This is a genomic window from Arthrobacter sp. Z1-9 (genome assembly GCF_054792695.1).
On record NZ_CP096456.1, the window covers coordinates 2563482 to 2620253 of the forward strand.

At 65.4% G+C, this 56772-nt stretch carries 57 protein-coding genes, 1 tRNA gene and 1 pseudogene (2 of these 59 running past the window's edge); 14 read left to right on the forward strand and 45 right to left on the reverse strand.

Going from position 1 to position 56772, the window contains the following annotated elements; genetic code table 11:
• Positions 1-250, reverse strand: partial view of an aquaporin gene (locus M1D93_RS11845; RefSeq protein ID WP_461171738.1) — the 5' portion only. Its footprint begins 656 nt before the window's first position; the window shows 250 of its 906 coding nt (coding positions 1-250); it begins with the start codon at positions 248-250; its stop codon lies off the left edge, out of view.
• 149 nt (positions 251-399) lie between these two features.
• Here M1D93_RS11845 and M1D93_RS11850 point away from each other — a divergent pair, with 149 nt between their 5' ends.
• A complete protein-coding gene (locus M1D93_RS11850) occupies positions 400-1488 on the forward strand; it encodes an ADP-ribosylglycohydrolase family protein (protein WP_461171739.1) in 1089 nt (362 codons plus the stop codon).
• Here the strand turns inward: M1D93_RS11850 and M1D93_RS11855 are convergent.
• Together M1D93_RS11855 and M1D93_RS11860 are read right to left on the reverse strand one after the other, a co-directional pair.
• Positions 1469-1591, reverse strand: a pseudogene (locus M1D93_RS11855) (DUF4395 domain-containing protein); the annotation flags it as partial. The gene M1D93_RS11850 and the pseudogene M1D93_RS11855 overlap by 20 nt on opposite strands.
• A 44-nt stretch (positions 1592-1635) precedes the next feature.
• Positions 1636-2649 (reverse strand): 3'-5' exonuclease, encoded by a 1014-nt coding sequence (locus tag M1D93_RS11860; protein WP_461171740.1) that lies wholly within the window; start codon positions 2647-2649, stop codon positions 1636-1638.
• A 147-nt stretch (positions 2650-2796) separates the two neighbouring features.
• On the opposite strand from M1D93_RS11860, the gene M1D93_RS11865 reads away from it, so the two are divergent.
• Positions 2797-3657 (forward strand): DedA family protein, encoded by an 861-nt coding sequence (locus tag M1D93_RS11865; RefSeq protein WP_461175002.1) that lies wholly within the window; start codon positions 2797-2799, stop codon positions 3655-3657.
• Positions 3658-3757: 100 nt separating this feature from the next.
• Here M1D93_RS11865 and rdgB read toward each other — a convergent pair whose 3' ends face one another.
• The 6 genes from rdgB to clpS all read right to left on the reverse strand — a co-directional run bounded on the left by rdgB (position 3758) and on the right by clpS (position 8096).
• Positions 3758-4408: an RdgB/HAM1 family non-canonical purine NTP pyrophosphatase gene (gene rdgB / locus M1D93_RS11870; RefSeq protein WP_461171741.1), complete on the reverse strand. Its 651-nt coding sequence runs from the start codon at positions 4406-4408 to the stop codon at positions 3758-3760.
• On the reverse strand, positions 4405-5163 hold the full coding sequence (rph, locus tag M1D93_RS11875) for a ribonuclease PH (RefSeq protein ID WP_163162542.1): 759 nt from the start codon (positions 5161-5163) through the stop codon (positions 4405-4407). The genes rdgB and rph overlap by 4 nt, the downstream gene beginning before the upstream one ends.
• Before the next feature lie 77 nt (positions 5164-5240).
• Entirely contained in the window at positions 5241-6038 is a 798-nt protein-coding gene (locus M1D93_RS11880; protein WP_461171742.1) for an MBL fold metallo-hydrolase, read from the reverse strand.
• On the reverse strand, positions 6035-7033 hold the full coding sequence (gene murI / locus M1D93_RS11885; protein WP_461175003.1) for a glutamate racemase: 999 nt from the start codon (positions 7031-7033) through the stop codon (positions 6035-6037). Before murI ends, M1D93_RS11880 begins: the two co-directional genes overlap by 4 nt.
• A gap of 120 nt (positions 7034-7153) precedes the next feature.
• Positions 7154-7720, reverse strand: coding sequence for a DUF2017 domain-containing protein (locus tag M1D93_RS11890; protein ID WP_461171743.1), 567 nt, complete (start codon positions 7718-7720; stop codon positions 7154-7156).
• Entirely contained in the window at positions 7713-8096 is a 384-nt protein-coding gene (gene clpS, locus M1D93_RS11895; RefSeq protein WP_461171744.1) for an ATP-dependent Clp protease adapter ClpS, read from the reverse strand. Before clpS ends, M1D93_RS11890 begins: the two co-directional genes overlap by 8 nt.
• Before the next feature lie 170 nt (positions 8097-8266).
• Between clpS and M1D93_RS11900 the strand changes: the two genes are divergently transcribed.
• Together M1D93_RS11900 and M1D93_RS11905 are read left to right on the forward strand one after the other, a co-directional pair.
• Complete coding sequence (locus tag M1D93_RS11900) at positions 8267-9595, forward strand: nicotinate phosphoribosyltransferase (protein ID WP_461171745.1); 1329 nt, start codon at positions 8267-8269, stop codon at positions 9593-9595.
• Entirely contained in the window at positions 9595-10233 is a 639-nt protein-coding gene (locus M1D93_RS11905) for an isochorismatase family protein (RefSeq protein ID WP_163162532.1), read from the forward strand. The genes M1D93_RS11900 and M1D93_RS11905 overlap by 1 nt, the downstream gene beginning before the upstream one ends.
• Positions 10234-10294: 61 nt before the next feature.
• Here the strand turns inward: M1D93_RS11905 and M1D93_RS11910 are convergent, their stop codons facing one another.
• From M1D93_RS11910 to M1D93_RS11950, 9 genes are all read right to left on the reverse strand, one after another.
• Complete coding sequence (locus tag M1D93_RS11910) at positions 10295-12085, reverse strand: DEAD/DEAH box helicase (protein ID WP_461171746.1); 1791 nt, start codon at positions 12083-12085, stop codon at positions 10295-10297.
• Positions 12085-12417: a DUF3039 domain-containing protein gene (locus M1D93_RS11915; RefSeq protein WP_370455872.1), complete on the reverse strand. Its 333-nt coding sequence runs from the start codon at positions 12415-12417 to the stop codon at positions 12085-12087. Before M1D93_RS11915 ends, M1D93_RS11910 begins: the two co-directional genes overlap by 1 nt.
• Before the next feature lie 118 nt (positions 12418-12535).
• On the reverse strand, positions 12536-13318 hold the full coding sequence (nagB, locus tag M1D93_RS11920; protein WP_461171747.1) for a glucosamine-6-phosphate deaminase: 783 nt from the start codon (positions 13316-13318) through the stop codon (positions 12536-12538).
• A gap of 95 nt (positions 13319-13413) precedes the next feature.
• Entirely contained in the window at positions 13414-14985 is a 1572-nt protein-coding gene (locus M1D93_RS11925) for a transporter (protein WP_461171748.1), read from the reverse strand.
• On the reverse strand, positions 14967-15761 hold the full coding sequence (locus M1D93_RS11930) for an ABC transporter ATP-binding protein (protein ID WP_461171749.1): 795 nt from the start codon (positions 15759-15761) through the stop codon (positions 14967-14969). The genes M1D93_RS11925 and M1D93_RS11930 overlap by 19 nt, the downstream gene beginning before the upstream one ends.
• A 136-nt stretch (positions 15762-15897) precedes the next feature.
• On the reverse strand, positions 15898-16185 hold the full coding sequence (locus tag M1D93_RS11935; protein ID WP_461171750.1) for a DUF3253 domain-containing protein: 288 nt from the start codon (positions 16183-16185) through the stop codon (positions 15898-15900).
• 14 nt (positions 16186-16199) lie between these two features.
• Positions 16200-17297 carry an NADH:flavin oxidoreductase/NADH oxidase gene (locus M1D93_RS11940; RefSeq protein WP_461171751.1) on the reverse strand — a complete coding sequence of 366 codons (1098 nt, stop codon included), beginning with the start codon at positions 17295-17297 and terminating at the stop codon, positions 16200-16202.
• The gene (locus M1D93_RS11945) at positions 17297-18280 is read right to left on the reverse strand and encodes a co-chaperone YbbN (protein ID WP_461171752.1); all 984 of its coding nucleotides are present in this window, start codon (positions 18278-18280) and stop codon (positions 17297-17299) included. The genes M1D93_RS11940 and M1D93_RS11945 overlap by 1 nt, the downstream gene beginning before the upstream one ends.
• 53 nt (positions 18281-18333) lie before the next feature.
• Entirely contained in the window at positions 18334-20043 is a 1710-nt protein-coding gene (locus M1D93_RS11950) for a hypothetical protein (protein WP_461175004.1), read from the reverse strand.
• Positions 20044-20235: 192 nt separating this feature from the next.
• On the opposite strand from M1D93_RS11950, the gene M1D93_RS11955 reads away from it, so the two are divergent.
• Positions 20236-21546 carry an AI-2E family transporter gene (locus M1D93_RS11955; protein ID WP_461171753.1) on the forward strand — a complete coding sequence of 437 codons (1311 nt, stop codon included), beginning with the start codon at positions 20236-20238 and terminating at the stop codon, positions 21544-21546.
• A gap of 68 nt (positions 21547-21614) precedes the next feature.
• Here M1D93_RS11955 and M1D93_RS11960 read toward each other — a convergent pair whose 3' ends face one another.
• Positions 21615-22415: an alpha/beta hydrolase gene (locus M1D93_RS11960; RefSeq protein WP_461171754.1), complete on the reverse strand. Its 801-nt coding sequence runs from the start codon at positions 22413-22415 to the stop codon at positions 21615-21617.
• A gap of 34 nt (positions 22416-22449) precedes the next feature.
• Complete coding sequence (locus M1D93_RS11965) at positions 22450-22806, reverse strand: ATP/GTP-binding protein (RefSeq protein WP_461171755.1); 357 nt, start codon at positions 22804-22806, stop codon at positions 22450-22452.
• 104 nt (positions 22807-22910) lie between these two features.
• On the opposite strand from M1D93_RS11965, the gene nucS reads away from it, so the two are divergent.
• Positions 22911-23606 carry an endonuclease NucS gene (gene nucS / locus M1D93_RS11970; RefSeq protein WP_461171756.1) on the forward strand — a complete coding sequence of 232 codons (696 nt, stop codon included), beginning with the start codon at positions 22911-22913 and terminating at the stop codon, positions 23604-23606.
• Positions 23607-23923: 317 nt separating this feature from the next.
• Complete coding sequence (locus M1D93_RS11975) at positions 23924-24127, forward strand: cold-shock protein (protein ID WP_011692441.1); 204 nt, start codon at positions 23924-23926, stop codon at positions 24125-24127.
• A 159-nt stretch (positions 24128-24286) separates the two neighbouring features.
• On the opposite strand, the gene M1D93_RS11980 is transcribed toward M1D93_RS11975, so the two are convergent.
• The 14 genes from M1D93_RS11980 to M1D93_RS12045 form a co-directional block, all read right to left on the reverse strand.
• Entirely contained in the window at positions 24287-26830 is a 2544-nt protein-coding gene (locus M1D93_RS11980; protein ID WP_461171757.1) for a bifunctional lysylphosphatidylglycerol flippase/synthetase MprF, read from the reverse strand.
• The gene (locus M1D93_RS11985) at positions 26827-28137 is read right to left on the reverse strand and encodes an alpha/beta hydrolase (RefSeq protein ID WP_461171758.1); all 1311 of its coding nucleotides are present in this window, start codon (positions 28135-28137) and stop codon (positions 26827-26829) included. The genes M1D93_RS11980 and M1D93_RS11985 overlap by 4 nt, the downstream gene beginning before the upstream one ends.
• Positions 28138-28142: 5 nt before the next feature.
• The gene (locus M1D93_RS11990; protein WP_163162502.1) at positions 28143-28574 is read right to left on the reverse strand and encodes a DUF2550 domain-containing protein; all 432 of its coding nucleotides are present in this window, start codon (positions 28572-28574) and stop codon (positions 28143-28145) included.
• 10 nt (positions 28575-28584) lie between these two features.
• On the reverse strand, positions 28585-28869 hold the full coding sequence (locus M1D93_RS11995) for a F0F1 ATP synthase subunit epsilon (RefSeq protein ID WP_461171759.1): 285 nt from the start codon (positions 28867-28869) through the stop codon (positions 28585-28587).
• Between the two features lies 1 nt (position 28870).
• Positions 28871-30325, reverse strand: a complete 1455-nt coding sequence (gene atpD, locus M1D93_RS12000) for a F0F1 ATP synthase subunit beta (protein ID WP_461171760.1) — start codon at positions 30323-30325, stop codon at positions 28871-28873.
• An 84-nt stretch (positions 30326-30409) separates the two neighbouring features.
• Positions 30410-31300 (reverse strand): F0F1 ATP synthase subunit gamma, encoded by an 891-nt coding sequence (locus M1D93_RS12005; RefSeq protein WP_461171761.1) that lies wholly within the window; start codon positions 31298-31300, stop codon positions 30410-30412.
• 72 nt (positions 31301-31372) lie between these two features.
• Positions 31373-33010 (reverse strand): F0F1 ATP synthase subunit alpha, encoded by a 1638-nt coding sequence (gene atpA, locus M1D93_RS12010; RefSeq protein WP_461171762.1) that lies wholly within the window; start codon positions 33008-33010, stop codon positions 31373-31375.
• A 78-nt stretch (positions 33011-33088) separates the two neighbouring features.
• Entirely contained in the window at positions 33089-33916 is an 828-nt protein-coding gene (locus M1D93_RS12015) for a F0F1 ATP synthase subunit delta (protein ID WP_163162496.1), read from the reverse strand.
• Positions 33916-34467 (reverse strand): F0F1 ATP synthase subunit B, encoded by a 552-nt coding sequence (locus tag M1D93_RS12020; RefSeq protein ID WP_461171763.1) that lies wholly within the window; start codon positions 34465-34467, stop codon positions 33916-33918. The genes M1D93_RS12015 and M1D93_RS12020 overlap by 1 nt, the downstream gene beginning before the upstream one ends.
• 58 nt (positions 34468-34525) lie before the next feature.
• The gene (atpE, locus tag M1D93_RS12025) at positions 34526-34729 is read right to left on the reverse strand and encodes an ATP synthase F0 subunit C (protein ID WP_009356484.1); all 204 of its coding nucleotides are present in this window, start codon (positions 34727-34729) and stop codon (positions 34526-34528) included.
• A gap of 80 nt (positions 34730-34809) precedes the next feature.
• Complete coding sequence (atpB, locus tag M1D93_RS12030; RefSeq protein ID WP_461171764.1) at positions 34810-35610, reverse strand: F0F1 ATP synthase subunit A; 801 nt, start codon at positions 35608-35610, stop codon at positions 34810-34812.
• A gap of 81 nt (positions 35611-35691) precedes the next feature.
• Positions 35692-36030, reverse strand: coding sequence for an AtpZ/AtpI family protein (locus M1D93_RS12035; protein ID WP_461171765.1), 339 nt, complete (start codon positions 36028-36030; stop codon positions 35692-35694).
• On the reverse strand, positions 36023-36505 hold the full coding sequence (locus M1D93_RS12040; RefSeq protein WP_461171766.1) for a hypothetical protein: 483 nt from the start codon (positions 36503-36505) through the stop codon (positions 36023-36025). The genes M1D93_RS12035 and M1D93_RS12040 overlap by 8 nt, the downstream gene beginning before the upstream one ends.
• A gap of 109 nt (positions 36506-36614) precedes the next feature.
• The gene (locus M1D93_RS12045) at positions 36615-37727 is read right to left on the reverse strand and encodes an MraY family glycosyltransferase (RefSeq protein WP_461171767.1); all 1113 of its coding nucleotides are present in this window, start codon (positions 37725-37727) and stop codon (positions 36615-36617) included.
• Positions 37728-38013: 286 nt separating this feature from the next.
• Here M1D93_RS12045 and M1D93_RS12050 point away from each other — a divergent pair, with 286 nt between their 5' ends.
• Positions 38014-38910 carry a glycosyltransferase gene (locus M1D93_RS12050; RefSeq protein WP_461171768.1) on the forward strand — a complete coding sequence of 299 codons (897 nt, stop codon included), beginning with the start codon at positions 38014-38016 and terminating at the stop codon, positions 38908-38910.
• A 54-nt stretch (positions 38911-38964) separates the two neighbouring features.
• Here the strand turns inward: M1D93_RS12050 and M1D93_RS12055 are convergent, their stop codons facing one another.
• The 10 genes from M1D93_RS12055 to argS form a co-directional block, all read right to left on the reverse strand.
• Positions 38965-39738, reverse strand: coding sequence for a WecB/TagA/CpsF family glycosyltransferase (locus tag M1D93_RS12055; RefSeq protein WP_461171769.1), 774 nt, complete (start codon positions 39736-39738; stop codon positions 38965-38967).
• Positions 39738-40598 (reverse strand): L-threonylcarbamoyladenylate synthase, encoded by an 861-nt coding sequence (locus M1D93_RS12060; protein ID WP_461171770.1) that lies wholly within the window; start codon positions 40596-40598, stop codon positions 39738-39740. The genes M1D93_RS12055 and M1D93_RS12060 overlap by 1 nt, the downstream gene beginning before the upstream one ends.
• 12 nt (positions 40599-40610) lie before the next feature.
• Positions 40611-41483, reverse strand: a complete 873-nt coding sequence (gene prmC, locus M1D93_RS12065) for a peptide chain release factor N(5)-glutamine methyltransferase (RefSeq protein WP_461171771.1) — start codon at positions 41481-41483, stop codon at positions 40611-40613.
• Between the two features lie 12 nt (positions 41484-41495).
• Positions 41496-42569 carry a peptide chain release factor 1 gene (gene prfA / locus M1D93_RS12070; RefSeq protein WP_461171772.1) on the reverse strand — a complete coding sequence of 358 codons (1074 nt, stop codon included), beginning with the start codon at positions 42567-42569 and terminating at the stop codon, positions 41496-41498.
• Positions 42570-42799: 230 nt separating this feature from the next.
• Entirely contained in the window at positions 42800-44962 is a 2163-nt protein-coding gene (gene rho, locus M1D93_RS12075) for a transcription termination factor Rho (RefSeq protein WP_461171773.1), read from the reverse strand.
• 296 nt (positions 44963-45258) lie between these two features.
• Complete coding sequence (gene thrB, locus M1D93_RS12080) at positions 45259-46233, reverse strand: homoserine kinase (protein WP_461171774.1); 975 nt, start codon at positions 46231-46233, stop codon at positions 45259-45261.
• 2 nt (positions 46234-46235) lie between these two features.
• The gene (thrC, locus tag M1D93_RS12085; protein WP_461171775.1) at positions 46236-47342 is read right to left on the reverse strand and encodes a threonine synthase; all 1107 of its coding nucleotides are present in this window, start codon (positions 47340-47342) and stop codon (positions 46236-46238) included.
• Positions 47343-48671 carry a homoserine dehydrogenase gene (locus M1D93_RS12090; protein WP_461171776.1) on the reverse strand — a complete coding sequence of 443 codons (1329 nt, stop codon included), beginning with the start codon at positions 48669-48671 and terminating at the stop codon, positions 47343-47345.
• Complete coding sequence (gene lysA / locus M1D93_RS12095) at positions 48672-50147, reverse strand: diaminopimelate decarboxylase (protein WP_461171777.1); 1476 nt, start codon at positions 50145-50147, stop codon at positions 48672-48674.
• Positions 50148-50152: 5 nt separating this feature from the next.
• The gene (gene argS / locus M1D93_RS12100; RefSeq protein ID WP_461171778.1) at positions 50153-51802 is read right to left on the reverse strand and encodes an arginine--tRNA ligase; all 1650 of its coding nucleotides are present in this window, start codon (positions 51800-51802) and stop codon (positions 50153-50155) included.
• A 174-nt stretch (positions 51803-51976) separates the two neighbouring features.
• Between argS and M1D93_RS12105 the strand changes: the two genes are divergently transcribed.
• The 6 genes from M1D93_RS12105 (at position 51977) to M1D93_RS12130 (ending at position 56641) form a co-directional block, all read left to right on the forward strand.
• Positions 51977-52453 carry an FMN-binding protein gene (locus M1D93_RS12105; RefSeq protein WP_461171779.1) on the forward strand — a complete coding sequence of 159 codons (477 nt, stop codon included), beginning with the start codon at positions 51977-51979 and terminating at the stop codon, positions 52451-52453.
• Positions 52454-52456: 3 nt separating this feature from the next.
• Positions 52457-53329, forward strand: a complete 873-nt coding sequence (locus M1D93_RS12110) for an FAD:protein FMN transferase (protein ID WP_461171780.1) — start codon at positions 52457-52459, stop codon at positions 53327-53329.
• Entirely contained in the window at positions 53326-54870 is a 1545-nt protein-coding gene (locus tag M1D93_RS12115) for a ferredoxin--NADP reductase (RefSeq protein ID WP_461171781.1), read from the forward strand. The genes M1D93_RS12110 and M1D93_RS12115 overlap by 4 nt, the downstream gene beginning before the upstream one ends.
• 111 nt (positions 54871-54981) lie before the next feature.
• Positions 54982-55057 (forward strand) — tRNA-Arg (locus M1D93_RS12120).
• A gap of 150 nt (positions 55058-55207) precedes the next feature.
• Positions 55208-56260, forward strand: a complete 1053-nt coding sequence (locus tag M1D93_RS12125) for a M4 family metallopeptidase (RefSeq protein ID WP_461171782.1) — start codon at positions 55208-55210, stop codon at positions 56258-56260.
• Between the two features lie 60 nt (positions 56261-56320).
• Positions 56321-56641 (forward strand): protealysin inhibitor emfourin, encoded by a 321-nt coding sequence (locus M1D93_RS12130; protein WP_461171783.1) that lies wholly within the window; start codon positions 56321-56323, stop codon positions 56639-56641.
• A gap of 2 nt (positions 56642-56643) precedes the next feature.
• On the opposite strand, the gene M1D93_RS12135 is transcribed toward M1D93_RS12130, so the two are convergent.
• On the reverse strand, positions 56644-56772 hold the 3' end of the coding sequence (locus M1D93_RS12135; RefSeq protein ID WP_461171784.1) for a GlxA family transcriptional regulator. It continues 840 nt past the right edge of the window; 129 of the gene's 969 nt are visible here — the last part of the coding sequence; its start codon lies beyond the right edge, outside the window; the stop codon is at positions 56644-56646.

The window sequence follows — 56772 nt, forward strand, 5'->3', positions numbered from 1 at the left end:
CAGGGTTGAAATGGCCACCTGAAACGTGTGCAAAAGCGAGCATTACGGCCGTTACCGCAAGGCCTGCGGCAAGGGCGGCAGGCAAGGGGCTCGATTGCGGAATGTTGAACAGCGGCACGCCCAGTCCGGCCAGGGTCAGGAAGAAGCTGCCGAACGCTTCAGCCGTCAACCGGGGCAGAAGCCCTGGCAGGGCTGCTTCAGGGCCGGACGGCTGCGGTGCATCGTGACGGGCCGGGACAGGCGTGCTCATGGTGGTGACCTTCAGGTAGGCGGACGGGGTTGCCTTCAGGCAACCCCGGGATTATTCCAGCGCCGGCTGTGCGTTCGCTGGAGGGAGCGGCGCGAAGCCCGCGCCGACACGGGTCAAAGAGCCCCGGCCCACCACGGTAAATTTACTGCATGAGCATCGAGCCGGACACATCCACGCCCTCCCTCAAGTCCCGCATCCACGGCTGTCTCCTGGGCGGCGCACTTGGTGACTCACTGGGCTACGCGGTGGAGTTCGATTCGATCGAGCAGATCCGCGCCCGCTTCGGTGCAGCCGGTGTGACCGGCTTTGAAGACCTGGCAGGAATGAGCCACTTCTCTGACGACACGCAAATGACGCTCTACACCGTTGACGGCCTTGTGGAGGCGCTGGAATGGGCGAACTCCGGGGTAGGCGCCGACGTCAACGCCTGCCTGTGGCTCGCGTACCTGCGCTGGCTCGCAACGCAGGGCGAACCGGCCCCGGCATCCGCCCCGGCGCCCCAACCGCGCTGGATCGATGGGCAGTCGGCCCTTCACCAGCGGCGGCATCCTGGCAAGGCGTGCATCTCGGGCCTGGCGACGGGCGAAATGGGCACCTCCGTCCGGCCCGTAAACCCCGAGTCGAAGGGTTGCGGCACGGTGATGCGGTCCGCTCCGTTTGGGCTGATTCCGCATATAACGGCCGACGCCGTCTACAAGTTGAGTTCCGACGCCGCCTCCCTGACGCACGGCCATCCGTCAGCCCGCCAGAGCGCCGGAACCTTCAGCCTGCTGATCCACCGTCTCGTCGCGGGTGACGGGCTGCGGGAAGCGGCCGCCGAAGCCCTCGCCCACGCCACAGGGTTCGATGGGGTGGCTCCCGAACTGCCCCACCGGCTCGAGGGCGCACTCCGGCTGGCCGGCAAGGGCATCGTGACGCCGGAGGAACTCGTCCAGGCACTCGGCGAGGGATGGGTGGCTGAGGAAGCACTCGCCGTCGCACTTTACGCTGCCCTGGCCACCCTTCCCGACACGGGCGCACCGCCAGCGGACCCCGTGCAGCACTTCCGCGAGGCGGTGGCCCTTGCCGTCAACCACAGCGGCGACAGTGATTCGACCGGCTCACTTGCCGGGAACATCCTGGGCGCCTTCTACGGCGAGGATTGCCTGCCCGGCGAATGGCTTGCGGCGCTGGAATCACCGGAGGTCATCCGCGGCATGGCCGACCAGCTCGTGGCGGTTACGTCCGCCGAAGGCTGACGTTGTTGCAGGCCTCGCAGATAACCTCCGGTATCAGGCCGCGCCGCTGCAGGAATCCGATCACACAGCCAAGGCAAAAGCCGGCGAACGCTTCGAGTGACGCCGGGTGGCAGCTTTGTTGCGCCGCATGAACCCGGCGGGCAGGCCTCAGGCGCTGACGGCTGCGGCGGCGAAACTTCCCACCATCTGCAGGAACTCCCCCTCGGACAGGACCTCGATGGCCTGGCCGCGCTCGTGGAGCTCCAGGACGCGCCGGGCTTTGCCCGTGAGCCTCCCGGAGCGGAGGTCTGAAGCGACAAAACCGTCCCCCACCACCAGGACGGTGGTGCGTCCGGTGACCCTGCTCTCCGGCCGGGCACCGAGCTCCGCCGACCGCAGCTTCGCTTCCGGCCGGCCCAGGGAGAGCTGTCCCGTAAAAACAACCGTCTGGCCGTAGAGCGGGTGGCCGGGGTGCGCATGCGGGTTGGGGTCCGGGTTGGCCCCCTCCTCGGGCCAGCCTGCCTGAAACGGCCTGACCAGTGCCGCTCCGCTGCCTGCCGCACCGGAGATCGCGGCCAGGCTCGGCTTGGACAACGCGTCCCGCGCCGGGTCGAAGGCCTCCTGGCGGGGCATCACGAGCCCCAGGGAAAGGTACAGCTCCGCGATGCTGTTGGCTCCGTTGCGGCGGGCGATGTCGATGAGGATGCCTGCGCAGGCACGCGCATCTTCGGCGGCGTCGTGGTGCTTGACCAGGGGCACGCCGGCTTCCTCGGCGGCAAACGGCAGGGAGTTCGAAACCAGCGAATAGCACCGGCGGGAAAGCATCACGGTGCAGACGTAGTCGTAGGCCGGGCCGGACAGTCCTGAGACCTCCAGTCCAGAGCGGATGACGCCCAGGTCAAAAGCGGCATTGTGCGCGGCGATGATGTCATCGCCCATGAAGGCGCCAATTTCCGGGAAGAGCTCCCCGAAGCGCGGCATTCCGGCGACGTCACGGGCGCTGATGCCGTGGATACGCACGTTGTGGTAGTCAAAGTGGTCATGGTTGGCCGGCGGCCGCATCAGCCATGAGGCTTCCTCGACAATCCGTCCGCCCCGGACCTTCGTCAATCCCACGGCACAGGGCGAGCCCCGGAATCCGTTCGCAGTCTCGAAGTCGATCGCCGTAAAGTCCAAACCCACGGGCCAACCTTACCGCCGGGGGCTGGGCTTCCGGCGTCAGCCGTGCGGTCCTGTCATGGATATCACCCTTCCGGATGGTGGCCGGAACCACGCTTCGGCCGGGGCCTGAGGTGCGTCAAGTACCCTTGAGTGGTGAACTTTCCTGTGATGAACGACTTCGCTGTGTCCATGCTGGGTGGTGCGGGACCGGTGCAGCCACAGCTGGCATCCTTCCTGCCCGACTGGCTGAACCCCCAGGTCTTCCTGGCCGATCCTGCCCTGGCACCCTGGGTGGTCCTGCTGGTGTGCGGCATCGTCTTCGCGGAAACCGGCCTGCTGGTGGGCTTCTTCCTGCCGGGAGACTCCATGCTTTTCACCGCAGGCCTGCTGGTGGCCACGGGCACCATCAAGTTCAACGTGTGGCTTTTTGCGCTGTTGATCATGGTGTCGGCCATTATCGGCAACCAGACCGGTTATCTGATTGGTTCCAAAGCCGGCCCGGCCATTTTCAACAAGCCCAACTCCCGCCTCTTCAAGCGGGAGAACGTTGAGAACGCACACGCGTTCTTCGAAAAGCATGGCGGCAAGGCCCTGATCCTGGCCCGCTTCGTCCCGATCATCAGGACCTTCGTCCCGGTCATCGTCGGCGTCGCCCAGATGAACAAAAAGAAGTTCTTCCTCTTCAACGTGATCGGCGCTGTCCTGTGGGGCGGCGGGGTGACGCTCCTGGGTTACCTGCTGGGTGACCGTATCCCCTGGGTCCGCGAAAACCTGGACATCATCTTCATTGCCATCGTCCTGGTCTCGGTCCTGCCCATTGGCGTGGAAGTCCTCCGCGGCGTGTCGGCAAAGCGCCAGGCGAAGGCCTACGGCACCGACCCGGTGGACGAGTTCATCGAGGAGCATGCCCCCGAGAGCGAGCACAAGACACCGCGCGATATCCACGAGGGCGTCCGCATCGAGGAACCTGCCCCGGAGGACGAGGGCAAGGCACCGCGCGATATCCGCGAAGGCACCCGCTCAGACTAGGTTGCCTGGTGCTGTCCGTGCCGGCGGCAAGATCACTGTTAAACGGCTGTGCTCCCCGTTCCGGCGGGGAGCACAGCCGTTTAAGGAACGGCCAGGGCGGTTACCGGTCCCGGAGGGCCTCAACGACGGCTGGCAGGAGAGCCCGGAAGGCCTTGCCGCGATGGCTGATGGCGTTCTTCTCGTCGGCGGACAGTTCCGCACAGCTTCGCTCTTCCCCCGCCGGCTGCAGGACGGGGTCGTAGCCGAAGCCGCCACCGCCACGCGGTTCCCGCAGGAGGACCCCCTCCAGCTGCCCGTATTCCACCACCTCGCGCCCGGGTCCGCCGTCGGATCCGGGTACTGCCAGCGCAGCCGCACAGACGAAAGCCGCGCCCCGGTGGGCATCCGGCACGTCTGAAAGCTGGTTCAGCAGGAGCCGCAGGTTCGCTTCGTCGTCGCCGTGGCGGCCGGCCCACCGGGCCGAGAAAATTCCCGGCGCCCCGCCCATAACGTCCACGGCAAGGCCGGAGTCATCGGCGATGGCCACCAGCCCCGTTGCCTCGGCGACAGCGCGCGCCTTCAGCAGCGAATTTTCCGCGAAGGTAACACCGGTTTCGATGACGTCGGGGGCACCCGCCGCCGCTGCATCCACCACCTGTGTGTCGACGTCGAGCCCCGGCACCTGCCCCCGCAGTAGTTCGCGCAACTCCCGGAGTTTGCCTTTGTTATGGGTGGCAAGCACCAGGCGCGGAGCGGCGGGCGCCGCGCTCACAGGGTGTCTGCCAGGGTTTCGCGCTGGATTGCGGCGAGCTGGGTGGTGCCCAGCAGGGCCAGGTCCAGGAGCTGGTCCAGTTCGGCGCGGTCGAAGGGTGCGCCCTCGGCGGTACCCTGCACTTCCACGAACTTGCCGGAGCCCGTGACCACCACATTCATGTCGGTCTCCGCCCGGACGTCCTCAACGTATGGCAGGTCCAGCATGGGAACGCCGTCAATGATGCCCACTGACACCGCCGCGATGGTGTCGATGAGGGGCTGGGCGTTCTTTGCGATCAGCTTGTTGTCACGGGCAAACCTGATGGAGTCAGCGAGCGCAACATAGGCCCCCGTGATGGCTGCGGTCCGGGTTCCGCCGTCAGCTTGGAGGACATCGCAGTCCAGCACGATGGTGTTTTCACCCAAAGCCTTGGTGTCGATGATGGAACGCAGGGAACGGCCGATGAGCCGGGAGATCTCGTGGGTGCGTCCGCCGATTTTGCCCTTGACCGATTCGCGGTCGGACCGCGTGTTCGTGGCCCTCGGCAGCATGGCATACTCGGCCGTAACCCAGCCGCGGCCCTCACCCTTAAGCCAGCGCGGGACACCCGGCGTGAGCGAAGCGGTGCACAGGACCCTGGTGTTGCCGAACTCGATCAGGGCCGATCCTTCAGCCTGGTTGGACCATCCGCGGGTAATGCTGATGGGCCGGAGCTGGTCCGGGGCGCGGCCGTCGGCGCGCACAATGGGCACTGCAGTTGCTTCAGAAGTCATGCCTTTAGCTTATCCACTGCAGCCCGCCGCGGGATTCCAGGTGCCCACCGCCAAGGGTGCTGCCCAAAAATCGTTTCCTAGATGGTGTAGTGGACGCCCGCGACTGCCACGGCGACGTCGCCGCCGAAGACGGGCCGGGCCTCGGCCATCACGGTGGTCTGCGAGGTCCACACCGGAATGTGCGTCAGCAGGAGCCGGCGGGCTCCGGCAGCCGCGGCGGCCTCCCCTGCGCGCTTGCCGGTCAGGTGCACATCCTTGATGCCATCATCGCGGCCTTCTTCAAACGCTGCCTCGCAGAGGAACAGGTCCGCATCCTTGGCGGCCTCCTCCAGCCCGGCGCAGGAATCTGTGTCACCGGAGTAGGTCAGGGTCCTGGTGACGTTGTTGCCTGCCTTGTCCGGCTCCACCACTTCCACGCGCAGGGCGTAGCACTCCTCGATGGGGTGGTTGACGGCGAAGGGAGTCACGGTGAAGGGACCCACTGTCACAGCTTCGCGTTCCGCCCAGTTGGTGAAGTCGAACTCCTCATGCATCCCCGGGTCCAGCTCGAGCCCGTAGGCGGTGGCCATCCGGTCTGCCGTGGCGGCCGGTCCCCACACGGGAATGCGCCCGCGGCCCCAGCCGCCCGGCTTCCACCGGACGGCCACGTGCAGGCCGCAAAGGTCCATGCAGTGGTCCGGGTGGAGGTGGGTGAGGAAGATCGCGTCGATGTCCTCAAGGTCGGTGTAGCGCTGGATGGCGCCCAGCGCACCGCTGCCCAGGTCCATGACCACCTTCCAGGTCCGCTCGCCGTCGTTCGCCGTCAGGAGGTAGCACGACGCCGGGGAGCCGGGGCCGGGGAAGGATCCGGTGCAGCCTACGATGGTGAGCTTCACTGGCCGGTGCCTCCGGTCACTGAGCTCCCCACGAAGTTGGAGATCCGCGGGCGGTTGCGGGCACTCTGCGCGGCCGCAATCATCTCCGGGGTGATGCGGGCCAGGCTGCCGGTGGGGTATTGGGCGGACACGTGGTCGACGTGCCGGACTGAAAGCACCTCGGGGCCCAGGAACCTGCGGGCCAGTGCCTCGAACTGGCCTGCGTCCCCCGTTGCCACGAAGTGGTGTTCCGGCGGGGCGGCGTCGGTGCGCTGCAGGTCGTGGGTGGCGAGGGCCCGGTACACGTCCTTGGCTGTTTCCTCCGCGCTGGACACGAGGGTGACGTCCGCTCCCATAACGTAGGAGATGACGCCGGTGAGCAGCGGGTAGTGCGTGCAGCCCAGGACCACTGTGTCCACGCCGGCAGCCCTCAGCGGCGCGAGGTACTCCTCAGCGACCGCCAGCAGGGCCGGGCCGGTGGTGATGCCGGCTTCCACGTAGCTGACGAACTCCGGGCAGGCCACTGACGTGATTTCCAGGTCCGGCGCGGCCGCGAAAGTGTCCTCGTAGGCCCGGGAGCCTACCGTGGCGGACGTGCCAATGACGCCCACCCTTCCGCTGCGGGTAGCGGCAACGGCACGGCGCACCGCCGGCTGGATGACCTCGATGACGGGGATGCCGTACCTGGCGGTGTACCGTTCCCGGGCATCGCGCAGCACAGCGGCCGACGCCGAGTTGCAGGCTATGGTGAGCAGCTTGACGCCGGAGTCCACCAGTTCGTCCATCACGCCCAGGGCGTTGGCCCTGACTTCCGCGATGGGCAGGGGCCCGTACGGTCCGTGCGCCGTGTCCCCGACGTAGAGGATGGATTCGTTGGGAAGCTGGTCGATGATGGAGCGTGCCACCGTCAAACCGCCTACGCCGGAATCGAAGACACCGATGGGCCGTGATTCCACGGCGGCGGCCGGGAGGTCGCTGGCTGCGGATACCGCTGCAGCGCCTGCTGACGGATCCATGCTCGAGGCTTTTGTCATGATTATTCGAGGATAGGTCTTCCCTGCAGCGTCAGGCACCATCTTGTGGCCTGTGACTCATGTCTAATTTGTCACAGGGCCGGGACGGGAGCGCCCGGCCGGTCAACGGCGGGTATCCAGGGCCTGCAGCATGGCCTGGACCAGCGACTCCTGCAGCCAGGTGGCGAAGTTGTAGACCAGGGCCAGGTAGCTTTCCACGTCCTCGGCCTGGGACCAGTCCTGCATCTGGTGGACGTGCTCGGCATCCTCCTCATCCTGGATGTCCAGCCGTTCGGCCAGCACAAGCCGGACGTCGTTCAGGGCCATTGACCAGTGCCGCGCGCCGTCCGCACTGAGCACGATCTCGTCCTTGTCCAGGTCAAGTGCCGCCGCGCGGAGGGCGCCGATCTTTGTTTCCCGGAGCGAACGCTCGGTGAGCTGGCGGAACTCAAGTGACGCGGCGCCGTCGTCCTTCATCACGTTGGGCAAAAGCCGCTTCACTGCCCTGTCCGAGGGCTCGGCAACGTCCATGTCCAGCCCGATCAGTGCTGCCAGCGGATCCTGGCCCTTGCGCTCCTCCGGCTGGAGCATGGAGATGACGTCGTCGATGAGGCTCCGCAGCAGTTCCCGTTCGGCCGGCTCCAAATAGCCGGTGATGCCTTTGAGCCCGTACTTGAACGCCTTAGCCACGTTTCCCCTTACCCTGGCCCGGTCCGCCGGACTTGCCTGAATTGCCGCCTGGTCCGCCGCTGGCCTTCTCCACCGTGGCCCACAGCCCAAAGCCGTGCATGGCGACGGCATGGCGCTCCACCTGTTCCTTGCTGCCCGAAGCAACAATGGAGCGGCCCTTCTTGTGGACCTCCATCATGAGCTTGTTGGCTTTGCTTTCGGGGTAGCCAAAGTAGCTTTGGAACACGTAGCTCACATAGCTCATGAGATTGACGGGGTCATTCCAGATCACCAGGTTCCACGGGATGTCCGGTGCGGCGAGGAAGTCGGTTGACTCCGCCGTGCCGGTCCGGGTGCCCTCTTGCGTATCAGGGCCGAGCGCAACGCTTAAGGTCATCTGTCCATTCTATGGGGAGGAGAGGCCCACGCCGGATGGGCCCACACCGGCGAGGGCCCCGCGGCGAAGCGAAGCAAGACGTGGCAGCCGGTGGATGGGCCCACACCGGCGAGGGCCCCGCGGCGAAGCGAAGCGAGACGTGGGAGCCGGTGGGGACTAGAGTGACTTTCGTGAGCACCTCAGCCGGCTGGGACCATCCCCGCACGTCCTTTTACACTGACCACTACGAGCTGACCATGCTGCAGGCGTCGCTTCATTCAGGCGCCGCGCACCGCAAGTCCGTTTTCGAGGCCTTCGCCCGGCGGCTGCCGGACGGCCGTCGGTACGGCATCGTGGCCGGTACGGGCCGGCTGCTGGAAGGCATCGCGAATTTCCGCTTCGGAGAGGCCGAACTGGACTTCCTGGCCCGCACGAAGGTGGTCAATGACCAGACGCTGGAGTACCTCGCGTCCTACCGTTTCTCCGGCGATATCTGGGGCTATCCGGAAGGTGAAGCCTACTTTCCGAACTCCCCCATCCTCATCGTCGAGGCCACCTTCGGCGAAGCGTGCATGCTGGAGACGTATCTGCTGTCCGTGCTGAACCACGACAGCGCCATCGCCTCCGCCGCGTCCCGGATGGTCAGTGCCGCCGGCGGCCGCCCCTGCATTGAGATGGGCTCCCGGCGCACCCATGAGGAAGCGGCGACGGCCTCCGCCAGGGCAGCCATCATTGCCGGGTTCGACAGCACGTCGAACCTGGAGGCGGGAATCCGCTACGGAATCAAGACAGTGGGCACCGCCGCCCACTCCTTCACCCTCCTGCATGACACGGAGCGCGACGCCTTCGAGGCCCAGATTGCGTCCCTGGGCGAGTCCACGTCCCTGCTCGTGGACACGTACGACGTCGAGACGGCCGTGCGCACGGCCGTGGACCTTGCGGGCCCGCGGCTTGGGGCGGTCCGGCTGGATTCGGGCGACCTCGTGGCCCAGGCCCAATGGGTCCGCCAACTCCTGGACAACCTCGGCAACGAAAACACCAAGATTGTGGTCACGTCCGACTTGGACGAGTTCGCCATCGCCGCCCTGCAGTCCGCCCCCGTGGATTCCTACGGGGTGGGCACCTCACTGGTCACAGGGTCCGGCGCCCCGACTGCCAGCATGGTCTATAAGCTGGTGAGCCGCACGGACGATGACGGGGACTTCGTCTCCGTCGCCAAAGCCGCCAAGAACAAGGGCAGCGTGGGCGGGCGGAAGTACGCGCTGCGGAAACTGGACGAACGGGGCATTGCCACTGCGGAGGTGGTAGGTGTGGGCCACCGGCCCGACGACGACGGCAATGACCGTCCCCTGCTGCAGCAGTTCATGAAAAACGGTGAGCTGATGCCGGGGTGGACCGGCCATGAAGGGGTCCTCCGGGCACGCCGGCGCCACGCCGAGTCCATGGCTGAACTGCCGGCCGTGGTTAACCGCCTCCAGCGCGGCGAAGCAGCCATCCCCACTATTTACGAGGAGAACTGATGTCCCGGGCCCTGATCATCGTTGACGTCCAGAATGATTTTTGCGAAGGCGGTTCGCTCGCCGTGGCCGGCGGCGCGGCGGTGGCCGGTGCCATCAGCGAATACGTGGATGCCCACCACAGCGAATTCGACCACATCGTGGCCACCCAGGACTGGCACATCAACCCCGGAGACCACTTCTCCGAGACCCCTGACTTCATTGACAGCTGGCCGCCGCACTGCGTGGCCGGAACCCGCGGCGCCGAGCTCCACCCGGACCTGGACACCGAGTACATCGACGCCTATTTCCAGAAAGGGCAGTTTGCTGCCGCGTACTCCGGCTTCGAGGGACTGCAGGCGCCGGAAGACGCCGTGCCCACCGGGGAACGGCAACCCGGCGCCCTGCCCGGCGCCGGCGACGCGGACAGGTATGCCGCGGCCGAGGATGCCATCGGCCTGGACGACTGGCTGCAGAGCAACGACGTCGAGGACGTGGTGGTGGTGGGCATAGCCACCGACTACTGCGTCAAGGCAACCTCCCTTGACGCCGTGCAGGCGGGCTACTCCGTGACGGTCATCCGTTCCCTGACGGCGGGGATTGCGGAGGACCTCGAGGAAGCGGTCACGGAGATGGAACTCGGCGGCGTCGACGTCGCCTGATTGGTCGTAACTGCAAAAGCGGCCCGGCACACTTGTACCGGGCCGCTTTTGCAGAGCACTGCTATTTCCTGCCGATGAACCAGTCCTGGAGCTTTCGCAGGCGGGACTGCAGCTGTTCTTCGTTGGCCTGCGCCACCGGCGGGCCGCCGCAGACAGTCCGCAGCTTGGTGTGCACCACGCCGTGGGGCGTGCCGGTCCGTGCCGACCAGGCAGCCACGTTTTTGGCCAGCTCGTTCCGCAGATCCATGAGCAGCCGGTGGTCCGGTACGGCCGGAGCCGCGGGTTCCGTGCCGGCCGCGGAGGCGGACGACTTCCGGTTTTTCCGGTTGAGTTGCTCGTGCTGGCGCTGGCGGAGCAAAGTGCCCACCTGTTCGGCGTCCAGCAGCCCGGGGATGCCCAGGAAGTCCATTTCATCGTCGGAGCCCACTTCGCCGCCCGTGCCGAACTCGCCGCCGTCGAACAGGACGCGGTCAAAGGACGCCTGGGAGTCCAGGGCCTCAAACTTGCCCTTTGTAAGGCTGTCGGAGGCCTTGTCCTCGCGGTTGGCTTCGGCCATCAGCGAGTCTTCAGGGGTGAAGAGCCCGTCCCCATCCTCCTTCTCCGGCCGGTCCAGGGCGTGGTCCCGTTCCGCCTCCATGGAGTTGGCCAGCGCCATCAGCTGGGGAACCGACGGCAGGAAGACCGACGCCGTTTCCCCCCGTTTACGGGCACGGACGAAGCGGCCCACCGCCTGGGCGAAAAACAGTGGGGTCGAGGTTGACGTGGCGTACACGCCGACGGAAAGCCGGGGTACGTCCACGCCTTCGGACACCATGCGGACAGCCACCATCCACCGTTTATCGCTGGCGGTAAACTCTTCGATCTTGCTGGACGCCTTCGCGTCATCGGAAAGGATAACGGTGGGCGATTCCCCCGTGATCCGCTTCAGCTGCCCGGCGTACGCGCGGGCGTCCTCGTGGTCAGTGGCGATCACCAGGCCGCCCGCGTCGGGGACCGTGCGGCGCACCTCGCTCAGCCGCTTGTCCGCTCCGGCCAGCACGGCGGGGATCCATTCGCCAGCCGGGTTCAATGCTGTGCGCCAGGCGTGCGAAGTAACGTCCTTGGTCACCGCGGCTTCACCGAGTGAAGCGGCCATCTCCTCGCCCGCGCTGGTCCGCCAGCGCATCTGCCCGGAATACGCCATAAACATCACCGGCCGGACCACGTGGTCCCGCAGGGCATTGCCGTAGCCGTAGGTGTAGTCCGCCTTCGACCGCCGGATCCCGTCCCGGTCCTCCGCATACTCCACGAAGGGAATAGGTGAGGTGTCCGAACGGAACGGGGTACCGGTCAGGGAAAGCCGGCGCGCCGCGGGGTCGAACGCTTCACGAAGGCCGTCGCCCCAGGACAGCGCCTCGCCGCCGTGGTGGATCTCATCAAGGATTACCAAGGTGCGCGCTGCCTCGGTTTTGGCCCGGTGCAGCATCGGCTTGCTGGCCACCTGGGCGTACGTGACGGCGACTCCGATGAAGCCGCGGCCGTGCTGGCCGTCGGAGTTCTTGAAGTTCGGGTCGATGGCAATGCCCACTTTGGCCGCCGCATCCGCCCACTGGCGCTTGAGGTGGTCCGTGGGCGCGACGATGGTCACGCGGTTGACCGTGCCGGACTCGATGAGCATGGACGCAACACGGAGCGCGAAGGTGGTTTTACCGGCACCGGGCGTAGCCACGGCCAGGAAGTCCCGGGGACTTGTCCTCAGGTAGAGGTCCAGGGCTTCCTGCTGCCAGGCACGGAGTTTCGGGGCGGTTCCCCAGGCTGCGCGTTCCGGATAAGCCGGAGGCAGGGTGGGGCCGCCAAAGAGCGTCTCCGTCACTACTTGTTGTTGCCTGAGTCCCCTCCGGGACCCTTGCCGCCGTCGTTGCCCGGGCGGAGGCCGTCATAGACCTCTTTGCACATGGGGCATACGGGGAACTTTTGCGGATCCCGGCCCGGTGTCCAGACCTTGCCGCACAGGGCGATGACAGGCTCCCCCGTCAGCGCGGACTCCATGATCTTTTCCTTGCGTACATAGTGCGAAAAGCGCTCCCGGTCCCCGGGCTCCACTTCCTGGCGCAGTTCCTCGCGCTCAATGGTGGCTGTGGACGATCCAGCCCCGGAAAGCTCACGCATCGGGTCGTTGTCGAGAGGGTCCGTCATGCTAGTCATGCGATCCATCTTAGCCGTTCCGCCGGTGGGACGTTCGACGCCGGAGCCCGCCGCCGCGCCGCCCGGGACCCGCCGCCGTCGTACTTTTCTCCCGGCTGGCCCGGGCGGCGCCTTCCGGTCAGAGGCCTTGCCAGGCAGGTTTGTTGTCGTAGGTGTGGCGGTAGAAATCCGCGAGCTTCAGCGCCGAGGCGGCAGCTTCGTCCAGCAGGACGGTGGCGTGGGGATGGAACTGCAGCACGGATGCGGGGCAGATGGCGGATACCGGACCTTCGACGAAATCGCGGACGGCCTGTGCCTTCTGCGCACCGGTTGCCACGAGGATCACATGCCCGGCATCCATGATCGTCCCCAGCCCCTGGGTCAGGACGTGGTGCGGGACCTCGGCCAGGCTGTTGAAAAAGCGGGCATTGTCCCGGCGTGTCTGTTCGATGAGGCTCTTGATCCGGGTGCGGGAGGCGAAGGAGGAGCCGGGCTCGTTGAAGCCGATGTGGCCGTCGGTTCCCACCCCGAGGAGTTGCAGGTCGATGCCGCCGGCCGCCGTGATGGCTTCCTCGTAGGCGCGGCACGCGGCCAGGATGTCCGCTGCCGTACCATCCGGCCCGTGGACGTTTTCCGGAGCGATGTTGACCCTGTTGGTGAACTCCCGCCGGATCACCTCCCGGTATGACTCGGGGTGGTCCGCGGGCAGGCCCACGTACTCGTCCAGGGCAAAACCGGAGGCACGGCTGAAGTCCAGGCCGCCGCGCCCGTGCCGGTCAGCGAGCTCATCGTAGACCGGCAGCGGCGACGATCCGGTGGCAAGGCCCAGGACGGCGTCCGGCTTGCGCCGGAGGAGCTCCTCGATGGAGTCCGCGGCAAGTTTGCCGATCTGCTTGCTGCCGTTGAGGATGACAACTTCCATAGTGTTCCTTCCGGGGTCGTTTCAGCGGTGACGGGTGGCGGTTTGGGCGTCTGTGGTTCGGGTGCCAGCGGTTCGGGTGTCAGCGGTTCTGAGCCTCAGCGGTTAACGGTGACCTGGGCCAGCAGCTCGGGACCCCGGCCGTCCAGCCATTTCCCGCCAAGCATGACACCGGCCACAAACAGGCCCACTCCCAACAGGAGCCCGACGGCCAGGTTCAGCCAGCCGAACAGGGCGTTGCCGGTCACCAGCTGCGCGACCAGGAGGGCTGCCTCCGGCAAAACCAGGACCAGCAGGACCCCCAGTCCGGCAAATTGGACGGCAAGGGTTTGGCCCACGTTTCCCGGAGGCTTCTTGAAGGGGCTGTCGCCCGGCAGGGGAACCGCCGCCGTGTACCGGGCCGAGACCACGGAGGACAATCCCAGCCCGGTGAAGAGTATCCCCAGGCTCAGTCCCAGCTGGCCGGGCAAGGCGTCCCAGCCGCCGGTGAAGGCAGCTGCCCCTGTGGCAAACACCAGGACCAACGGCAGTGCGAAGGCCAGGCAGGCCAGCGCGCGGCCCAGCCTGTCGTCCACGCCACGGACGCCGCTGGCCAGGTGCAGCGCGAAGGCGGTGTTGTCATAGGACACGTCAGCGGAGATGGACCAGGCAAGGATGAATGCCGACAGCGGCGCCAGGAGCGCCAGGGTGCTGAAGTCGCCGGCCTGGCTGCCTTGGAAGACAAGCACCACGGGAAGGAGCGGCAGCACAATGAGCGAGCCGGAGTACCGGGGGTCGCGGAACCAGTACGTCAGCGCCCTCGCCATCACGGCACCGGCAGGAACAGCGGGCAACAACCCGAGCAGCCCCAGCTTGCCGCCCTTGCGCTTGCCCCTGCCGGAGTAGGGCGGGCTGACCAAAGCGCGTTCCAGCAGCAGCTTCCAGCACCAGGCAAGGCCGGCCAGCACCGCAACGGAAAGGAGCAGCTTCGCCGCTGCTTCGCCGGGCCGGCCTGCCTCGATGTCCCCCGCCAGGGACCAGGGGGCACCAAGTGGAGTCCAGGACAACGTCCGGGCGAAGTCGGGCAGGAAGCCGGTCGAGGCAGCGATCCCCCTTCCCACCCCCGCCACGATCGGGCCCAGCAGGACGAGGGGCACCATAAATGCGACGGCGCTGACATCCTTGAAGCGGCGGGACGACGCGAGGCTTGCCGTTGCGGTGGTCACCACTTTGGACAGCACAATGCAGATCAATACTCCCAGCGCTGCACCCACCAAAGCTGCAAGCGCCGGAAGGAAGCCCCGGGACCAGGTCACCACCGTGGACAGCGCCACCAGGGCTGTGGCCAGGCCCGGAATGCCGATCAGCCCGCCCAGCGCCAGGCCTGCCAGCAGCTGCTTCATGGGCACGGCGAACGTGGTGAAGCGGGCTGGATCAAGGGTCATGTCCGTGGCCGAGGCCACCACCGGAATGATTCCCCAGCCGAGCACAGCTGCGGAGCCGCCGAGCACCACGGCTGTGTACACCAGCTCGGGTTCCGCCTGGCGAAGCAGGACCAGGACGACCACCAGGGTGGCGACAACACTGAGCGCGTAAAGCCCCGCGAAGGCCATGCCCACCAGTTGCCACGGGCTGCGGCGCAAACCGTTGCGCAGCAGGGTGAGCTTGAGCCTTAGAAGGTGCGCAACCATTCCAGCCCTTCCGTGTGGCTGCGGCCGCCCACCAACTGGACGAACCGGTCTTCCAGGGAAGCGCCGCCGCGCACCTCGTCCACGGTTCCTGCGGCGAGCAGCCTGCCGCCGGCCACTACCGCCACGTGGTCGCACATGCGCTGGACCAGGTCCATCACATGGCTGGAGACGATCACCGTACCGCCGGAGGCCACGTAGCTGTCCAGGATGGAGCGGATGTTGGATGCGGAGACAGGGTCCACGGCCTCGAAGGGCTCATCCAGCACCAGCAGCCTGGGCGCGTGGATCAGGGCGGACGCCAGGGCGATCTTTTTGGTCATGCCGGCCGAATAGTCAACCACCAGCGTGCCGGCGTCCTGCGACAGGTCCAGGGCTGCCAACAGCTCCCCCACGCGGCTGGCCACCACGTCCTTGTCCATTCCCCGCAGCAGACCGGCGTAGGTGATGAGCTGTTCGCCGGTCAGCCGGTCAAAAAGCCGTACGCCGTCCGGCAGGATCCCCATCAGCCGCTTGGCTTCCAGCGGCCGGGCCCAGACATCCACGCCGTGGACGACGGCGGTGCCGAAGTCCGGGCGCAGCAGCCCGGTAGCCATGGAAAGCGTGGTGGTCTTGCCGGCGCCGTTGGGGCCCACAATCCCAAAGAAGGAGCCCGCGGGGACGTCCAGGCTGATCCCGTCCACCGCGATCTTTTCGCCGAAGCGTTTGGCGAGTCCCCGGATGGACAGTGCGGCCACGGGACCGGCGGGCGGCGCCGGATCTGGTTGCTGAGCAGTCATGATGCCAGACTAGTCCTCAGGCTGCGGCAGCGGGGTCCTCCTGCAGGAGTACCGTCCAGGGAGTAGAGGGCGCTTCTGCCGGCGAGGCCGGACCTGGAAAGCAGCCGCCGGAACCTGCCCACCGGGCTGCCGCTCTCTAGCGCACCTTGCGGATCCGGATGGGCCCTTTGGCCGTGGCGGGATCCACCACCGAACCGCCCTGGGTAATCTCCACCTCGCCGGCATCCACCAGCCGCCGGGCCGCCCTGCGGGCAGGCTCCATCAGGTCGCGCCAATTCTCATCGCCCACAGCACGGGCAGCATCCGACGGGCAAATGGTGGACGTAGCGGCCCTGGCAGCCAAAAGTCCCAGGATGGCCGCTTCCAGCTGCCTGTCCACCCCGTCACCAGCGTCCTGCCCTTTTTCGCGCCGCCCCTGAATCATCCTGTGCGCGGCTTTCAGAAGGTCCGCCGGGGCACCGCACGCTCGTACTGCGGCGCCCATTGGATGTCGTGTCCCAGCTCGAAGGCCGCGCGAAGCCACCAGTGCGGATCCCGCAGTGCCGCCCGGGCAATGAAGACCCCGTCGGCCTGCCCGGTGGCAACGGCATGCTCGGCTTGGCCGGCGGAGGTCAGGAGGCCCACCGTTCCGGTGGGCACGCCCGCGTCCCTGCGGATGGCGGCGGAGAAGCCCGTCTGGTAACCGGGACCCGCCTTGATCTGCTGATGGGCAACGGCTCCCCCGCTGGAAACATCCACGAGGTCCACACCGTGCTGCGCGGCTTCGCGGGCCAGCCGCACCGAGGCCGCAAGGTCCACCCCGCCGTCGGCCCAGTCACTGGCCGAGATCCTCAGCAGCAGGGGCATTGAGTCCGGAATGACAGACCGCACCGCATCAACCACGGCAAGCATCAGGCGGTTCCGTCCCGCCTCGTCCCCGCCCCAGGCGTCGGTCCGCGTGTTGATCAGCGGGCTCTGGAACTGGTGCAGGAGGTAACCGTGCGCCCCGTGGATTTCCACCGTATCGAAGCCGGCATCAACGGCGCGGACAGCGGCGGCAGCGAAGTCGCTGATCACTCCGTCGATCTGCTCCACGCTCATCACCGCGGGTTCGGCATAGCCGTCAAACGCCGACGGCGAGGGCCCCACCGTGGTCCATCCGCCGTCGGACTCCGGGACGCTGCCGTGCTTGCCGGAGAAGGGCCAGTAGGTGGACGCCTTACGGCCCGCATGGGCCAGCTGCACGCCGATCTTTGCCTCCGCCGCCCCGTGGCGGTGCACGAAGGACGTAATCCGCTGCCAGGCCTCGGCCTGGGCATCGTTGTAGAGGCCGGCGTCGCGCGGGCTGATCATGCCTTCGTGGTTGACGGCGGCAGCCTCGGTGAGGATCAGTGCTGCGCCGCCGGCAGCGAAGGAACCCAGGTGCATCAGGTGCCAGTCGTGCGGAACGCCGGGTGCGGCGTCGGCATCGCAGCTGTACTGGCACATGGGCGAGACCCAACCGCGGTGCTGGAGCTCCAGCGAGCGGAGCTTCAGCGGCTCGAACAGCGCGGACACTAGAAAAGCACCCTCGCGAGCGCCTGCCGGGCCTTGGCTACGCGTTCATCGGCCGCGCCCACCACGTCGAACAGCTCGAGCAGGCGGACCCGGGCGGTCTCGCGCTCGGGTCCGAAGTTCCTGCCGATGAAGCTAACCAGGCGGTTAAGCGCATCCTCCACATGGCCGCCGGCAATATCCAGGTCAGCAACGGCAAACTGTGCCTCCAGGTTGTCCGGCTCATTGGCCGCCTGCTCCCGCAGTGCTTCGCTGTCCGCGCCCGTGAGCGGCTGGAGACGCTCCATCAGCTCCACCTGGGCCAGCCCCGCCTTCGCCTCGTGGTCGGCAGGCATCTCGTTCAGCGCCTGCCGGTAGGCTTCTGCCGCCGCCGCATAATCACCGGCTTCAATGGCGTCAAAAGCGGCCTGGTGCAGGGGCGGCAGGGGTTCAGGCTCCCCGGGCTGGGCAGCGCCGCCGCCAAGGCTGCCGGTCACGCCGTTTGCTGCGGCCACCTTCAGCAGTTCGTCAAAAAGGCTGCGGACCTGCTGTTCATCGGCACCGCCCTGGAAAAGCGGCACCGGCTGGCCCTTCAGCACGGCAACGGCCGTAGGCACGGCCTGCACTTGGAACGCCTGGGCCAGTTGCGGGAACGCTTCAATGTCCGCGGCGCCGAGAACCAGCCTGCCACCATAGCTGTCCACCACGCGTTCCAGGACGTCCAGCATGGTGGATGACTCGGGCGAGTAGGAAGCCCACAGGGCAAAAACCACCGGCACCTGCGCGGACAACTCCACCAGTTGCTGGAAGTTGCCTTCGGTCACGTTGACCACCAGTTCGGGAGCGGCGCCGGGCTGCGCCCCTCCGGGCGTTTCCGTCCCCACCGGCGGCGCAGCCGGGGCCGCGGCGGCGGGGCGCTGCTTCAGGGAGGAAAGGTCGACGGCGCCGCGCAGGTTAAGCAGGTTGGCAGCGGCAGGAGGGACTGGGCGGGAAGCTGGCGAACTCATGCTTTCCACTCTAGCCACTCCGGCCGCTGCCGGGGGTACTGCAGATACTGCTCTTACTTGAAGCTGGCGCCCACCAGGCCGCGGGTGGCGGCCACAAGCCTCATGGGGTCGGTGGAGCCTGCCGGCGGAACGTAGACCGCCATGGACTCGGCGAAGTTCAGGACCATGCCGGTGGTGGTTTCCTTGCCGCCGGCGAGAGCCGCGGCATCGTCACCGATGGTGAGCTTGTCACCGGCAGCCTTCGGCGTCCCCTCGAAGCCGAAATTGATCCGGCCCAGGACCAGCGCGCCGCCGTCGGCGGTGCGGAACACCACTGTGCTTTCGGGAACCACCTTGTGGGTGAAGGAGAAGTTACCGTTCTCGCCTGCCTTGACCACCTCGGCCTGGTAGGACAGCGTGTCCGCGATGTACGGGGAGGACTCACCCTCCACCAGTTTGTCCTTGAAGGCGGAGTCTGCGGAGGTGAGGCGGTCGGCGAGGCCGGACATGGCCTCTTCGCCGCTGTACAGCAGCCCGGTCTTGTCACCGGCAGCAAGCGTTTCCGTACCGTTACGGTTGATGGTGGGGAAGGTGGTGCCAGGCTGCAGCGGATTCGTTTCCACCAGCTTGTAGTTCTCCCGAGGAGAGGCCTGCACGAGCGTCAGCAGCTGCGGCACCACGTTTCCCTCGCCCTGGGTCACGGCGAGGGCGGACCTGGGCCAGTCGCGGTTGCTGGTGACCACCGTGGTGAGGAGCTTGGTGGAACGCACGGGCATGCGCGCCTCGTAGGATCCCACCTGCGAGCGGATCTTGTAGTTCTGCGTCCGGACTTCGAGTTCGGTCCCGCCCACGCGGTCGGCAAGCTTCGCTGCATCCTTTGCTGCGTCGCCGGCGTCAGCGGCGCTGGAAACCTGTTCCAGGATGCGGCGCACCTGGGCATCGAGCAGCACCGGCGAACCGGACTGCTCCTGCGCGGCCGGGGCCGTTGATGACGAACCCGGGGAAGGCTCAGGCGCCGGCGAGGTGGCGTTCGCGGCGGCGCCCGTTCCGGCCACGACAGCTGCAGCAACCACTCCGGCGGCCACCATGGTCACACGCGAGGATGAACGCGCCTCGGTTTTGGAAGGGGCACGCTCGGCGAAGCCGCTGCCCCTGCCGTCGCCTTCACCGTCGCGCTTGCGCAAGGAAAGCAGGGCAAGCACGATCCCGCCGAGGATAAGGAGAGAGCCCAGCACCATCAGGGGAATGGCCCACGGCGTGGAGGTATCGTTCGGGAACGTCATGGAGATGGAAGCTGGAGCAGGCTGGGTCCCGTCAGCGGCAAGCAGGAGGGTCCAGTCGCCATCGGCGGGCGGCGTCCAGGAATACTCGAGCTGGCCGCTGGCGTTCTCCGTGGAAACCCAAAGATCGGAGCCGGCGGGGCTGGGTGCGGTGGCTTCGCCGTCGGCGTGTTCCACCTGAAGGGCCTTGCCGTCCTCCGATACCCCCGTGACGGTGTTGTGGGCCGCCTGGCCTACCCAGGCGTCCACGTCATCGGGGCGCCCTGCCGCCAGCAGGAAGTTGCCGTCGCCCTCAACGTTGATCTTGACGGTGCCGCCATGCAGGGTGCGCAGGTTCTGGTCTATGACGGTCAGCGGCGCCGCCTCGGCATCAGCGGGCGCAGCGGCCGTGAAGGTCTCGGACGGAGCCCAGATGGTTCTCTGGCCGATGCCGGCCAGCAGTGTCAGGAGGCCGAGCAGCACGAGTGCGACTGCAGTCTTTAAACGCAAGGGAACACCTATCATCAGCGGGGGTTTACCTTCAATAGTAACGGTTTGGTTACCCAGGGCCTTTGTTGCAGCGCCGGATACGCGCTTTCCGCTGCCTGCGGGACGGACCCCTCCGCGGGTGTTGACAAGGCTGCTGATAGTGTTTGCGATGATCATCACACCGGCCCGCGCCAGCGGCGCCACGCACCGGACAGGCCCTAAATTCCATTGACTGACAAGACGGACGAGTCCTCCGCGGCACCCGAGAATCCGGCGGACGCTGAGCGTTCGGCGAACGCTCAGCAGGACCCTGTGCCGGTACGCCGGAGGGGGTCCGCGGCTGCAGCCCTCGGACTGGTGGTACGCCGCCTTCGCCAGCCGCTGCCGGGGGCCCAGCCGAGGCTCCGCTTCGAGATGCCGCCGGAGTACTTCCACCAGGACAACCAGGTTGGCCACCAGCCCGGCGAGGTGGAGCCCCAGTTCGGTGATCCCGGGCCCCGGATGTCGCCGCAGCATCCCCTCTACATGGGTTTTATGGGCACCGTGGGCGTGGGGCTGGCCCTGCTTGTCTACTGGATCGGATCCAACACCACGCAACTGCTGCTGTGGATCGTTGCGGCGTTGTTCATCGCCCTGGGCCTGGAGCCGGTGGTGGGCTGGCTGGAGAGCCGGAAGATCCCCCGCCCGGCAGGAATACTGGTCTCCGTGACCGTGCTGGTGAGCGCCGTCGTCGGATTTTTTGCCACCCTGATCCCCACAATCGTTGGGCAGGTAACAGAGATTGTCCAGCAGGCGCCCATCTGGGTGCGGGACTTCATCGATTCCGAGTTCTTCCGCAGCCTTGACGACCAGTTCGGCGTCCGCGACCGGCTCACTGAGGAGCTGGACAAGTTCGTTAACGACCCTGCTGCCGTGGGCGGGATTTTCGGCGGCGTGGTCACGTTTGGCTCAACGGTGGCCAACGGCCTGTTCGGCACCCTGATTGTCCTGGTGCTGAGCCTGTACTTCCTGGCGGCCCTGCCGGCCATGAAGAAGTGGGGCTACCGGCTGGCACCGCGTTCCCGCCGGGCCCGCGTGGAGGCTTTGTCCGAGGAGATCACGCGTTCGGTTGGCAACTACGTCATTGGGCAGGCCTGCGTGGCCCTGCTTAATGCCACGTTTGCCTTCATCGTGATGTCCATCGTGGGGATCCCCTTCGCCCTCTTGCTGGCGTTTGTGGTGGCCCTGCTCGCCTTTATCCCGCTGGTCGGCGGGCTGATTGCGGGAGTGCTGGTAGTCCTCATCGCGCTGACCGAAGGCTGGCAGGCCGCCGCTGTTTACGCCGTGTGCTACTTCGCGTACCTGCAGTTCGAGGCCTACTTCATCTCCCCGCGCATTATGCAGAAGGCCGTCGCGGTGCCGGGAGCGGTGGCTGTTATTTCCGTCATCGCCGGCGGCAGCCTGCTCGGTGTCCTCGGCGCCCTGATCGCCATTCCCACGGCGGCCGCTGTCCTGCTGCTGATCCGCGAAATCTACATCGTGCGGCAGGACAAGCACTGACCCACCGGGGCTAAGGCTGCCCGGGCCTGGCCTTTTCCGGCCTGGGCCTTTCGTCTGGTCTTTCCGGCCTAGGCCGGGGCGGTGGCCACGGGCCCGTCCCATTCGTGCGGCAGGCCGGTGCCGCCGGTGCCGCCTTCAGTGACCTCTTCGACGATCTCGTTCAGCACGCGCCCCGCGTACTTCTCCCCCACCCACAGGTGCTTGGCGCCCTTGACACCCACGACGCGCGCCTGGGGCACCAGGCCGAAGCGGGCTGTTGCGGCCTCCGGCTGGAGATAGTCATCGTGCTCAGGCACCAGCACCTTGAGCGGTTTTCCGGACTGCGCCCACTGCCGCAGATGGGCGTCCTTGGCCCGGTGCAGCGGAGGCGACAGCAGCACGGCGCCCTCGATCTGCGAGGCGACCGGCTCGGCGGCCCCGTACATCAGGGCAAGCTCCGTGCCGAAGGACCAGCCCACCAGCCACCGGTTGGGCAGGCCGCGTTCGACGGCGAAGCGGACCGCCGCCTCCACGTCATGCCGCTCACCGACACCCTCCTCGAACGCCCCCGTACTGGTACCCCGCGGGGATTCGGTGCCCCGCGTGTTGAACCGCAGCACCGCGATCCCGGCGAGGGCCGGCAGCCGGTAGGAGGCCTTGCGGTAAACGTGGGAATCCATGAATCCGCCGTGCGTGGGCAGCGGATGAAGGGTGATCAGGGTGGCCTTCACGGGCCCGGACTCCGGCAGCGCCAGTTCGCCTACCAGGGTATGGCCGTCCTCCGTCTGCAGCTCCACGTTTTCGCGCCGTGCGGGCAGGACAGTGGCGGCACGGATGGGAGCGGGACCGGTGGACTGGCTGAATTCATACGACGCCGGATCAAAAGTCATGCCTGCCAGCTTAGCGACAGCTGCGCCCGGGCCCCTACCGGTACCGGTAACTGCGGGTCATCCAGCAGTTTGTGTGCCAATGGCGGCGTTCCGCCAGCCCCGCCGCGGCGCCAAACAGGTGGTCGTCCTTCCAGACCACCAGGTGCGCAACCCCAGGCAGAACGGCAGTGGAACACTCCGGGCAGATATACGTCTTTTCGGCGTTCCTGGCCGTCATGGTGCGGACCATCCACTCGCCGTCGGGAGCGCTTTCCCGCCGGGCGATGCCTGCCCTGGCGCGTTCCAGGTCAAGCTCAGGACCTTCGCCGCTTCCCTTCTTGCCGGCTGCCCTGCCCGCACCGGCACCGGCTTTTCCGGACACGGGACGGCGGGGACGGTTGGATCGCGGCATGCATCCATTCTGCCCCAGCACAGGACCCCGCCGGACCCTGACTTCCACCCCTGCACGACGTGCACGGGCCGAGGCCGGCGGCACCAGACGGTAGTCTGTACGGCGTGCGACTTGTCATAGCCCGATGCTCTGTTGATTACGTTGGCCGGCTCAAAGCCCATCTCCCCCTTGCCACCAGGCTCCTGCTGGTCAAGGCTGACGGCTCTGTCCTGGTCCATTCGGACGGCGGCTCCTACAAGCCGCTCAACTGGATGAGCCCGCCGGCCACGCTGCGGGTCTCTTCCCCCGAGGACGTGGACCTGGAGCTGGGCGTCGTTGAGCAGTGGACCGTGCAGTCGGCCAAGACGGACGACCGGCTGATCATTAACATCCACGAGAAAATCAGTGAATCCTCCCATGACCTCGGCGTTGATCCCGGCCTGATCAAGGACGGTGTGGAGGCGGACCTGCAGCGGCTCCTCGCTGAACAGATTGAAACGCTCGGTGAGGGCTTCTCCCTCATCCGCCGCGAGTACTTCACGGCGATCGGACCGGTGGACATCCTGGCCCGGGACGCGGGCGGCGCCACCGTGGCCATTGAGCTCAAGCGCCGTGGCGACATCGACGGCGTGGAGCAGCTCACCCGGTACCTTGAACTGCTGAACCGCGATCCGCTGCTGGCCCCCGTCCGGGGCATCTTCGCCGCGCAGCAGATCAAGCCGCAGGCCAAGGTCCTGGCGAACGACCGCGGGATCGACTGCGTCACCCTTGACTACGATGCGATGCGCGGTGTGGATGACAGCGGGTCCCGGCTGTTCTGACATCGCCGGTCCCCCGCGGTCCCGCCGGGCCTTCAATTGCCCCCAATTGGGCTCTGACCAGCTGAATTAACCGTCTTTTAACCCAAAATTTATCCGATTCCCTGTCCAAACCGTTGACCTCCGCCGGGCAGCGTGAAATTCTTATCTCAGTCTTTGTGTAGGTGTTTTTCATGCTCGCAAGACATGTTGCGAGCGCGAAGCTCCTGCAGCGCAGGTCCCTTTTCCGGACAGGCAATCCAGGATTCTTCTCGCGGAGTGACCAAGGCCGGCACGAGGTGTGCCGATCTTAAACAAGTTCCACAATGAGGAGAAATAAAATGGCACAGGGAACCGTCAAGTGGTTCAACGCTGAAAAGGGCTTCGGCTTCATTACCCCGGATGATTCCGATGGTGATGTCTTCGTGCACTACTCGGAGATCCAGACCGGTGGCTTCAAGACCCTCGACGAGAACCAGCGTGTTCAGTTCGAAATCGGTCAGGGCGCCAAGGGCCCCCAGGCAACCGGCGTTACGCTGGTCTAGTCCCCGCCGCCCGGCCACGTGATGTGTCCGGCAGCGAAAGAATGGTCCCCGGCAATTATGCCGGGGACCATTTTTGTTGAATTGCCGGTTCCGTCGTGCGGCCCCATCCGGCGGTTTTGTTTGGCCGGAGCGCGCATTGTTGGTGCTAATAGAAAGAGTTCACTTCACCAATTTGCGCACCAGGCGCGCGCCCTGCGGAAGGGAAAGCCCGGGCAAGTAGGCGCGTGTTAATGCGCGGCCAATAGCGGGCAGGTGCAGCGGATCCTGGTAATACAGGTAAAGTGCACGGTACTCCGGCTTGAAGCGCGACTTGAATGCCGCCAGGGACCGGAATCCATACACCGGTTCCAGGGCATGCCCCACCAGGTCAAGGATCCGGACCAGGTTATCCGCCCGGTCCTCCCCGCCGGAACCGCCACCGGTTCCGGGGACGCTGGCCAGCGGAGAGCCCGAGAGGGAAATGACCTCCACGGACGTGCGCAGCTCGAGCACCGCGGAGGCGATCAGGAATTCCATCACCCCCGGGAAGCCCTCGGCGCCCCGGCGCATAACGTCAAGCGTCCTGCTGACCAGGGTCCCGCCGTCGTAAACGGGCAGCCAGCTGGTCACTCCTTGGACGGTGCCGTCTTCGTCAACGGCGAGGCAGCACAGGACCTCCGGATCATCGAGCTCATCGATGCCGCCGAGGGTAAAGCCCATCTCGGGGACCGTTTTTCCGGCCGCCCATTCCTCGGAGACTTCACTCAGCCGTGAGCGCAGCGCCGCGGGAAGCGACTCATATGATCCCCAGACAGCCCTGACTCCGAGTTTTGCAGCACGGTTCAGCGCCGTGCGGACGTTCTGCCATTCCTTGCCCTTGAATTCGAGTTCGCGAATGGCCAACCGTGTCTCCTGAGCCACTGCAACCCGTGAAAATCCACGCTCCTGGAGCATGGGCCAGAGTGTGTCGTCGCAGGAGTAGAGCGCCGGGATCATGGCTTGGCGGCTGCAGTGGGCCAGAAACCCCGCGGTGACCTCCTTCTGGCCCTGCGCCGGACCAAAGGCTCCGCCCAGTGTCAGCGCCACGCTGCCGTGCCGCTGGAAAGCCACCGCGCCAAGGCCATCCGGACTGAACCAGTACGTATTGGGTTCCCAGAGCGCCATCCAGGACAGCGGTCCGCCGCCCTGGTGAAGCAGGTTGCGTGCCTTGATCCTGTCCTGGCGCCCGGAGTCGTTGCCATGATGTCCGCCCAGCAGCGCCCACCACACGGCCGCCAGCGCAATCACCCAAAACACGGGACCGGAGTAGGCAAAAAGGACAGCCTCCACGCTGTTGCGGTCAGCGAAAACGCGGTGGTAGTGCTGAGGGATGGGAACAGGTACATACTGCCGTGCCAGCTCCGCGAACAGTCCGAGCAGGCCGCCGTCGCGCGCTAACCCGCCCGCCCAGAACCAGGCCACTGCGTACGAGCCGGCAAGGACAAGCCAGGTTCCTCCCACCACCAATGCCAGCATCCGCCGTGCGGAAGGAAGCGTCTGGACGCGGAACTGCCGCCGGTTGAACCACAGGAGCGCTGCCAGCAGCAGTGGAACGCCCACCAACGGAAGTACGTGGGCAAAGGCAGATCCCAGCGGTGGAGCTGTGGGGCCCTGCAGCCGGGACGGCACCAGGGCGAACAATGCCAGGTAGACGGCGGCCAGCCCCGTGACGGCGAGCTGGATTGCGAGGGCAATGTTCAACGCCAGCCGCCGGCCGCGGCGCATTCCATCCGCGCAAATCAGCAGCAGGACCACCGGAACCACGGCAAGGGCGAGGCCGAATGGCCCGGCAAAGCCCGCCCTGCCGGCTTCCAGGCAGGATGCCTCCACCGTGGCACCACAGTTGAAGGCAAGTTGGCTAAGCGTGGGCATGGGATTAAGGACGACGTCCCGCAAAAGCGCCAGCGGGCCGGTGGGCGCCCGCGCAATGCCCGTGAGGATGGGGCCTACCGCGAAAACGGCCACGGTGAGTGCGAGCAGGTTCCGGGTCTCCCGGCCCGTGGACCGGTGCCGGTGCAGGTGGCCGTGGTCGCCCTGGATCCACCAGCCCGCCAGGAGTCCCAGGACGGCACCGAGCAGTCCGATGACCGTCTCCGCATGCCCAACGTAGAGCACCAGCAGAAGCGAGATGGACAGCACGCCCGTGCGCAGCCGGCGCTGCCACAGGACCGGCAGCCTGCCGCTGGCCCCGAGGGCCGCCGTCAGGATTGCCGGATAGGGGCCGATCAGGATGTCGTCGGCCATGCGGTCCAGCCATCCGTCACCCACGAAGCCGGCCAGCTGGGTCAGCAGCAGGAACAGCGTGACGGCAGCGAACTGGCCGCCAAAGAAGAACCCGGCCGCCGCGGGTGTTCCCATCCTGCGCTCGGCGAGGCCCAGCAACAGGAGGATCATCAGGGACGCGGCAACATAGGCCAACGGGTTGGTCGCGAAGAAGAGGCTGGTGAACAAGGACCACCAGTTGCCCTCGCGCAGCCCCGGTCCGCTCACTCCCGCCACATCCAGCAACTGCTCGGGCGGCCCCGCCAGGTAACTGCCGGTGATTGCCCCTGCTGCGAGGAACACTGCAAGCACTGCCATGGAGAACGGCATCGATTTCAGGGAGGCGATGATCCGGTCCCACGCCGGGCGTCCCACTGTTGTCCAAGCCAGGGACGCTGTAGGCACCTGTTTCACGGAGGTCATTGCTGAAGTCCCCACCTGTCGGCCAGGAACTGCAGCGCGTCTGCGATGCGCTTCGAGGACGTGTCCCACGAGTGTCCGGTGTGTTCCACCTCGTGGGCGCGCACCGTGAAGCCGGCGTCCCGGGCAGCTGTGGCCAGCGTGTGAAGGTACGCCACGAATTCCGGGTCATCCTGTCCTGCCGTCAGGTACACCGCGCTGGATTCGAACCGGCGTTCCTTCATGATGGCCAGGGGCGTCTGCCGCTCGAACGCATTCGGGTCCCCCGGGAAGGCGGCGTCGATGGTTTTCTGCCGCTCCTTCGCAATGGCCGGCTCGGCTTCCCCGGAAAAGGAGAGGACGGACGGGAACAGCCCGGGATGCCGGGTTCCCATTTGCAGGGCGCAGGTGCCGCCGAACGAGAATCCGCCGATGGCCCATCGGTTGTGGTTGGTGTCAACGGCAAGAGTGGAGCTGATCCACGCGGGCACATCCCGGGACAGGTAGGTATCGGCCTTGGCTATCCGGCTGTCCATGCACATGGTGTTGGCCGACTGCGAGCCGTTCGGGTCCGGTACCACCACCACCGGGGCAACGCCGCCATGGGAAGCGGCAAAGGAGTCCATGTGGGCCTGCAGGGTGCCCCCGGTGAGCCAGTCCGCGGGCCCGCCGGGCTGGCCGGCCACCAGGACCAGGACGGGAAGGGCGGGGCGGTTCTGCGCAAAGTAGGCGGGTGGAAGGTAGATATAGGCTTCGCGGGTGTTCATGCCGGACAAGGCGGCGGGAATAACAGATTTCCGGAGCACTCCCCCGTCCGGCATGTCACCTTGCGGTGCCCACCCAAGGAGCGGAACGCCGTCGGCCTCCCCCGGCTGCCGCGTGAGGTCCGGCTCGAGGACGGGGATCCGGGCCAGCGACGTACCAAACAGGTCGCTCACCGTGCGGTTGAGCCCGAAGTAGGCATTGATCTGGACGGAGGAAAGGGCCGCCACCAGGAGCACTGCCACCAGGCCCGCGGCACGGCGGCGCCAGTTGCTCCGGGGCAGCCGGAGCAGGAACAGGATCAGGGCGGCGGCGCCGGGCACCACCCACAGCAGGACCGGATCCGGAATGTTCTCCGGGAATACGGAGAAGACGTTGATGAGGGCCCAGTGGACCGTCGCCACCAGCGCGAAGGCCAGGGCGGCAGCGGCAATGACGTGGAAGAACCAGCGCAGCCGGCGATGCTGTGGGGGCGGGGCCACGAGATACACGGCACCCGCAACGCCCAGGGCAAGGGCAAGCCAGTACACCGGGCCGTCGGTGAGCCGGAGATCGAAGAACCAGTCCACGCGGGCTAGCGCCAGGTACCCACGCCGATGACCGGCCCGGCCTCAAGCCAGGACGAGAGGCCGGCATAGGCGTCAAACTTCATGGCAAGGCGGAGGTCCTGCCCTTCATACCGCAATTCAACAATCACGACGTCGGGCTGGACCTTGACTGCCTCGGCTTCGGTGGGCTTGCGGCGGCCCAGCAGTTCGAGCGAGTGCCGCTTGAACTTGTGCTTGGGCCGGACACTCAATGAGAGCAGCCGGAACCACTCAAGGTCGTTGTCCTGATAACGACAAACCCCCATCTGCCAGCTGTTTCCAGCCATGCAAATGGAGGCGTCCACCGTGCCGAGGGCACGCCGCAGATTGAAGCGGCGCACCCCCGAAAGGCACAGTGCAAAGATCAGCAATCCAAAGGCGATTGCCATGGCGATGAACGGAAGACTCGGTGCGTCCATCAAATTGGTGCTAGCGGATCCCAGCGGTAGCCGAGCCGCCCAGGTGGGCGTTGTCAGCAACAATAACCACGCGGTCGTTGTCAACGGAGAAGAATCCGCCGTCAACATCCACGGCAATGCGGTCACCGGACACCGGCTGGATGGCCAGTTCACCCTCGGCCATGATCGCCAGCAGGGGCGAGTGGCCGGGCAGGATTCCGATTTCACCATCGCTGGTGCGGGCCTTGACCATCTTGGCCGCTCCGGACCAGATGAACCGGTCCGCTGCGACAATCTCAACCTCAAGCTCAGCCATATTACTTGGTCTGTTCCTGGATCTTGGCCCACTGGCGCTCAACGTCATCGAGGCCGCCGACGTTGAAGAACGCCTGCTCCGCGATGTGGTCAAGGTCGCCGTCGCAGATGGCGGTGAAGCCCTCGACGGTGTCCTTGATGGAAACGGTGGAGCCCTCGACGCCGGTGAACTGCTTGGCGGTGTAGGTGTTCTGCGAGAGGAACTGCTGGATGCGGCGTGCACGCGACACCACAATCTTGTCCTCTTCAGACAGTTCGTCAACACCAAGGATGGCGATGATGTCCTGGAGTTCCTTGTTCTTCTGCAGGATCTGCTTCACACGGACAGCCGTGTTGTAGTGGTCCTTGCCGATGTACTGGGGGTCCAGGATTCGTGAGGTCGACGTCAGCGGGTCAACAGCCGGGTACAGACCACGGGAGGCGATTTCACGGGAAAGTTCCGTGGTCGCGTCGAGGTGTGCGAAGGTGGTTGCCGGTGCCGGGTCGGTGTAGTCATCCGCGGGAACGTAGATGGCCTGCATCGAGGTGATGGAGTGGCCCTTGGTGGAGGTAATGCGCTCCTGCAGGAGACCCATCTCATCAGCCAGGTTGGGCTGGTAGCCCACAGCCGAAGGCATGCGGCCGAGGAGGGTGGAAACCTCGGAACCTGCCTGCGTGAAGCGGAAGATGTTGTCGATGAAGAGCAGCACGTCCTGGTTCTGCACATCGCGGAAGTACTCCGCCATGGTCAGGGCGGACAGGGCCACGCGGAGGCGCGTTCCCGGCGGCTCGTCCATCTGGCCGAACACAAGGGCAGTGTCCTTGAGGACGCCTGCCTCTTCCATTTCAACCCAGAGGTCGTTGCCTTCACGGGTACGCTCGCCCACGCCGGCGAATACGGAAGTACCACCGAAGTTGCGGGCAACACGGGTGATCATTTCCTGGATCAGAACGGTCTTGCCCACGCCGGCGCCGCCGAACAGGCCGATCTTTCCACCCTTGATGTACGGGGTGAGGAGGTCGATGACCTTGATGCCGGTCTCCAGCATCTCGGTGGAACCCTCAAGCGAGGCGAAGTTCGGTGCCTTGCGGTGGATCGGCCAGCGTTCGCTGATGTTCAGTTCCGACTCTTTAACGTCCAGGGGCTGGCCCAGGACGTTGAAGATGTGGCCCTTGACGCCGTCGCCAACAGGCACGGAGATCGGGGCGCCGGTGTCCACCACGTTGGTACCGCGGACCAGTCCGTCGGTAGCCTGCAGGGAGATGGCGCGAATGAGGTTGTCGCCCAGGTGCAGGGCGGTCTCGAACGTGATGGTCTTGGTTACACCGTTGAGAGTAATCTCGGTGGTGAGGGCGTTGTAGATGGACGGGATTGCGTCAGCCGGGAATTCGACGTCGACAACCGGGCCGATTACGCGCGCAATGCGGCCGGTGGCACCGGACGTTGCGGCTACGTGTTCGGTAGCAATGGCAGTCATCTCTCTCACTTCACTCAGTAGATGGCGTGGGTTTAAGTTTATCTGTGGTGGTGCAGGTCCAGCGGAATCCGAAGGTGGTGCAGGCTAGGACGCAAGGGCGTCGGCGCCGGCAACAATCTCGGAAAGCTCCTGCGTAATCTCAGCCTGGCGGGCCGTGTTGCGCAGACGCGTGTACTTCTTGATGAGGTCCGTGGCGTTGTCGCCGGCGGACTTCATGGCCCGCTGGCGTGCAGCAAGCTCGGAAGCTGCTGCCTGCAGCATGGCCGCGAAGATGCGTGATTCGATGTAGCGCGGAAGCAGGGCGTCAAGAACGCGCTCCGTTTCCGGCTCGAATTCGTACAGCGGCAACAGGTCCGACTCAGAGGCTGCCTGTTCTTCCACTACTTCCAGCGGAAGCAGGCGGATGACCGTGGGCTCCTGGGTAACCATGGACTTGAAGCGGGTGTAGACAACGTGGATCTCGTCCACGCCGCCCTCTTCAAAGTCGGTTGCGAAATCAGCCAGCAGTGCTTCGCCGACTTCGCGCGCGGTAGTGAACTCGGGTGCGTCGGTGCCTCCGGTCCAGACCCGCGCGTATTCACGGTTCCGGAATTCGTAGTAGGCCTGCGCCTTGCGTCCGACGAGGTACGTCTTGACTTCCTTGCCTTCAGCGTGGAGCAGCTCATTGAGACCCTCCACCTGCTTAAGCACGCTTGCCGAGTACGATCCGGCCAAGCCACGGTCCGAGGTGATTACCAGGACTGCGGCACGGCGGATCTGCTCCGGCTCGGTGGTCAGCGGGTGGTCGATTTCGCTCTGGCTTGCGACAGCAGAAACGGCGCGCGTGATCGCGTTCGCGTAAGGCAGTGAAGCTGCTACGCGCGCACGGGCCTTGCCGATGCGCGAAGTAGCGATCAGTTCCATCGCCTTGAAGATCTTGCGCATCGACGTGGTCGAGCTGATCTTCTGGCGGTAGACCCGAATCTGGGCTCCCATACTTATCCTTTCCTAACATTCCTTAGACCGGGCGCGCCGGGCCCTTCGGCCCGGCGCCCCCGGTCAGTGGAACTAGCGCTTCTGCTTGACGATTTTTTCCTGGTCGACATCGCCCTCGGAGATGGCGCTGTGCTCCTCATGGCCGGCGCCTACCAAGTGGTTGTCGCCCTCGCCGAAGAAGCCCCTCTTGAAGTCCACGATGGCGGACTTCAGAGCAACCGCGGTGTCGTCGTCCAGCACGTTGGTCTGGGCCAGCGTGGTGAGGATCGAGGACTTGTGGGCCAGGTGCTCCAGGAACTCGGACTCGAAGCGGCTGATGTCCTCAACCGGCACGTCATCCAGGTAACCGTTGGTGCCGGCCCAGATGGACACAACCTGGTTCTCGACCGGGAACGGCGAGTACTGGCCCTGCTTGAGCAGTTCCATCAGGCGGGCGCCACGGGTCAGCTGCTGGCGGGATGCGGCGTCCAGGTCCGATGCGAACATGGCGAATGCCTGCATGTCGCGGTACTGTGCCAGGTCCAGCTTCAACGTACCGGAGACCTTCTTCATGGACTTCACCTGTGCGGCGCCGCCCACGCGGGACACGGACACACCGACGTCAACAGCGGGGCGCTGGTTGGCGTTGAAGAGGTCCGACTGGAGGAAGATCTGGCCATCGGTGATGGAAATGACGTTGGTCGGGATATAGGCCGAAACGTCGTTCGCCTTGGTCTCGATCAGCGGCAGGCCCGTCATGGAACCGGCACCCAGTTCGTCGGACAGCTTCGCACAACGCTCCAGCAGGCGGGAGTGCAAGTAGAACACGTCGCCCGGGTAGGCTTCACGGCCCGGCGGGCGGCGCAGCAGCAGCGATACGGCACGGTAGGCCTCTGCCTGCTTGGACAGGTCATCAAACACGATGAGGACGTGCTTGCCGCCGTACATCCAGTGCTGGCCGATGGCCGAACCGGCGTACGGTGCCAGGTACTTGAAGCCTGCGGGGTCGGAAGCGGGAGACGCCACGATGGTGGTGTACTCCAGTGCCCCGTTGTCCTCGAGGGTCTGGCGGATGGCGGCGATGGTGGACGCCTTCTGCCCGATTGCCACGTAGATGCAGCGGACCTGCTTGGTCACATCGCCAGAAGCCCAGTTGGCCTTCTGGTTGATGATGGTGTCGATCGCGATGGCGGACTTGCCGGTCTGGCGGTCACCAATGATCAGCTGGCGCTGGCCGCGGCCGATCGGGATCATGGCGTCGATGGCCTTGAGTCCGGTCTGCATCGGCTCGTGCACCGATTTGCGCTGGGTCACGCCGGGAGCCTGAAGCTCCAGCGCACGGGTGGTCTCGGCCTTGATTTCGCCGAGGTCGTCGATGGGCATGCCCAGCGGGTCGACAACACGGCCGAGGAAGGCGTCGCCCACGGGAACGGACAGAACCTGTCCGGTGCGGTGGACTTCCTGGCCTTCTTCAATGCCGGTGAAGTCGCCGAGGATGATGACGCCGATTTCGCGGACGTCGAGGTTCTGGGCCAGGCCCAGCGTGCCGTCCTCAAAGCGAAGCAGCTCGTTCGCCATGACCGAGGGAAGGCCCTCAACACGGGCGATGCCGTCACCAGCGGTGGTTACGCGGCCGACCTCTACGCGCTCTGCGTTTCCGGGTTCGTAGGACGCCGCGAACTCGTTCAGCGCATTACGGACGTCGTCGGCGTTGATGGTCAATTCGGCCATCTGCAGTCCCTGCTCTCCTGTTTTGTGATCACCGTTGCGATGACCGGGGTTTCTATCAGTTTTGTTGTGCCTGTCCGGCTAGCCGGCCAGCTGGCGCTGCAGCTCGCCAAGGCGGGTGATGACCGAAGCGTCAAGCACTTCGTCACCTACCTGGACGCGGATGCCGCCAATGAGTGCCGGGTCAACGTTCACGTTGACCTTCAGTTCCCGCCCGTACATCGCGTTCAGGCCCGCCTGGAGGCGTGCAAGCTGCGTCGGTGTCAGGGGACGGGTCACGCTGACCGTTGCAATCCAGCGCTGCTGCCGCTTGGCCGCCAGTTCGGCGAACCGTTCCACAAGCCGGGTGGGCTTGATGCCGCGGGGCTGGGTGACCGCCTGCGTGATGAGGACCTTTGCTTCCTCACTCACGCCCGGCACCAGCTTCTCGGCCAGGGTTGCCTTGGCTGCAGCGCTGGCCTGCGGTTCGGACAGAGCACGTTGTACCTCGTGGTTGGAGGCAACGGCCTGGTTGAAGGAGAACAAATCGTTCTCCAGCTCCTCCAGGCCAGAGATTCCGGAGGCAGAAACGGCCGACTTGTTTTCAGCAACGGAAATGACCACCGTTGCGGCAAGAGTCTCGAGTGCATCGCCGATATCCCGTGCGGTTGCCCAGCGTGAGCTGGCCAATCCGCCCGCGATCTCTGCAGCATCAGCGGAGACTTTTCCGCCAACCAGCTGCCTGACCAGCGCCGACTTTTCGTCACCATTGCGGGACGGGTCAGTCAGGGCGCGGCGCAAGCCAGCCGAGCTGTCCACCATTCCCAGAATTCCGAAGAGTTCCTTTGCCAGCTGCAGTGACGCCGTCGGAAGCTTCGCTTCCAACTCGGCCAGCCCTGTTGCCAGCGATTCGCTCGATACGCCTGCCATTACTTAGCTGCACCTGCGTTCTGGGTCTCCAGATCTGCCAGGAAGCGGTCCACTACCCGTGCTGCACGCTGGTCGTCGTTCAGGGATTCCCCAACGATGCGGCCGGCAAGGGTGGTGGCCAGGGTGCCGACCTCCGAACGCAGCGACACAACGGCCGCCTGGCGCTCGGATTCGATCTGGGCATGGGCCTGGGCCGTGATGCGAGCAGACTCTGCAGCTGCCTTTTCCTTGAGATCCGCCAGGATCTGGGCACCTTCGGCGCGGGCTTCCTCACGGATGCGGTTGGCTTCGGCGCGGGCGTCGGTCAGCTGCTGCTTGTACTCTTCGAGTGCAGCAGACGCCTCAGCCTGGGCCTTTTCAGCCTTTGCAATGCCGCCTTCGATAGCCTCGGCACGCTCGGCGAAGGTCTTTTCGAACATCGGGACAACGAACTTGACCACGATGAACATGAGGATGGCAAAGCCCACGAGGACAACGCCCATTTCCCAGACATTGGGAACCAGGGGGTTGACTTCGCCCTCAGTGGCGGCTGAGATGATCAGCTGATTCATATTTCACCCGTCCTTTTCTACTCGGTTCTGTAAATTCGCTTCGCTCTAAGGACTAGGACTAGAGAACGAAGGCGAAGACCAGGCCGAGGATGGCGAGGGCTTCGGTCAGCGCAAGGCCGAGGAATGCGATCGGCTGCAGGACACGCTGTGCTTCCGGCTGGCGGGCGACGCCGTTGATGTAGGCAGCGAATACGAGACCAACACCGATACCACCGCCGATTGCGGACAGACCGTAACCTACGAGGTTGAGATTGCCTTCCATTTTTCTTCCTTTCAAGATGCCACCCATGTGGCAGGTTGTTTGGGTTGCTATCATCCCCGCGAGGGGAAGCTTAGGGGTGCCTAGTGGCTGTCGGCGTGAAGCGCGCCTTCAATGTAGATCGCTGTCAGCAGGGTAAAAACGTAGGCCTGCAGGACCATGATCAGGGCTTCAAGCATGTACATGGCGATGGCGCCAGCCAGGACCAGCACGGAGGTTCCCTTGAGCAGGACGTTCTCCTGCATGATGAGGAACTCGATGCCATACCCGGCGATCATCACGATGAGGTGTCCTGCGAGCATGGTCGCGAACAGACGGAGGCTGTGCGTGACGGGCCGGACCAGGAAGTTGGAGATGATCTCGATCGGGATAACGATCGGAAGGATGAACCAGGGAACACCGGAGGGCACGGTGGCCAGCTTGAAGTAACGGAGTCCGTTCTTCTTGACGCCGATGGCGATCCAGGTGAAGTAGACGATGCCCGCCAGCACATACGCGCCGCCCACGTGCGAGAACGTGGGGAGCTGGAAGAACGGGATAGCGCCGTAGATGTTGTTCACCAGGATGAAGAAGAACAGGCTGAACAACAGCGGGACGTACTTCATGAAGTCCCTGCCGCCGATGATGTCCTTGGCGATTCCGTTGCGGACGAAGCCGTAGGCGGCTTCGCCGGCGAACTGGAGCTTACCGGGTACCAGCTGCTGCTTGCGTGCGGCGAGCACGAAGAAGACGGCGATAAAGACTACAGAGAGGAGGACCAGCAGCATCTGCTTGGAGAATCCTTCTGCGGCACCCCACGGCAGGATTGCCGGCAAATGCATTTCGTTAATACCAGGAGGAGTAAACTCTCCTGAATCTTGGGCCGGGAGCGCAAGCGCGATCAACGCGTTTCCTCTCTGCAGTGTCCATCATTGGGCGTTGGGCGGGGACCGGCAGCCTGACGGCCTGCTGTTCCCCCTGTGAAATTATTTGGCATTAGTGTTGCCGTCCTGGGACGGCCCGCTGGCAGCATGGCGCTCCCCAGCATTTTTTCGAGAACTGGTAAGGCCATGCATGTGGGAAAGGTAGAAACCTCCGACGGCTCCAAGCAGAGCGCCTGCGAGCACGATCCAGCGCGTTCCCCACACGTAATCCAGTCCCCACCCTATCAAACTCCAGACGATGATTCCGCCAATGATGTAGCTGAATACGGCCATCCCGGCGTTGTATCCGCCGCTGGTTCCGTCGCTTGATACACCGGGGGCGGAGCCGCTTGATACACCTCTGCCATTGGTGCCTTCGCCGGGCTTGTTTGGATCACGCATCGCGGGTTTCCTTGGTTTCTGGATCGTTGTAGATCTGGAGGCGGGCTTTGCTGAAACCGTAAATTTCAGCGGCCTGCCACAGGACGACGGCGGTGACGGCGCCGGCGACAAACCAGCGGCCTTGCAGCCACTGCGGAGCGCCGATGACGAACAGGACCACGGCGAACCCCACCACCTTCACAACATAGGTGGCCACAAACATGCCAATGGCTCCGGAAGGATTGCTGCGTCCCACGACGTGGCCCACCACAAGGCTGATGCCAAAGAACAGCATCACCAGCAGCCCGCCCAACGTACTGGACAGGGCGCCGTCCGGACCGGCCAGGATTCCTGCAGCAACGGCACACAGTGCCAGCCCGGCCGCAGCGGCCACCGAACTTCGCTTGAGGAGGTTCAGCCACAGGGACGGCGTGGGGCCGGATGCGCCAACGTTTCCGTTGCCGGACACGGGTCCGGACTCGGCGTTGGAGGTCATGCGATCCCAATCGTCGGCACCAACCGGCAGCTAGCCGGGAGGCAGGGTGGAGGGGCAGCTTTGGCTGCCCCTAAATTCTACATGAGATAGAAATAATTCTGCACGGGGATTACGCCTGGTTATCGTCGCTGCGCCGGGAGAGGTAAGGCCACGCGGTGATAAGGCCCATCACCAGGGTGGCGAAGATGTCAACGGACAGCACGATCTGCCAGGGGAAGATGGCGAAGGCCAGTCCCCCGAAGGAAAGGATGCCGGTCCAGAGGTACATCAGGATGACGGCCGTGCGGTGCGAATAACCGATGTCCAGCAGTTTGTGGTGGAGGTGGCCGCGGTCTGCGGACCAGGGCGAACGGCCGCGGGCAGTGCGCCGGACCACCGCTAAACCAAGGTCCAGCAGCGGCAGGAAGAGGACGGCAAACGGAAGAAGGATGGGTATTACGGTAGAGATACCGTTTGCCCGGTCGTAGAGGCCCGAGGTGATCTGCCCCGTTGACACCACGCCGGCCGATGCCATGAGCAGGCCGATAAGCATTGCACCGGAGTCACCCATAAAGATCTTGGACGGAAACCAGTTGTGCGGCAGGAAGCCCAGGCAGCTGCCCACCAGGACTGCCGTAATAAGGGTGGCAAGATCCGAGTAGTCCAGCAGCACGGCGTTGCGGTGGACCCAGTACGCGGTGAAGAAGAAGGCAGTACCACCAATGACGGCCACTCCGGCGGCCAGCCCGTCCAGGCCATCAATGAAGTTGAAGGCATTCATGGTGGTGACGATCAGGCCGGCGGTCAGGACCACCCGCAGAGTCTCATTCTCCAGGTAGATGGGGTCAGGCACCCACGGGACGATGGTCATCTGGACTCCCCAGATGGCAACTGTGAGGCCCGCGGCGCTCTGGCCAATCAGCTTCACCCACCAGCGGATGTCCAGGAGGTCATCCGCAACCCCCACCAGGACGATAACGGCCGCGCCGGCGAGGACGCCCCAGGGCGAGAAGTTGTTCCGGTAGATGTCCTTAACAAAGAAGGACTGGCTGGCAACGATAAGCGCCACCATGATTCCGAGGAAGATGGCCACACCCCCCAGCCGGGACACCGGAATGGAGTGCATGTCGCGGCTGCGGATGGGAAGGTGCAGCTCGAGCCGATGGCCCACGACCCGCGCACCCCAGGTGGCGAAATAGGACACCACAGCAGCGGTGAGCCCCATCAGCAGGTACATGATCATGGGGCGGTAGCCGTTTCGGGGGTGGTGCTGAAGCCGGACAACCGCGTTGAGGGATGGTCCTTGGTCGATGGGCTCACTGGTCGGGAATCTGTTCTTCGATAAATGAAACTTCTCCGTCGCCGAGCGCGCAGCAGGCAGTGCATTTTTACTTGTACGCAGTGCCTTACAGGGCTGTATTACAGTGGACTCTAGTCAAAGATACTAGCGCCAACAGCATCATGGCTTCGCGCCACACTGGCGCACCGCGCGCGGGGAAATCCCTGTCAGCCATGCTGAAAGGACCCCCATGACCCCCCGCATAGCAGTTGCCGCCGTGACATTCGACCGGCCGAAGGAACTGGCTGTCCTGCTGGATTCGATCAACAAACAGACGGCCGCTGTGGACACGATCTGCCTGGTGGACAGCGGCAAAACGCCGGCACTGGACGTCGCCGCGAAGCACCCGAACGTCGACTACGTCCGGTCCGAAGCCAACCTCGGCGGCGCGGGCGGTTTCTCCCTGGCTGCGCTCAAGGCGGTCGCCAGCGGCGCCACCTGGATCTGGATGATGGACGACGACGCCGAGCCGGCCGACCCTGAATGCCTCGCCACGCTGCTCCGGGAGGCTGAGGCACGCGACCTGGAGGCGGTGGTCCCGTTGGTGACGGCGCCCGGGCAGCCGGACCGGCTTTCCTTCTTCTTCCGCCTGGATGGCAAGGTCACCCACAGCCGTGCCGAACTGGAGAAGATCGGTTTCCTTCCGGGCGACGGCCACTTCTTCAACGGCGCCTTGATCCGCTCTGACGTCTTCTTCAAGGTGGGCCTGCCGGACATTCGCCTGTTCATCCGCGGGGACGAGGTGGATTTCACCATCCGCCTCCGCAAGGCCGGCATCCGCTTCGGCACGGTGACCACAACCGCAATCACGCATCCGCACGCCTTCTCCGAGACGCAGCACGTGTTCGGGGCCCGCTGGCACGTCATTGTTCCGGAGTCAGCATTCAAGCGGTACTACTACTACCGGAACCGTGGCTACCTGATCCGCCGGTACTTCCGCGTCCGGTCTTTTGTCGCCGACGTCGGCGGTTACCTGGGCTATTTCGCGCAGCGGCGGGACCTGCCCGGATTCCTGGGCTGGGCCAGGTCCTTCACCACCGGCCTCCGCGGCAAGGGCTTCGCGCCGCTGGAGGACCAGAAGTTCTAGGCTGCAGCTTCAGGGAGTAGAGCTTCCGCTCCGGCGTGGCCAGGTCTGGCGCTTCTAGCGTTGGCGCTTCAGCATCCTGCGCTGCAACGCACGGGTTGCCAGGAGCCACAGCAGGACCCACGGCTCCCCGAGCACCCGGTACGCAACACGGCGGGGGTGAAGCAGCAGGCGCCAAGCCCATTCCAGTCCTAGCCTGCCGAGCCAGCGCGGTGCGAGCTTTTGGAAACCGGCCAACTGCTCGATAGCTCCACCCACTGCGCAGTAGATGGCTGGCGGCATGTCGCCGAGGCGCCGCTCCAGGACCTTCTCCTGCAACGGCATGCCCAGTCCAAGCAGGACCAGCTGTGGTTCCTGCAGGTGAAGCCACTCCACGGCATTGTCTTCGAGTGCGCCATTCCAGCCCTCGCCGGGGAAGCCCGAGACGCTGGCGCCAGGAACGATGGACTGAAGTTTTCGGACAGCACCGGCGTTGGCCTCCGCACCGGCACCCAGCACGGCGATCCGCTCGAGTCCCTGCACATGGTCCAGGGCGGGCAGCCAGTCGGTGGAGCCCAGCCGGTAGTCCATGACCGGGCCTTCGGCATTGCCGGTCCTCCCCCACAACCAGAGCACGGGGGCACCGTCCAGCAGGACCACGTCGCTCCGCCGGTACAGGTTGCGGAAGCCCTCGTCAGAGAGGGTCAGCGTGACGCTGTGCAGGTTGTGGCCCAGGACCGTCCGTGTGGACCCCTCCCGGACAAAGCGGTTGAGTTCCTCCACCAGTTCAGGAACCCGCAGCGGGGTGGCATCGACCTCCAGGACGGGAATCTGCTGGCGGTCCAGCGCCATCAAGGCCTGGCGTCCGGGGCCGGTGCAGGGACGGCCGGGACTTCAGCTGCTCCCGGGGTTTCAGGCTCTACCACCGATGAACCGGAGGGTGTCCTCGCAACCGGTGCTGCTTCAACCGGAGTATCTGCAACCGGCGCTGTTTCAATCGGTGTCCCCGCAACCGGCGGTGCTTCAACCGGTTCCTCTTCCGCCATGGGAATCTCGCCGAGCCCCAATACACCCGGCACATGTTCGCGGAGTTGGCCAAGGCTTACGGCCCCGTTGCGGACCACGCGCAGTCGGGGACCGGTGGCATCAACAATGGTGGAGGGTACGGCTGCCTCACCCTCAACCGGCCGAAAACCGCCTTCGAGGTAGACCTCCACGGAATCGGCCAGTTGCTCGCGTGCGGCGGCTGCCGTCTGTCCTGGAGCATGGCCGGTGCGGTTGGCCGAAGAAACGGCCAGCGGCCCGGTGAGCGTCAGCAGTTCCTGGGCGATTTCATCATCAGGCATGCGCAGCGCCACAGTGCCCTTGGTCTCCCCAAGGTCCCAGTCCAGGGACGGCTGGGCGTGCAGGATGAGGGTCAGGCCGCCGGGCCAAAACGCCTCGGCAAGCTTTCGTGCGTCTGCTGACACGTCGGTGGCGAGCCCGTCCAGGGCGTTAATGCGCGGAATCAGCACGGGCGGCGGCATGGTGCGGCTGCGTCCCTTTGACACCAGGAGCATGGTGACGGCTTGCGGCGAGAAGGCGTCAGCGGCAATCCCATAGACGGTATCAGTGGGGAAAACCACGCACTTCTTTTCCCTGATGGCCCGCTGGGCGTGCTCAAGTCCTTTGGCGCGCTCGTCGTCGCTGGTGCAGTTATAGGTTGTGGTCACTCGCCTATTCTTTCATTCCCTGTGGTCCGGATCCGCGAGCAGGGCGCTGGTGGCGCGCTCCTTGCCGTTGAGGTCCAGGTGCGTCCTGATAGTGGTCCAGTTCCCGGTCCTGGCCAGCATGGTCGAGATCCAGCCCGCCTGGACTTCTGCGTGTTCCATGACAAAGTAGCCGCCGGGCCGCAGCAGGCGCGCGGCCGAGACTGCTGCCGCCGTCGGCAGTTCCATGCCGTCCGCTCCCCCGCCGTACAGGGCTTCGGGGGGATCATGCAGGGCGACTTCCGGCTCGGTGGGAACGGCCTCAGCCGGGATGTAGGGCGGGTTGGAAACCACGACGTCGAAGGTCCCATTGAGTTCCGGCAGCGCGTCCCGCAGGTCCCCGAGGACCAGATGGACGCCCAGCGGGGCCAGGTTTTTTGCAGCCCAGGCGTGCGCGAACGGGCTGAACTCGACGGCGTGCACCTCGGCGCCCGGCACTTCGTGGGCGACGGACCCCGCGATGGCGCCCGAACCGGTCCCGAGGTCGACGATCCGCGGGTGCACCATGCCCTTGACATGGTCGATCACCAGCTGAGCCACGGATTCGGTCTCGGGGCGGGGCACAAAAACACCAGGGCCCACGGCCAGCTCCAGGTAGCGGAAATGCGCCACGCCGGTGATGTGCTGCAGCGGAATCCGGCTGGCCCGTTCTGCGACCAGCGCCTCATAGCCTTCCGGGGCGGGCGCGTCCCCCAGCATCATGGCCCGCAGGCGGCCCAGCCCAACGTTCAGCAGATGGTCTGCGAGCAGCTCGGCGTCCACCCGCGGACTGGGTACGCCGGCTTCACGCAGGATGTCCGTTGCCGCGCTGACGGCATCCGCTAGCGACTGGCCTGGCCCAAGTGTCATACGGCGGAAGGGCTAGTCGCCGATGGCGTCCAGGCGGGCCTGTTCGTCCATCTCGATCGCGGACTGGATGACGGGCTCGAGGTCACCGTTCATCACTTGGTCCAGGTTGTACGCCTTGTAGCCGGTACGGTGGTCCGCAATCCGGTTTTCGGGATAGTTGTAGGTGCGGATGCGCTCCGAGCGGTCCATGGTGCGGATCTGCGACTTCCGCTGGGCGGAGTTTTCGGCGTCGATCTGCTCCTGCTGGTGCGCCAGGATGCGTGCCCGGAGCACGCGCATGCCGGCCTCTCGGTTCTGCAGCTGGGATTTTTCGTTCTGCATGGCCACCACGATGCCGGTGGGAAGGTGGGTGATGCGGACGGCGGAGTCAGTGGTGTTCACGGACTGGCCGCCGGGACCGGACGAGCGGTAGACGTCGATCTTGAGGTCGTTCTGGTTGATCTCGAGCTCTTCAGGCTCATCCACTTCAGGCAAAACCAGCACACCGGCAGCGGAGGTATGGATGCGGCCCTGGGACTCGGTGACGGGAACGCGCTGGACGCGGTGCACGCCGCCTTCAAACTTGAGCCGGGCATACACGCCCTCGGCTGGGTCATTCGAGCTGCCCTTCACCGCAACCTGGACGTCCTTGTAACCGCCAAGGTCAGATTCCGTGGCGGAGATAATTTCAGTCTTCCAGCCGCGCGATTCCGCGTACCGGGTGTACATCCGCAGCAAATCACCGGCAAAAAGTGCGGCCTCGTCGCCACCTTCACCGCCCTTGACTTCGAGGATCACATTGCGGGCGTCATCGGGGTCGCGGGGAATGAGCAGCCTGCGAAGCTTCGCAGCAGCGATCTCAAGCGCGGCCTCCAGCTCAGGCACCTCAGCCGCAAACTCAGGATCCTCCGAAGCCATCTCCTTGGCAGCAGCAAGGTCATCCCGGATGCCCTCCCACTTGTGATAGGCCTCAACAATGCCATTGAGCTGAGCCGAACGCCGCCCAAGCTTCCGGGCAAGCCGCTGATCAGCATAAACAGCAGGATCCCCCAGCTGCGCCTGGATAGCATCATGCTCATCAAGCAGGCCCTGTACGGACTCAAACATCTATAAACCTCTTTCGACTTGTACAAGTCTAGTAACAAACAAAGACGGGACCGCGGCTGGCGGCTTAACGACGAAGACGCACGGATTTTTCCGCCCCGGGAGTGGCATCGGGCCTGCCGGAGCTGGGAGGCTGACGATCGAAGATCGTAAGCCTCCCAGCGTAGGGGCGGGGGCGGAAAAATCCGTGCGGCGTCAGCACCGGGGCAGCAGATCAGCCGCTCACCGGAGCCTTATTTGTCGTTATCCGACTTCGCACCAAGCGTCGTCTTCTGAACCTGCATGAGGAACTCGACATTGCTCTGGGTTTCCCGGATCTTGTTGGTCAGGAGTTCAAGGCTCTGCTGGGTCTCGAGTCCGGAGAGGACGCGGCGCAGCTTCCACATGATCTTGACTTCCTCCGGCGAGAGCAGGTTCTCCTCGCGGCGGGTGCCGGACGCGTTGACGTCCACGGCCGGGAAGATGCGCTTGTCTGCCAGCTGGCGGGACAGGCGGAGCTCCATGTTGCCGGTGCCCTTGAACTCTTCGAAGATGACCTCATCCATCTTGGAACCGGTCTCCACGAGGGCGGTGGCCAGGATGGTGAGTGAGCCGCCGTTTTCGATGTTGCGGGCTGCACCGAAGAAGCGCTTGGGCGGGTACAGTGCTGCGGAATCCACACCACCGGACAGGATACGGCCGGAGGCCGGTGCTGCCAGGTTGTAGGCGCGGCCCAGGCGGGTCATGGAGTCCAGCAGGACCACCACGTCCATGCCCATTTCCACGAGGCGCTTGGCGCGTTCGATGGAAAGCTCGGCCACGGTGGTGTGGTCGTCGGCGGGACGGTCGAAGGTGGAGGCAATAACCTCACCCTTGACCGTGCGCTGCATGTCCGTAACTTCTTCGGGGCGTTCGTCAACCAGCACCATCATGAGGTGGACCTCAGGGTTGTTGGTGGTGATCGCGTTGGCGATGGACTGCAGGATGAGCGTCTTGCCGGCCTTCGGCGGGGAGACGATCAGGCCGCGCTGGCCCTTGCCGATCGGGGCAACCAGGTCGATGACGCGGGGGCCGATCTTTTTGGGGTCGGTCTCGAGGCGCAGGCGCTCGGACGGGTACAGCGGTACCAGCTTGGCGAACTCAACACGGTCCTTGAGGTCCTCGGAGGTCTTGCCGTTGACGGAGGTGACGCGGACCAGGGCGTTGAACTTCTGGCGGGCCGACTGCTGGCTGCGGTCTTCGCCGTCACGCGGAGCGCGGATGGCGCCAACCACTGCGTCGCCCTTGCGCAGGTTGTACTTCTTGACCTGGGCAAGGGAGACATAAACGTCGTTCGGGCCCGGAAGGTAGCCGGAGGTGCGGATGAACGCGTAGTTCTCCAGGACGTCCAGGATGCCGGCAACCGGCAACAGGACGTCGTCCTCGGTGACCTCAACGTCGTCGACGTCCGGTCCCTGCGCGCGTCCACGACGGCGGTCGTTACGGTCGCGGAAGCGGTCGTTGCGCGAGCTGTTGTCACGGTCCTGGCCGCCTGAGCGGTCATTCCGGTCGTTGCGGTCCCGGCGGTTGCGGCGGTTGCGCCGGCTGCCGCCGTCGGTGTCGTCGCTGTCACGGTTGTCATCGCGACGGGCACCCTCACGCTGGCCGGCCTCGCGGCTGCCCGCGTTGTCCCGGCCGGTGTCGGCGTTCTCGCGTGCTGCGTTGTCCCGGCCGCGGGTGCGGCCGCCTTCACGGCGGTCGGTGCGCTGCCCGGCTTCGCCGGCTTCAGCTTCGGTCCGCTCGGCTGTGGCTTCTGCCGTGCGCGGTTCCGCGCTGGCCTGCACGTCGGCTCGCTGCTCGACGTCGGCCTGCTCTGCCGGGGCCTCTGCACCTTCAGGAGCGGTTGCGGCTGCTTCCCCGCGGCGGCGGTTGCGGGTGCGGGGCTGGCGACGCTCGGCGGCGCCTTCGGTCGCTTCGGGAACCTCGGCGGCGGCCGGAGCCTCAACGGGAGCGGCAGCGCTGGTTTCGGCAGCAGCCGGTTCAGCGGCCGCTGGTGCCACCACTCCGTCGCTGACGGCGCGGCGGCTGCGGCCACGGCCACGGGCCCGCGTTCCTTCTGCTGGAGCTTCGGTTGTTTCAGCGGCCGGAGCAGCTACTGCCGGAACAACTGCCGGCACCGACACGTTCTCGACGGCCTTTTCGGCCGCCTTGGCCGGGGCCTTGGTCATGGGGGTGCCGGCGCGGTGGGCGGAAATGGCGGAAACCAAGTCCCCCTTGCGCATCCGGGAACCGCCGGAAATACCGAGCTGGCTGGCAAGAGCCTGCAGCTGGGCGAGCTTCAGGCCGGCAAGGCCGCTGCTCTTGGCGGGTGCGGCCGGTGATTCGGCAGCAGAAGATGATAGTTCCACAGCTGGCGACAGCTCAGTGGTTTCGGTCACGAAGGATCCTTCCCCCTCGACGGCGTCCAGACTGGGAGCTGGACGCGATGATTTGATCTGGGCTGCAGTTCAGATCTGCAGCCGGATTGTTCGGCCTTGCCGGTTGGATATCGGCCAGCAGGGCCGGATACTGATTCACCTTGCGCTCCGCCATGGTGGAACGCCGGGCTGACATTTCAGGGGCAGTTTGCGTGCTGCAGATTCCTGCGACAGACCGAGCAGGTGGCACCGGAATAGATTGCGCAGTAAGAGACCAAGCGGCAACTAAGTGCAATAGCAGATCAGATAGGCGTCAATTACCGCCGGTGCAACTCCACCTTAGCACCTTCAACGTCCACTGCGAGCTTCAGAACACGCCACCCGATGTCCGGCGTGTTCGCTGCAGTGAACTCCTCGATAAAACCAACGACGGCGGCCGCTTCAGCCTGTCCGTCTGCCAGAACCAGCACGGTTGGGCCGGCACCCGACACCACCGCCGCATACCCGGCTGCACGAAGCGCTGATATCAGCGCAGCGCTGGGGCGCATGGCCTCTGCACGGTAACTCTGGTGCAGGTAGTCCTCTGTGCCTGCCAGCAGGAATTGGGGCTTGCTGGTCAATGCATGGATCAGGAGGGCCGCACGGCCGGCATTCATGGCAGCCGCGTGGTGCCCGACCGAGGCCGGCAGCAATGCGCGCGCGGCTTCGGTGGCAAGCTCGAAATCAGGAACTGCCACCACCGGAACCACCGTTTCGGACACCGTCGCGCTGGTGCTGCTGTACTGGTCACTGTCCTGCCATGACAGCGCCAGGCCGCCGAAAATGGCCGGTGCCACGTTGTCGGGGTGCCCTTCGAGTTCGCTGGTGAGCTGCAGGATCCAGTCCTTCCCGCGGCGGCTTGCCTCAGGTACCAGCGCGTTTGCCGCGGAGACTGCTGCTACTACCGCCGATGCGGACGAGCCCAGGCCCCGTCCGTGGGGATTGACGTTGTCAGCCGTCACCTTCAGGCCGCCGTGCCGGAAGCCCAGCCGTTCGAAAGCCGCTTCCATGGCCCGGATAACCAGGTGGGTGGCGTCCCTCGGCAGGGTGTCTGCGCCTTCGCCGCGGAGATCGAACAGGAGTTCCTCGGATTCAAGGCTCTCCACCGTCAGCGTGTCATGCAGCGCCAGGGCCAGGCCCAGGCTGTCGTAGCCGGGACCAAGATTGGCCGTGGTGCCCGGTACCCGGACGGTGACCCGTTGTCCGGGTTCAATAAGCTGCAGTCCGACGGCGGTCTGCGAGGTGGTGTCCAAGGCTACTTTTCTTCCAGTCCCAGCTCGGCAGCAACAGTGACGACGTCGTTGGAGACCTTGACCGGCTGCACATCGCTGCCGTCCTCGGTGCGCAGGGCCCACTGGGGATCCTTCAGGCCGTGCCCGGTAACGGTGATGACGATGGTCTTGCCCGCGGGCACCTCGCCCGCGGCGTGCTTCTTCAGCAGACCAGCCACGCCGGCGGCGGAACCAGGCTCAACAAAAACACCTTCGCGGGAGGACAACCAGCGGTGGGCGTGGAGGATTTCGTCATCCGTTACCGCATCAATCAGGCCGCCTGATTCGTCACGGGCGCCGATGGCACCGTCCCAGGACGCAGGGTTGCCAATCCGGATGGCCGTGGCAATCGTGTCCGGCTCGGTGATGGGGTGGCCGGCGACGAAGGGTGCCGCCCCTGCTGCCTGGAAGCCCCACATGGCAGGCGTCTTGGTGGAGACGGCGGGAAGCGTGCCGGCCGTTTCGGACTCGAACGGCGCGGAGTACTCCTTGTAGCCCTTCCAGTAGGCCGTGATGTTTCCGGCATTGCCAACCGGCAGGACATGGATGTCGGGCGCGTCGCCCAGGGCGTCGACGATCTCGAAGGCACCGGTCTTCTGTCCCTGGATACGGGCAGGATTCACCGAGTTGACCAGGAAGACCGGGTAGGACTCCCCCAGCTTCCGTGCGATGTCGAGGCAGTTGTCGAAGTTGCCGTCCACCTGGAGCAGCGTGGCGCCGTGGGCAATGGCCTGGCTGAGCTTACCCATGGAAATCTTGCCCTCAGGCACCAGGACGGCGCACTTCAGGCCGGCGGCCGTGGCGTAGGCAGCGGCGGAAGCGGACGTGTTGCCGGTGGAGGCGCACACCACGGCCTGGGCTCCGGATGCGACGGCGGCCGTCATGGCCATGGTCATGCCGCGGTCCTTGAACGAGCCGGTGGGGTTCATGCCCTCCACCTTGAGGTACACCTGGGAGCCGGTGAGCTCCGAGAGCTTCTGCGCGTGCACCAGCGGGGTGCCGCCCTCGCCCAGGGTGATCACCCTGGTGGATTCCGTCACGGGCAGACGGTCAGCGTATTCGCGGATAACGCCGCGCCATTGGTGAGCCACTTAGACTCCTTCTACCCGCAGAACGGATGTAACTGAATTGATGACGTCCAGGCCCTTTACGGCCTCGACGGTGGCTGCAAGGGCAGCCTCTGACGCGCGGTGGGTGACGATCCGCAGCTCGGCGGACTCCACGTTGGACTCAGCGTCGCGGTGGATGGTCTGCCGCATGATTTCGATGGAGACGCCGTGCTCGGCAAAGAGCTGGGCGATCCTGGCCAGGACGCCGGGCTGGTCAGCGACGTCCAGCCCGATGTAGTAACTGGTGACGGCGGCGTCGATCGGCAAGGCCGGAACGTGGCCGGTGGTGGTTTCCGTCCTGCCGGGGCCGCCGAGGACCAGGCTGCGCGCGGCGGATACCAGGTCGCCCAGGACGGCGGAGGCTGTGGGGGTACCTCCGGCACCCTGGCCGTAGAACATCAGTTCACCGGCGTTCTCGGCTTCAATGAACACGGCGTTGAACGCGCCATGGACGGCGGCCAGCGGGTGCTCGCGGGGAAGCAAGGTCGGGTGCACGCGCACGGAGACGCCGTCACCGCCGTCTGCATCCGTGCCTGCGGCGGGAAGCTTTTCCGCAATGGCCAGCAGCTTGATGACAAAGCCGGCGTCCTTGGCGGCAGCAATGTCCGCCGCGGTGACGGAGCTGATCCCTTCGCAGTGGACGTTCTCCAGGGCGAACCGGGTGTGGAACGACAGCGAGGCAAGGATGGCAGCCTTCGCGGCAGCATCGTGGCCTTCGACGTCGGCGGTGGGGTCGGCCTCCGCGTAACCGAGGCGCTGTGCTTCGGCGAGGGCGTCGGCAAACTGGGCGCCGGTGGTGTCCATCTGGTCAAGGATGAAGTTGGTGGTGCCGTTGACGATGCCCAGAACGCGGGTGATCCGGTCACCGGCGAGGCTGTCGCGGATGGGCCGCAGGATGGGGATGGCTCCGGCGACGGCGGCCTCATAGGAGAGCTGCACGCCCGCCTTGTCAGCCTCTTCATGAAGGATGGGACCGTCCTGGGCCAGCAGCGCCTTGTTGCCGGTGACAACGCAGGCACCATTGCGAAGGGCCGACAGGATCAGCGTGCGGGCGGGCTCTATGCCGCCCATCAGCTCGATCACCAGGTCCGCGTCCTTCACCAGGGTGTCGGCGTCGGTGGTGAAGAGTTCCTGCGGCAATTCCACATCCCGCTTGGTGTGGACGTTGCGCACGGCGATGCCGGTCAACTGCAACTTCGCGCCGGTGCGGGCGGCAAGGGTGTCGGCGTCCTCAATGAGAATCCGCGCAACCTGGGCCCCAACGTTGCCACAGCCCAGCAGGGCTACTTTCAGGGTTCGCAATTCGGTCATTCAGACTCCCATGTCGCGGTTCAGCAGATCTTCTTCGGTTTCCCCGCGGACAATCAGCCGGGCAGATCCGTCGCGCACCGCGACAACGCCCGGCCGGGCCAGATAGTTGTAGTTGCTTGACAGGGCCCAGCAGTAGGCGCCGGTCCCCGGTACAGCAAGCAGATCACCGGCTGCCACGTCCTCGGGCAGATATACATCTCTAACAACTATGTCGCCGCTCTCGCAATGTTTGCCCACCACGCGGGACAGTTGCGGTGTGGCGGCAGATGCGCGGGAAGCCACGACCGCCGAATAATCGGCGTCGTAGAGCACCGGGCGGGCGTTGTCGCTCATGCCGCCATCCACCGACACATAGCGGCGCGGATACGTAATGTTCTCGCCTGCCATTTCAGCACTAACCGAATCCGGCGCATCGACGCGAACGGTCTTGAGGGTCCCCACCTCGTACAAGGTGAAGGTGGTGCTGCCCACGATGGCCCTTCCGGGCTCGATCGAGATGCGGGGCGAGTCGATGCCGAGCTTTGCACAGGTGGAGCGCACGACGGCGGCCATCGCCTGGGCGATTTCGGCCGGCGGGCGCGGGGTGTCCACCGGGGTGTAGGCAATGCCGTAGCCGCCGCCGAGGTCCAGCTCCGGAAGGACGATGGAGTATTTGCGCTGCATGGCGTCAAGGAAGGTCAGGAGCTTTTCCGCGGCCAGCTCGAAGCCGTCCGGTTCGAAGATCTGCGAGCCAATGTGGCAGTGCAGCCCGAGCAGTTCGATGCTGTGGTACCCGGTGGCGGCGGCAACGGCTTCTTCGGCAGCTGAGAGGCCTGCTTCATCCGTGGTGTCCCCGGCCATGGAGAGCCCGAACTTCTGGTCCTCGTGCGCAGTGGCGATGAATTCGTGGGTGTGCGCGTGGACGCCCGGCGTCAGCCGGAGCATGACCTTTGCCGTTTCGCCGCGCCCGGAGGCGATCTTGGCTACGCGGTCCAGCTCGTCGATGCTGTCCACCACGATCCGGCCCACCTGCATGTCAAGGGCCCGGCGGATTTCGGCGTCCGACTTGTTGTTCCCGTGCAGGCCGAGGTGGGCACCGGCAATCCCTGCGCGTGCTGCCACGGCGAGTTCACCGCCGGAGCAGGTGTCCAGCCGGAGGCCTTCCTCAGCCACCCAGCTTGCCACTGCGGTGCAGAGGAAGGATTTGCCGGCGTAGTAGACGTCCACTCCCCCGCAGATGTCCGCAAAGGCGTCGTCGAACGCGTCCTTGAACCCCCGGGCGCGGGAGCGGAAGTCCCCCTCGCTCATGACAAACAGGGGCGTGCCGAACTGTTCCTTCAGATCAGCGACCGGAATGCCGTCGATGGCCAGCTGGCCCGCGCTGGCCCGGGAAACGTCCTCGGCCCACATCGAAGGGGTCAGCGCGTTCAGGTCCTCCGGAACCGCGAGCCATTCGGGGGCGAGCGGCGAGGCCGCGCTGGTGTTTGCTTCTTTCACGCCGATCACATCCGTTCCGGGGCGGAAACGCCGAGCAGGTCAAGGCCGTTGGCCAGCACCTGGCTCGTGGCGTCGTTGAGCCAGAGGCGGGTGCGGTTGACGTCGGTCACCGCTTCGTCGCCCATGGGGGCGATGCGGCAGGCGTCGTACCAGCGGTGGTAGGCGCCGGCGATGGTTTCGAGGTGCCGCGCCACCCGGTGCGGTTCCCGCAGTTCGGCTGCCTTTGCCACGATCGAGGGGTAGCTGCCCAGGTACGAGAGCAGCTCGTTCTCCGTGGCGTGGTCCAGGAGGGAGGCGTCAAAAGCGGACCGGTCCACACCGGCGTCGACAGCGTTGCGGGCCGCGCCGCGGGACCGGGCGTGGGCGTACTGCACGTAGAACACAGGGTTCTCGTTGCTGTGCTTCTTCAGCAGCTCCGGGTCCAGGGTCAGGGGGGAATCTGCCGGGAACCGGGCCAGGGAGTAGCGGACGGCGTCCTTGCCCAGCCAGTCGATCAGGTCCTTGAGCTCGATGATGTTGCCTGCGCGCTTGGACAGCTTGGCGCCGTTCACTGATACCAGCTGGCCGATCAGTACCTCGATGTTCACCTCGGGATCGTCCCCGGCGCACGCGGCGATGGCCTTGAGGCGGTTGATGTAGCCGTGGTGGTCCGCGCCGAGCAGGTAGATTTTTTCGGTGAAGCCGCGGTCCTTCTTTGAAAGGTAGTAGGCCGCATCCGCTGCGAAGTAGGTGGGCTCTCCGTTGGCGCGGATCATCACCCGGTCCTTGTCGTCGCCAAAGTCGGTGGTCCGCAGCCAGACAGCACCGCCGTCGTCGAACACGTGGCCCTGCTCGCGAAGGCGGGCAACGGCACTCTCGATCGCGCCGGCGTCGTGCAGTTCCTGTTCGGAGAAGAACACGTCGAACTCGACACCGAAGTCCGCGAGTGTGGCCTTGATGTCCTTCATCTGTGCCTTGTAGGCGGCAGAGCGGATGACCGGAAGAGCGGCAACTTCGGTCAGTTCGCGGATGTCCGGGTGCTCAGTGAGGACCTCGTGGCCCAAGTCCGCGATGTACTGTCCGGGATAGCCGCCCTCGGGCACGGGACGGCCGTGCAGGCGGGAGTAGACGGAGTTGGCGAAGACGTTCATCTGGGAGCCGGCGTCGTTGATGTAGTACTCAGCCGTGACATCGGCGCCGGAGGCGCGCAGCACGCGGGCAATGGAGTCGCCCAGGGCGGCCCACCGGGTATGCCCGATGTGCAGGGGTCCGGTGGGGTTGGCCGAGACGAATTCCATGTTGACGATGTGGCCGGCGAGCGCGTTGTTGGTTCCGTACTGCTGCCCGGCTTCGACGATCACCTTGGCCAGGGCGCCAGCCGTTGCTGCGTCCACGGTGATGTTCAGGAACCCGGGCCCGGCGATGTCCACGGCAGAGACGCCGTCGATCGACTTCAGGTGGGCGCTGAGTACTGTGGCGAATTCACGGGGGTTGGTACCGGCCTGCTTGGCAAGCTGCAGGGCGATATTGGTGGCCCAGTCGCCGTGGTCCCGGTTCTTGGGTCGCTCCACCCGTACCTCGTCTGGCACTGCTGATGCCGAGAGGGCAATCTCGCCGGCGTTGACGGCGTCTTTCAGGCAGGCGGATATGGCGAGGGAGAGTTCTTCGGGAGTCACCCCTCTAGCCTACCGGGGGCCAGTGACAGCAAAAGAATTGGCCGTGTTTCCGGCGCCGCAGCCGTTCCACAGGAAAACCACAAGCCAGCTACAAGTTGAACCAATACGCTGGGTTCATCGTTGACACCACCGTAAGCACCCTCCCAAACACTTAACCGAAATGAGAGCCTTTCTATGAGACCGTCAGTCCGCAAGAGTGTTTTCGCCGGAATCGCCGGCCTTTCCCTCGCCGGAACGGTGGCCGGCTGCGCGCCGTCCGCCACCGAAAGCACATCCGCCGCGCCCTCGGGTACCGCTGCGGAAACCTCCGCCGCAACACCATCCGCAGGAGCCTCGTCCCTGGCCACCAGCGGCTCCACCTACAAGGACGGCACCTACAGCGCTGACGGAAACTACGTCTCCCCCAACGGCACGGAGACTGTCGGGGTTGAACTCACCCTCGCAGGGGGCACGGTCACGGCTGTAAACATCACCCAGCACCCGTCAAACCCGAACACCCGCAAGTTCCAGGGTGAGTTCGCCGGCGGGATCGCCGGGCAGGTGGTGGGCAAGAGCATCGACGGGCTCAACGTCTCGAAGGTTGCCGGTTCCTCGCTGACCAGCGGCGGATTCAACCAGGCCGTGGAAAAGATTAAGTCGGAGGCGCAGTAGACGGTGCCGGGCGCGGACTGGGAGGACTTTGCGTTCGAGGGAATCGGCACGCACTGGGAGATCTCCACGCCTCAGCCGCTTAGCGAGCCCATGCGGAAACGCCTCCTTAACCGGGTGGAGAAGTTCGACGCCGACTGGTCCCGTTTCCGATCCGATTCCCGCGTCAGCGTCATGGCGCGGGAACCGGGGCGGTACGGGTTTCCGGACGAGGCTGGCCGGCTTGGGCCGCTGTACAGGACGCTTTACGGACTGACGGACGGGGCCATGACCCCGCTGATCGGCGCCTCCCTTGAGCGGCTGGGGTACGACGCCGGATACACCCTCACGCCGTCCGGGTCCCCGCTGCCGGCGCCCCGCTGGAACGGGGTCCTTGAGTGGGCGGGAACCACCATCACCACCACGTCGCCTGTGGTTCTGGATATCGGGGCGGCGGGCAAAGGCCTGCTGGTGGATCTGCTCGCCGACGAACTGGACGCTGAAGGCATTGATTCCTTCCTCATTGACGGGAGCGGGGACCTGCTTGCAAGGGGTCCCCGATCCACCCAGGTCGCTTTGGAGCATCCTTACAATCCGGCCCAGGCAATCGGAATCGTTTCCCTGGCGGGGCGGGCGCTTTGTGCCTCGGCGTCCAACCGTCGGGCCTGGGGCGACGGCCTGCATCATGTGCTGGACGGAACAACCGGGCAGCCGGTGAGGACCGCCGTCGCCACCTGGGCCCTGGCGGACACCGCGATGCTGGCCGATGCCCTGGCCACTGCGCTTTTCTTCGCGCCAGGTGTCCGGTTGGAGCAGGAGTTCGATTTCTCCTGGCTGACCGTATTCTCCGACGGGAGCGCGGCCCACTCCGCGGAGTTTGAAGGGAGACTGTTCACATGAGCCCTGTGGAAACGCCGAAAGCCAGGCCCGCCCCGTCCGTGGCCGCACGGCTGGATACCGTTCTTGGCCGGTTCACCATGTACCGGCTCATCCTCCTGGTCCTGGCAGCACTTGCCGCCTACAGTCTGTTGCTCGATGCCCTGGGGTGGCTGACCTTTGGGATCCCCGAAATGCTGGCGCACCTGGTCCTGTGCCTTGGCCTGACCTATGCGTCCAACAGGGCACTGGCAGCCATCTTCCACGTGCGGCCCCACACAGAGTCCTCGCTGATCACCGGACTGCTGTTGTACTTCCTGTTCTGGCCGTCCTTCGCGCCGATGGATCTGGCCGGTGTGGCGTTGGCCTGCGTCCTGGCATCTGCATCGAAGTATGCGCTCGCGTGGCGCGGCCGCCATATCTTCAACCCTGCCGCTGCGGGCGCCTTTGTGGTCGGGCTCACCGGGCTCAACATCGCCACCTGGTGGGCAGCTACCCCTGCCATGCTGTGGCTGTTGGTGCCCGGCGTGCTCCTGGTCCTGTACCGCACGCGCAAGTTCCAGATGGCCTCTGTTTTCCTCCTCGTGGCGGGCGCCATCATTACCGCGGAACTGCTCCAGGCGGACATGACCCTTGGAATGGCCCTGTGGCAGTCAATTGCACAGCGGCCGTTGCTGTTCTTTGTAGGGTTCATGCTCACCGAGCCGCTGACACTGCCGCCGCGCAGGCGGCAGCAGCTGGCGCTCGCGGCTGTGGTCGGCGTGGTGTTTGCGGCCCCGTACAACTTTGGCTTCCTCGCCAATTCTCCCGAGGCGGCGCTGCTGCTCGGCAATCTTCTCGCCTTTATGGTGGGCCAGCGGGGCGGCGTGAAGCTGAAGTTCAACGGAACCAGGCCGTTGACGCCCAGCACCACTGAATTTTCCTTTGAGCCCTCCCGGCCTGTCCGCTTCGTCCCGGGGCAATACATGGAACTGGACCTTCCGCACCCGAAGTCGGACGGAAAAGGACGACGCCGGGTGTTCAGTTTGACGGGCGCCCCGGCTGACCGGCTGGTGAGGTTCGGCGTGCGGACTGCTGAGCCCGTGTCCGCGGCCAAGAAGGTCCTTCTTTCGCTGAAGCCGGGCGACGAACTGACGGCCACCGCCGTTGGAGGCGACTTTGTCCTCCCCCGCGACCCCCGCAAGCCGGTGCTGCTGATCGCTGCAGGAATCGGGATCACGCCCTTCCTTTCACATATCTCCTCCGGCGGCTTACGGGATCGCGACGCCGTACTCCTGCTGCTGGCCAGGAGTGCCGACGAGATTGCGTACGCGGAGGAACTGAAGGAAGCCGGCATCCGTGTGGTGGCCCGGACTGCCGACGGTTCCCAGCCGCCGTCGCATATGAGTGCTTTCCCGGCTGATGCAACCAGGGTGGACGGCGAAGCTCTCAGGGCGCTCATTCCCGACATCGCCGCCCGCGAGGTCTTCATCTCGGGCTCACCGGCCAGTGTCGCTTCACTGCGCCGCGCGGCACGGGAGGCCGGAGCCCGGCGGGTTCACGTGGACTCGTTCTCCGGCTACTGATCCATGCGCCCCCACCGCTCAGGTGGACGTTGGAGTGCCGATTTTCCCTTGCAGGCCACCTTACTGCTAAGCTCTAGGACGTCCCGCCGGCAACGGCAGGAACCCCGGATTGCCCTCGTAGCTCAGGGGATAGAGCGTCTGCCTCCGGAGCAGAAGGTCGTAGGTTCGAATCCTATCGAGGGCACCATCACCAGAAGCACCCCGGTCCACCGACCGGGGTGCTTCTCTTTTTGCCCGTGCAAGTTCCTGCCCAGTCACCCCAACTCGTCACCTGCGCCTGCACCGCTTTGTCTGTGCCCCCTCGTAGTCTGAATTCACCAAGTTGAGGGGGTACGCCATGCACGTTCCGATCTGTTCCATCATTCCGCCCTACCTCTTGAGGCGGCTGGCCAGGCAGGACGCTCCGGAGTTTTCTGCAGCGGCAAGGGCCGCCAAAGAGGCATTGGGGCACGTCCGGTCGGTTCACGCGGCCCGCGTCCAGGCAGCCCCCGATGTTCCAGCAGGAGTGCGTCAGGCTAAACCAGGACCGTCAAACCGCTCGGTTTTCGACGCCGGCGGTTCGGAAATCCTCCCGGGCAAACTCGTCCGAAAAGAGGGCGAGTCCGCCACAGGGGATCCTGCGACCGATGAGGCCTATGACGGGCTGGGCCACACGCATCGCCTCTACGCTGACGTCTTCGGAAGGAACTCGATCGACGGCCGGGGCCTGCCCTTGAACGCCACCGTGCACTTCGGCAAGCTCTACGACAACGCGTTTTGGGACGGGACGCAGATGGTTTTCGGAGATGGCGACGGGGAGGTCTTCGAGCGGTTCACCAAGTCCATCAGCGTCATCGGCCACGAGCTTGCCCACGGGGTTACCCAGTACTCTGCTGCGCTGGTGTACCGGAACCAGGCCGGGGCCATCAATGAGTCCATGTCGGACGTGTTCGGCGCGCTCGTGGAGCAGTATGTGAAGAACCAGTCGGCGGCAGAGGCCAGCTGGCTCATTGGCGAGGGTCTTTTCACGCCGGAGGTGGAAGGGCGCGCCCTGCGCTCCATGAAGGCTCCGGGAACTGCCTACGACGACGACGTCCTGGGCAAGGATCCGCAGCCGGACTCAATGGACTCTTACGTGCGGACCAGCGCCGACAATGGCGGTGTCCACATCAACTCGGGTATTCCCAACCGGGCCTTCTACCTGGTGGCGGAAAAGCTGGGCGGGAACGCCTGGGACTCCCCCGGACGCATCTGGTACGAGACACTCACCAGCGGCGATTTGCCCACCGGCGCGACCTTCACTGTATTTGCCCGCGCCACGGCGGCCACCGCTGCGGAGCTTTTCGGTTCGGATTCAAAAGAGCATGACGCCGTGCGGAACGCGTGGGAAACTGTGAAGGTCAAGCTTTAGCGGGTCGCCTGGCTGCCGTACTTAAGGCAGCCGGGCTTGAGCCACCCAGGAACCAGGGCCATGAAGATCAGTGTGGAGCGCACCGGCGGTATCGCGGCGATGACCCGGGTTTGGACGGTCAACGCCGAATCCGAGACGGCCAGAAGTCGTTGGCAGCCCATCGTGGAAGCATGCCCATGGGATGCCGTACCCCGGACACCGCGGGCCGCCGCGGCGGAATTTTCGGGAGCCCAGCCGGATCGGTTCATCTACTCCATCCGGGCAGGTCAGCACCGGGCCGCCCTGCCCGAGCAGGCGGTCACCGGTCCCTGGCGGGTGCTGGTGGACACCACCCGGGCAGCGGCAGAGGAGTCAGGCGCCGCCCAGCGCCGGGACACGTAAAGCTAACCCACCTCTGCCAGCTGTCCGCGGAAGGCCCGGCGGTAGGACTGCGGGCTGGTGTCCAAAACCTTGGCGAAGTGGTGCCTCAGCAGCACCGGATGCCCGAATCCGGACTCGCGAGCAATCTCGTC

Excerpts from the sequence above, each read along its gene's own strand:
- M1D93_RS11850 (WP_461171739.1), top strand. The coding sequence starts at position 400 with ATGAGCATCGAGCCGGACACATCCACGCCCTCCCTCAAGTCCCGCATC.
- M1D93_RS11865 (WP_461175002.1), top strand. The coding sequence starts at position 2,797 with ATGAACGACTTCGCTGTGTCCATGCTGGGTGGTGCGGGACCGGTGCAG.
- rph (WP_163162542.1), bottom strand. The coding sequence starts at position 5,163 with ATGACTTCTGAAGCAACTGCAGTGCCCATTGTGCGCGCCGACGGCCGC.
- murI (WP_461175003.1), bottom strand. The coding sequence starts at position 7,033 with ATGGATCCGTCAGCAGGCGCTGCAGCGGTATCCGCAGCCAGCGACCTC.
- clpS (WP_461171744.1), bottom strand. The coding sequence starts at position 8,096 with ATGACCTTAAGCGTTGCGCTCGGCCCTGATACGCAAGAGGGCACCCGG.
- M1D93_RS11905 (WP_163162532.1), top strand. The coding sequence starts at position 9,595 with ATGTCCCGGGCCCTGATCATCGTTGACGTCCAGAATGATTTTTGCGAA.
- M1D93_RS11915 (WP_370455872.1), bottom strand. The coding sequence starts at position 12,417 with ATGACTAGCATGACGGACCCTCTCGACAACGACCCGATGCGTGAGCTT.
- nagB (WP_461171747.1), bottom strand. The coding sequence starts at position 13,318 with ATGGAAGTTGTCATCCTCAACGGCAGCAAGCAGATCGGCAAACTTGCC.
- M1D93_RS11925 (WP_461171748.1), bottom strand. The coding sequence starts at position 14,985 with ATGGTTGCGCACCTTCTAAGGCTCAAGCTCACCCTGCTGCGCAACGGT.
- M1D93_RS11930 (WP_461171749.1), bottom strand. The coding sequence starts at position 15,761 with ATGACTGCTCAGCAACCAGATCCGGCGCCGCCCGCCGGTCCCGTGGCC.
- M1D93_RS11935 (WP_461171750.1), bottom strand. The coding sequence starts at position 16,185 with ATGATTCAGGGGCGGCGCGAAAAAGGGCAGGACGCTGGTGACGGGGTG.
- M1D93_RS11945 (WP_461171752.1), bottom strand. The coding sequence starts at position 18,280 with ATGAGTTCGCCAGCTTCCCGCCCAGTCCCTCCTGCCGCTGCCAACCTG.
- M1D93_RS11950 (WP_461175004.1), bottom strand. The coding sequence starts at position 20,043 with ATGATAGGTGTTCCCTTGCGTTTAAAGACTGCAGTCGCACTCGTGCTG.
- M1D93_RS11960 (WP_461171754.1), bottom strand. The coding sequence starts at position 22,415 with ATGACTTTTGATCCGGCGTCGTATGAATTCAGCCAGTCCACCGGTCCC.
- M1D93_RS11965 (WP_461171755.1), bottom strand. The coding sequence starts at position 22,806 with ATGCCGCGATCCAACCGTCCCCGCCGTCCCGTGTCCGGAAAAGCCGGT.
- M1D93_RS11975 (WP_011692441.1), top strand. The coding sequence starts at position 23,924 with ATGGCACAGGGAACCGTCAAGTGGTTCAACGCTGAAAAGGGCTTCGGC.
- M1D93_RS11980 (WP_461171757.1), bottom strand. The coding sequence starts at position 26,830 with ATGACCTCCGTGAAACAGGTGCCTACAGCGTCCCTGGCTTGGACAACA.
- M1D93_RS11990 (WP_163162502.1), bottom strand. The coding sequence starts at position 28,574 with ATGGACGCACCGAGTCTTCCGTTCATCGCCATGGCAATCGCCTTTGGA.
- M1D93_RS11995 (WP_461171759.1), bottom strand. The coding sequence starts at position 28,869 with ATGGCTGAGCTTGAGGTTGAGATTGTCGCAGCGGACCGGTTCATCTGG.
- atpD (WP_461171760.1), bottom strand. The coding sequence starts at position 30,325 with ATGACTGCCATTGCTACCGAACACGTAGCCGCAACGTCCGGTGCCACC.
- M1D93_RS12005 (WP_461171761.1), bottom strand. The coding sequence starts at position 31,300 with ATGGGAGCCCAGATTCGGGTCTACCGCCAGAAGATCAGCTCGACCACG.
- atpA (WP_461171762.1), bottom strand. The coding sequence starts at position 33,010 with ATGGCCGAATTGACCATCAACGCCGACGACGTCCGTAATGCGCTGAAC.
- M1D93_RS12015 (WP_163162496.1), bottom strand. The coding sequence starts at position 33,916 with ATGGCAGGCGTATCGAGCGAATCGCTGGCAACAGGGCTGGCCGAGTTG.
- M1D93_RS12020 (WP_461171763.1), bottom strand. The coding sequence starts at position 34,467 with ATGAATCAGCTGATCATCTCAGCCGCCACTGAGGGCGAAGTCAACCCC.
- atpE (WP_009356484.1), bottom strand. The coding sequence starts at position 34,729 with ATGGAAGGCAATCTCAACCTCGTAGGTTACGGTCTGTCCGCAATCGGC.
- M1D93_RS12035 (WP_461171765.1), bottom strand. The coding sequence starts at position 36,030 with ATGCGTGATCCAAACAAGCCCGGCGAAGGCACCAATGGCAGAGGTGTA.
- M1D93_RS12040 (WP_461171766.1), bottom strand. The coding sequence starts at position 36,505 with ATGACCTCCAACGCCGAGTCCGGACCCGTGTCCGGCAACGGAAACGTT.
- M1D93_RS12045 (WP_461171767.1), bottom strand. The coding sequence starts at position 37,727 with ATGATCATGTACCTGCTGATGGGGCTCACCGCTGCTGTGGTGTCCTAT.
- M1D93_RS12050 (WP_461171768.1), top strand. The coding sequence starts at position 38,014 with ATGACCCCCCGCATAGCAGTTGCCGCCGTGACATTCGACCGGCCGAAG.
- M1D93_RS12055 (WP_461171769.1), bottom strand. The coding sequence starts at position 39,738 with ATGGCGCTGGACCGCCAGCAGATTCCCGTCCTGGAGGTCGATGCCACC.
- prmC (WP_461171771.1), bottom strand. The coding sequence starts at position 41,483 with ATGACACTTGGGCCAGGCCAGTCGCTAGCGGATGCCGTCAGCGCGGCA.
- prfA (WP_461171772.1), bottom strand. The coding sequence starts at position 42,569 with ATGTTTGAGTCCGTACAGGGCCTGCTTGATGAGCATGATGCTATCCAG.
- M1D93_RS12090 (WP_461171776.1), bottom strand. The coding sequence starts at position 48,671 with ATGACCGAATTGCGAACCCTGAAAGTAGCCCTGCTGGGCTGTGGCAAC.
- M1D93_RS12105 (WP_461171779.1), top strand. The coding sequence starts at position 51,977 with ATGAGACCGTCAGTCCGCAAGAGTGTTTTCGCCGGAATCGCCGGCCTT.
- M1D93_RS12115 (WP_461171781.1), top strand. The coding sequence starts at position 53,326 with ATGAGCCCTGTGGAAACGCCGAAAGCCAGGCCCGCCCCGTCCGTGGCC.
- M1D93_RS12125 (WP_461171782.1), top strand. The coding sequence starts at position 55,208 with ATGCACGTTCCGATCTGTTCCATCATTCCGCCCTACCTCTTGAGGCGG.
- M1D93_RS12130 (WP_461171783.1), top strand. The coding sequence starts at position 56,321 with ATGAAGATCAGTGTGGAGCGCACCGGCGGTATCGCGGCGATGACCCGG.